This is a genomic window from Streptomyces sp. NPDC031497, assembly GCF_055580905.1.
Genome location: NZ_JBVIKO010000009.1, coordinates 220,537 through 277,816, shown reverse-complemented (window position 1 = coordinate 277,816; position 57,280 = coordinate 220,537). Strand labels below are relative to the sequence as shown.

Below are 57,280 nucleotides of genomic sequence, written 5' to 3'. Positions count from 1 at the left end.
ATCACGTGCGCGTTGGTGCCTCCCATGCCGAAGCTGCTCACCGCCCCCAGGCGCCGCCCGCCGCGAGGCCGCTCCCAGGCCCGCTCGGCGGTGGGCACCTCGAACGGGCTGCCTGCCAGGTCGATGCCGGGGTTCGGCTCCCCGAAGTACGGACTCGGTGGCACGACGGCGTGCTCCAGTGCCAGCACGACCTTGAGGAACCCGGTGACGCCGGCGGCCGCGTCCAGGTGTCCGATCAGGGCCTTGACCGAGCCCAGGGCGCAGCGCCCGTCGAGGTCGGGGTCGCGCCCGGCGAAGGCCTCGGTGAGCGCCGCGAACTCGATCGGGTCGCCCAGCGGCGTGGCGGTGCCGTGCGCCTCCAGATATCCGATGTCGGCCGGGTCGACTCCGGCGAGGTCGCGGGCGGTGCGCAGCACGGCGGACTGGCCCTGGACGCTGGGCGCGGTGAACCCGACCTTGCGGCGGCCGTCGTTGTTGACCGCGGTGGCCTTGACCACGGCGTGGACCCGGTCGCCGGCGGCGAGCGCGGCGGCCAGCGGCTTGAGCACCACGGCACCGACACCGTTGCCGCTCACAGTGCCCGCGCTCCGGGCGTCGAAGGGCAGGCAGTCGCCGTCCGGGGAGAGGATGCCGTTCTCGCGGCCGTCGTGGACGGACAGCTGCGGCAGGCGTACCGAGGCGCCCCCGGCCACCGCGATCTCGCAGTCGCCGGCGAGCAGTGCCTGGCAGGCGAGGTGGATCGCGACCAGGGAGGTCGAGCAGGCGCTCTGCACCGACACCGCCGGGCCCGAAAGGTCCAGGTGGTAGGCGGCGCGGGTGGCCAGGGTGTCGGTGATGTTGCCGAGCATCTGCTCCTCGCGCAGGTCCGCCAGGCCCGGGTTGGGCAGCAGGTGGCGGATCAGATAGGTGCTCAGGCTGGCCCCTGCGTAGACACCGGTGACGGGCCGCCCGACCGCCGAGCCGTAGCCGGCCCCCTCCAGCGCGGTCCACGCGCACTCCAGGAAGACCCGCTGCTGGGGGTCGAGCAGCTCGGCCTCGCGTGGGCTGTAGCCGAAGAACGCCGCGTCGAACAGCTCGGCCCCGTCGAGCACCCCGCCGGCGCGCACGGCGGTCGGGGCGCCGGAGGCCGCATCACGGGCGCCGGCGCCGGACTCGGGAGCCGGCACCGTCCGCACGGTCCGACGTCCGGCACGGACGATCTCCCAGAACCGGTCGAGATCGGGCGCCCCGGGGAAGGAGCCCGCCATGCCGATCACCGCGATGTCGAGGTCGCCGGCTCCGGCGGCATCGGAACCGATGCCGGAGTGGTCGTTCGCACCAGAGTTGTCGGCTCCGCCGTTCCCGCGAAGGTCAGCATTGCCAGAGCTTGATGCCTCGTAGCGCACCGCCGGCCCCTCCCTCATGGATTGGTTTGTGGCTCGCCGAGGAAGCTATCGGAGCGAGTTGATATTGCCGCCATTTGTGCGCCATGCGTTCACCATGAGCTCCGTCCACAACAAATCCGATGGGCGCGGCGAGGTCTGCGGCGTTCTGATTCGTTGCCTTTTTGGCAGTGAATTCACAAGGCCTCGAAGAGCTGGCCGGTGGTCCTGGCCCGGGCGTACACCTGCCCCGGGGGGCGTCGTTCCTGCCGGCGATCCACGCGTGAATGTCAGGAATCCGGAAATCCGGACCGTTCGGGGCAGCAGAACATTGCGGTAAATCGCGCAAAGCGGCACCGATTTCGGGCCGACCGATGGGTGCCGTGTCCGAAATCGATCCGACCGGGCCCTTGCATGCTGAACGCATGGCACGCGAATAGCGTCGACATCACGTCGCTCCGATAGCTTCCTGGACGAGCCACAAACCAATCCATGAGGGACGGGATGATGGTGCACTACGAGGCGTCAAGCGCGAGCGATGCCGGCCTTCGCGGGAGGGACACCGTCCCCACGAAGCACGCGACCAGGCGCAGGCGGCGCCCCTCAAAGCCATGCGGACTGTTGCGGGCGGCACGGACGGCGCCCGAACTCCACGCGCTGCCCGCGCACCGGAGGGCGAGCGCCGCGCGGCATGTCATGGACCGGCACGCGGCCCCCGCCTCACCTGCCGAACACGTGGCGACAGCCGAGTCCGCGAAAACCCGTGTCGGTCCGCCGGGCTCACCCACCCGGTTGTCCGAGGCGCTCGGCGCGGGGGCCTCGGCATGATGCAGACCCCGCCGCCCGCCATGGCGTACGAACTCTTCGACTGCCTCCAGGTGAACCTCGCCGTGCTCGCCGACCGGTGGCACGGTCCGGGTACCCACCTGCGTCTCGGCGCGACACTGCGCTTCGGTCCCGAGACCGGGGCCGACGGGTTGCCGACCGTGGCGCGTACCGTCGAGCAGCACCTCGCCGACGCACGGAACGCTCTCGGAATCGCGGTGCGCGCGCTGCACCGGGCACCCGCGACGACGGACGTCCCCCTGACCGAGGGGTGCTACGTGGTGTCGGACGCCTACCACCTGCCGTGGGTGCCCTACTTCCAGCAACGCCACATGGCGCACAGTTTCCTCGCCGAGACCGACGGCACGGGCGACGTGAACGTCGTGGACGGCTATCACAACGAAACCCCGTGGGGCAGCGCGCGCCCCGGACTGTGGACCCTGCCGGCCCAGGACTTCATCGCCGCCGTGCCCAGCCCTGCCCTGATCGCCGAGCTCGCGCCCGCGGCCGAGCGGCCCGGCGCGGCTGCGGCCGCCCTCGACCTCGCGGGACCCGAAGCCGTCGACGCATACGTCGACGCCTATGCGCGGTACCCCGACCGCAACGCCGCCCTCAGCCAACTCACCCTGGAAACCTGGTTCCTCGCCCGGTCGCGCAAGCTGCACGCCGACTTCCGTGCGGAGTTCGGACCGTCGCCGGACAGCGCGGTCGGCACCCACCTGCGCGCCTGGGACTCCCTCACCGAGCAGACCTACCTGGCCCTGCGCCGGGTCGAACGCGGCCGGGCCGAGCCGCCGGCGCTGCTGCCCCGCCTCCGCGAGCAGCTGCACGCGGACGGCGTGGTCTTCGGCGACGCCCCGGCCGCGGGCGACATCGCCGAGTCGCCCTCCGCGGTGGGCGCCGAACTGCGCGGCATTGTCGCCGGTGTGGCCGCGGCAGTGCTCGGCACCGGGGTCGAACCGCTCCTGAACGGACAGCTCCTCAGCGATGTGCCGCGGTTCAGCTCCTTCCGGATAGTCGAGATCGTCGAACGTCTGGAGGAGGAGCTGCACTTCGAGTTCGACGCCGACGACCTAGTGCCCGAGAACCTCCACGACATCGACGCCATCTGCGCAATCGTGCGGCGATCTCTGTACGCCGAGCCTGCGCTCGCCCACCTCGAAGAGGCCTGATGACTACTCAGCCCCCTGCTGCGCTGCTGCACGAACTGCTGGACGAGGCGGCTGTGCGCTGGCCGGATCGTCCCGCTGTGACGTGCCAGGACCGCACCGTCACCTACCTGGAACTGGCCGCCGCGAGCCGGCGCGTCGCCCACTGGCTGGGCGAGCTGGGCCTGCGGCGCGGACACCGGCTGCTGGTCAGCGCACAGGCATCCACCACGGTGCCCGTTCTGGTCCACGCCGCCTCGCGCCTGGGCGTGGCCTTTTCGCTGTTGCACGAGCAGGTGCGAGGCGAGCAGCTCGAGCACGTGCTCAACGACAGCGAACCCATGCTCGTCGTCAGCGACTCCGAGCCCAACCAGGCGACGGCGGGGCGGCTGGGCGTACGGGCCGAGGACCTCGCGACGGTGACGGCACGCGCCTTCGACGCCGAGAGCAAGACCGGGCCGATACCGACCGCGCCGCTCTCCGTGGACCCGGTCTGCCTGATCTACACCTCGGGCACGACCTCGCTTCCCAAAGCCGTCGTCAGCACCCACCAGCAGATGCTCTTCGCGGTGCGGGCCATCCAGCAGGTGCTGGGCTACCGTCCGGACGACGTGGTCTACAGCCCGCTCCCGCTCTCCTTCGACTACGGCCTCTACCAGCTCATTCTGGGAGCCGGCAGTGGAGCCCACGTCTGGCTGGGCCGCCCCGCGGAGGTAGGGCCGCCGCTGCTGACCAACTTGCTGCGCTCGCGGGCCACCGTGCTCCCCGCGGTCCCCGCGGTCGCCGACGCCCTGGCGCGGCTGCTGCGGCGCGCCGGCGAACGCAGGCTCTCCTTGCGGATGCTGACGAACACCGGTGCCGCGATGCCGCAGGAGACTCTGACCGTGCTTCGCGCGAACCTCCCCGCACTGGACGTGCACCTGATGTTCGGGCTCACCGAGTGCAAGCGGGCCACCATCATGCCGGCGAACGGAGATCTGGCCAGGCCGGGTTCGAGCGGGCTGGCACTGCCCGGCACCGAGGTCTTCGTCGTCGACGCGCAGGGTGGGCGGCTCCCCGCCGGTGAGATCGGCGAGATCGTGGTCCGGGGCCCGAACGTCATGTCCGGTTACTGGCGGCACGCCGAACTCACCGCCCAGCGCTACCCCAAGGCCGAGGGGCTGTTCCCGGAACTGCGCACCGGCGACTACGGCCGGCTCGACGAAGAGGGCTACCTGTACGTCGAGGGCCGACGCGACGACGTCTACAAGGAGAACGGCTTCCGTGTCAGCGCCATCGAGGTGGAGGCAGCGGCACGGCGGCTGTCCGCCGTCGGCTCGGCGGCCGTTCTGGCCCCGGACGGATCGGCGCCCGCCCGTCTGTTCGTGACCGTCACCGACGAGCTGAGCGCGGCGGACGTGCTCCAAGCGATGCGTCAGGTGATCGAGGAGTACAAGATTCCGCGCACCTGTCTCGTGTTGCCGGAACTCCCTCTCACCGGCAACGGAAAGATCGACCGCAAGGCGCTGGCCGCACTGGCGAACCGGGTGGACCATGTCCATGGTTGAGGACCACGCCGGTGTGCTGCCGGTTCCGCCGGCCGATCTGGCGGGCGTCCCGACGCCCGCGTACATCTACGACCTCGCGGAAGTGCGCCGCAACCACGAACTGCTGCGTACCGCGCTGCCGGACCGGGCCGGCCTGTTCTACTCGCTGAAGGCCAACCCGCACCCGGCGCTGCTGACCACGCTGCGCGCGTGCGGCACGCGGCCGGAGGTCTGCTCGACCGGTGAACTGGACGCGGCGCTCGGCGCGGGCTGGGACCCCGGCGACGCGCTGTACACCGGGCCCGGAAAGAGCGATGCCGAGGTCCGCGACGCCCTCACCCGGGGGGTGCGGCTGTTCTCCGTGGACTCTCCTTATGCGATCGAGCAGTTGGACAGGCTCGCCGCGGGGTGCGATGTCACCGCCCGCTGCCTGCTGCGGGTCAACGACGACCAGCCGGTCCCCGGGCAGGGCCTGGTCATGACCGGCGTCGCCTCGCAGTTCGGCGCGGACACGGGCTGGGTGACGGCCGAGCCGGAACGGTTCGCGGACCGGCCGAGGGCCGAAGTCGTCGGACTGCATCTGTACATGGGGACGAACCTCACCGAGGTCGACTCCCTGTACGGCCAGTTCCGGCGGTCCCTGGCCACCGCTCGGCGGTTGACCGGACTGCTCGCCGAACACGGCACACGGGTGCGCGTCCTGGACCTGGGCGGCGGATTCGGCGCACCGTTCGCGAAGGCGGGCGAGGCCGTCGACCTCAGCGCGCTCCGCCCCCGCCTGGAGGAGCTCTTCGACGAAGAGATACCGGGTTGGCGCGGCGGGGCGCCGGAGGTGGTGTTCGAGTCGGGCCGCTACCTCGTCGGCACCGCCGGCACCCTGGTGACCCCCGTTCTTGACGTGAAGCGCTCCCAGGGCAAGGACGTCGTCGTTCTCGCCTCCGGCATCCACCATCTCGGCGGGATGTCCGGACTGCGCCGGCTCCCGGCGCTAGCTCCGCACGTGGTACGCACCGCCGCCGGATCCGGCTCGGCCCCCGAGCTGGACGCCCTCGTGGTGGGGCCGCTGTGCACCCCGCTCGACACCTGGGCACGCGGTGCGAAACTGCCCGCCCTCAGCCCGGGTGATCTGGTCGCCGTACCCAATGTCGGCGCCTACGGACTTTACGCCAGCCTCATCGGTTTCCTCGGCCACCCGCTGCCCGTGGAGGCCGTGGTCGACAGCGACCGGCCCGGCACCGCCCCGGTGACGACCCGTGTGTCACTGACCCGCGCCCCTGTTTCCGCAGCGATCCATCCGACCTCTGGAGTGAACTGATGGACCCCCGCTTCACCGACCTGCTCGCCCCCTTTCTCAAGTTCCTCGGCGACCAGGAGATAACCGCCGAGACTCCGTTGCGGGAGCAGGGTCTGGACTCGATGCAGGCCATCGAGCTGCTCTTCGCCATCGAGGACACCTTCGCCGTGGTGCTGCCCGACGAAGCCATGAACGACGCCACCTTCGCCACCGCAGGCAGCCTCTGGAACGTGATCAGCGCGGCCTCGGAAGCGGGCCCGGCGGCGAGCGTCCGATGACCGGCCACGCCCGCCCGACCAAGGAGCGCACATGAACGCGATCGCACCCGGACCCGCGGTCCTCGCCGGTCCGCCTGCGCCCGGGCAGCCGGCCGTGCTGACCGACCGGGTCGCCGCCGTGGCCGCCGAGCACCTGGACCGGACCGACCGCGACGCCGTCTTCCCCGTCGATGCGCTGGAGGAGATGCGCCGCACCGGGCTGCTGGGTCTGCTCGTGCCGGTCGAGTACGGCGGGCTCGGCGGCGGCATCCGGGACGTGGTCGAGGCGTGCACGTCGCTCGGGCGGGTCGACATGTCCGTCGCGATGATCTTCGCCATGCACTGCCAGCAGGTCGCGGCGGTGGCGAGCCACGGCAACGAGCGGCTGCGCACCGAGCTGCTGCCCCAGATCGCCAACGGCAAGATCTATCTCGCCTCGGTCACCACCGAGGCGGGCAAGGGGGGCCACCTGCTCACCTCCGAGGCGGCCCTCGACGCCACGGGCGACACGCTGGACGTGGACCGGTTCGCGCCCATCGTCACCGGCGGCGCGCACGCCGACGGTTTCCTGGTGACCATGCTCGCGCCGGGCGCCACGTCGCCGAATCAGGTGTCACTCGTCTACGCGCACCGCGACCAGCTCGCCGTCGAGCAGACCGGCGACTGGCAGCCGCTGGGCATGCGGGCCAGTCACAGCGTCGCGCTGCGCCTGCGCGGCACGGTGCCGGAGCACCACGTGGTCGGCGCGCACGGCGACTTCCGGGCCATCGTCACGTCGGTGTTCGGCCCGATGGCACACCTGAGCTGGTCGGCGTCCTGGCTGGGCACCGCAGCCGGCGCGCTCTCCCGAGTGCTGCGGATGCTGCGCTCGCCGGAGTACCGCAACCGGGCCGACCTCGGCTCCGAGCTGCTCCTGACCAGGCTGTCCCAGGCACGCAGGCGTCTGGACACCGTGCACGCCCTGCTCGCGCAGACGGAGCGGACCGTGAGCCGAAGCCCGGATCTGAGCCAGCCGAAGATCCAGCTGCAGCTGAACGCGCTCAAGATCACGGCCGCCGAGGAGTGCTTCGCGGCCGTCGACGGCCTCATCGACGCGGTCGGCATGCGGCACGGCTACCTCAAGGGCTCCCCGACCCGCCTCGAGCACGCGCTGCGGGACCTGCGTTCCGCGTCCCTGAACTACAGCAACGACCGCCTGCACCTGGCGGACGGCAAGCTGGCCCTCCTCGACCCCGAGGTGCGGTTTGTCTGACCTGGCATCCGCTTCCCGGGACACAACGCCGACCGGCTACCGGAAACTGGTCGCGCAGGCGCTGGCGGGCGTTCCGGTCGGCGCTCCGGCGACCGACCTGTGGCGAGCGCTCGGGGCGGCCGGCGCCCTGTCCACGCTGTACCAGAGCGGCAACGCCCTGGGCCCGGTCGCGAACCCGGCACGCCTGGGCGCTCTGCTCCGGGCTGTCGACGCCCGCGCGGACAACGGAGCGACGCTCAGCGTACTGGTGCAGGCGGCCAGCGCACTGCCGGTCCTCGGCTCCGGCCGCTCCGGCCCCGCGTCGGCCGCGCCTTCTCCCGTCGCGGCCGCCTGGGAACACGCCCTGGCGGGGACCGCCCAGGTGGCGCTCGCCGCCACCGACGAGGCGGCCGCGGGCTCCGATCTCAGCGGGCTCGGCACAGAGGTGCGGATCGAGGGCGACCAGCTGGTGGTCCACGGCGGCAAGCGCTGGGTGACCAACGCCGGCACCGCCGAGTACCTGCTGGTCCTGGGCCGGCATCACCCCGGCCGGCACTTCACCAACTTCAGCTGGGTTCTGGTACCGGCGAAGACGGCGGGTGTGACCGTGAGCCCCGCGCCGACCAGCCTGCTCGCGAACTCGGCGACCGGGCACATCGGGTTCGACTCGGTGCGCCTGCCGGCCGATCACCTGGTGGGCAGAAACGGTCGTGGCATGGCCGTGTTCGCCCGGCACATGAGCACGGAGCGGCTCGCCGGGGCACAGTGGGCCGTCGCCCTCACCGGCCGGGTGCTCGCGGACACCCGCGAGCGCCTGCTGCGGCGGACCGTCGACGGAGAGCCGCTGTGGCACAACGCGGTCGTCCGCCAGGGCTTCGCCGAGTGCCTGGTACGCGTCGCCCAGCTGCGAGCGCTGTGCGACAGCCTCGCTGAGACGGCCGTGAAGGGGCAGAGCCTGTCGGCCGGGACCCTGTTGAAGTCCGCCGTCGGGCTGACGGTCGACACCGTGCTCGCCCGGTGCGCTCAACTCCAGGGAGCTGACGGTTTCGCCGCGGGCGGTGCTCAGGGTGTCCGCGCGGAAGCCGGCGTCCTCGGTATCGGCGGGGGCGTGACCGAGTTGATGCTCGCCGGTGTGGCCGACATGTCCGAACAGCTGCTGGCGGAGCTACGGACATGACGGGGAGGGGGTCGGAGCCGGCCGAGGAGTCCGCGCGCATGCCGGTGCGCACCGGGAAGTCCGGTGTCCGGTACGGGATCCACGAGATCGCGGACGGGGTGTGGGTCCTGTGCCGCTCCGACCGGAGTGCGACGGACCCGGCGGAGGCCCACCGGGACGATCTCGCCCAGGCGGCAGGTCTTCTGCCCTGGCGGGCCGAGGAGTTCCTGGCGGGGCGAGCCACCCTGCGCCGGCTCATCCGCGAGGTGCGCCCCGACCTCGCGGACACGGCGGTCCGCCCCGACCCGCAGGGACGCCCCTGCCTGGTCGGGCATCCGGACGTCGGCGTGAGCGTCTCCCACGACGGCGGCCTCAGCGCCGCGGCCGTGGCACCCGGCCGCCGGGTCGGCGTCGACGTGCAACTCCCGCCCGACCGGCCGTCCGAAGGTCTGCTGCGACGATGTCTGAACGGGCACGCCGCACAGCTCGAGAAGCTGCCCGCACCGGAGCGGGCCCGCGAACTCGCCTGGGTCTGGACCGTCCAGGAGTCGTGCGTCAAAGCGGCGGGCACCGGTCTCGCCGGCCGCCCCTGGACCATCCCCGTCACACCCGGCCACCGTCACGGCCGCTGGGGCCGGTACCGCTGGGCCAGTCTGCGCGACAGCTCCCCGATCCCGCTCAGCTGCGCCTTCACCCCTCGCGAAGTCCCCGATGCCAGGGGCCGGAGCGACACCCTGCCCGCCGACCTGGAGTGCTGACGTGATCGACGCCCTCGCCGAACCGCCCCAGTTGAGCTGCTACACGACCAGCCTGGTCTGTTATCTGGCAGCGGAGGTCCCCGCGGTGCCGCGCCGTTTCGCCGAGGCGACCCGGCTGGCGGTGCGCACCGATCTGCCCGCGGGCGAGCTGGTCTTCTCCCACCACACGCGGATCGACGTCACCGCGGACGGCGGAGAGCTGGCCTACCAAGGCGCCCCCGACTGGAGAACGGCCCGGGAAGGGCTGCTCGCCGAACTGGACGCCCAGGGCCGGGTGCTGGCCGTCGCCAACACCGAGCACATCGAATGGGCACCGGGATACGGCCGGGCCGCGGCCCCGCACTGGATCCTGATCCGCGGACGGCGCGACGGCTCCTGGCAGGTGGCCGACCACTTCGCCGCGCTCACCCCGCACGGCGAACAGGAGCCGTTCCTGGGATGGCTGGACGACGCCGGACTCGCGCGAGCCCTGACGCCGGTCCGGGAGTTCGGGACCGAGGTGGTCCGACGGGACCGCATGGCCCTCGGCCGGGCCACGGCCGTTCCGCCCATGAGCCACCACCGCTGGCTGGTGCGCACCGGGGGCGGCCGCCCGCCCGCGCACGAGCCGCGGGCCGGCGCACCGGACGACGGACAGTGGCTGTTCGAGCCGACAGCGGTGCTGTCCCACATCCTCGCGGCGTTGCTCGCGGACCCGGTGGCAGCCGCTCGCTACACGGACGACCTGTGGGCCGCCGCACGCCATCACTCGCACCGGAACGCGGTCCTGGTCTCGGACGGCCTGCTGGATCCCGAGGTGGCCGCCTCCGAGACCACAGCCTGGCAGGAACTCCCCAAGATACTGCGCATCGCGGCCCTTTCCGCGGCGCGCGGCCGGCCACGGACCGGTCTGGTCGAGGAGGCGTTCACCGATCTGATCCGTGCCACCGAGAAGTCGAGCACCGTCGCACCCAGTGAAGGACGACCGTGAAACAGACTCTGTACGAGTGGTTCGCCGCCTCGGTCGCGGAGTATCCCGACCACGTGGCCCTCGAGATCGGGGCCGACCGCCTGACCTACCGAGAACTCCACGACGCGGCCGCGGGCACAGCGGCGCGGCTGCTCACCGCGGCCGGCGGGGCGCCCCGGCGAGTCGGGCTGCTGGCCGAGCGCAGCGTCCTCGCCTACGCCGGCTATCTCGCGGTGCAGCTCCTGGGAGCCACGGTGGTCCCCCTCAACCCGGCATTCCCGCCTGCCCGGAACGCCGCGATCGTGACCGCCGGCGACCTCGACCTCGTCCTCGCGGAGACAACCGGCCCGGAGACCGGGGCCCTTGCCTTGCCGGCCCCGGTCGTGCCCCTGACCCGTACGCCACGGGCGGCGGACGGGAACGACGTTCCCGCTCACCGGCCGACCGGGCCCGACGGCATCGCGTACGTGCTCTTCACGTCCGGTTCGACGGGCACGCCCAAGGGGGTGCCCATCCGGCACGGCAATGTGTCCGCGTATCTCTCACACGTCATGCCTCGGTACGAGTTGGGGCCCGGGAGCAGGATGTCCCAGACCTTCGACCTCACTTTCGACCTGTCCGTGTTCGACATGTTCGCCGCCTGGGGCAGTGGCGCCACCTTGGTCGTTCCCACGCGACGTGACCTGATGGCGCCGGTCCGGTGGGCGGCGGAAGCGGAGCTCACCCACTGGTTCTCCGTACCGTCCCTGGTGTCCTTCGCACGCCGGATGCGGGCACTCAGGCCGGGTTCCCTGCCGACCCTGCGCTGGAGTCTGTTCTGCGGTGAGCCCCTGACGTTGCAGCAAGCGGAGGCGTGGGCCGCGGCCGCGCCGGAGAGCACTCTGGAGAATCTCTACGGTCCGACCGAACTGACCATCAGCTGCGCCGAGTTCCGACTGCCGCGGCACGTCGCGGAGTGGCCCCGCCCGGCCAACGGCACGGTCCCCATCGGGACGCTCTATCCAGGACTTTCCCACCTGCTGCTCGATACGGAAGGGCGTCCCGCCGACGACGGCGAACTGGTTGTCCGTGGCCCCCAGCGGTTCCCCGGCTATCTGGACCCGCGGAACAACGCGGACCGGTTCCTGCTGCACGACGGGGCCACCGGCACATCGGTCCCCCATGCCGGGGACGCCCCGATCACCGCCGACCACTGGTACCGCACAGGTGACCGAGTCGCCCGGCGGGACGGACAACTGATTCACCTGGGGCGAATGGACCAGCAGGTGAAGGTTCGCGGTTACCGGATCGAACTGGGAGAGATCGAGGCGGTGTTGCGCGAGCGGCCAGGTGTACGCGACGCGATCGTGGTCGCCGTCCCGGACGGTCTCGGCGACCTGTACCTGGAAGCGATCTGCACAGGTCCGGATCCTCAGCCGGAACAGATCCTGTCGGACCTGCGCTCCCGAATGCCCGAGTACATGATCCCTCGGAGCGTGACCGTGTTCGACGAACTGCCCCTGAACGTCAACGGGAAGATCGACCGAAAGACCGTGGCCGCCATGATCGCCGGTCGGCACGGCTAGCCGTCGCACCGCCTGAAGGAGCGCGATGAAGACCGAGGACCGCATACCAAGCCATCAGAGCGTCTCCGCCGACGAATACCGGCATGCGATCTCCCGACTGCCGACCGGTGTCACCGTGGTCACCACGGTCGGACCCGTCGGTTGTACCGCCAACGCGGTCATGTCTCTTTCCGTCGACCCGCCCAGTGTGCTTCTGTCCCTGACCACCGCGAGCCGAACCCTGGCCCACATCCGATCAGCAGGGCGGTTCGCGGTGAACGTCCTGTCCTGGACGGATCGCCGACTGGTGGCGCAGTTCGCCACGGGCACCACGGCGGAGCGGTTCGCAGGCGTGCCCTGGCACGGGGTGGGCGGCGTACCCGTACTGACACAGGCTTCGGTCACCGTGGTCTGCACCGTGCGGGAAACAGTGTCACTGCTGGACCACACACTGATCGCAGGCACTGCGGAGTGGACCCGGGTCAACGAGGCACCGGCGACTGTCCTGTACGGGAACGAGCAGTACGCCGTCGGGTCCTGAACTGCCCACACGATCGCGCGACGCCCGTGTGCCGCCGGCTCCGCCGACGGCCGGAAGTGTTCTTGAAGGCATCAAGATCCAATGTAATAGTCTCGTCTGCAACAGTTGCGCCCCGACCAGGGAGAGAGTTGAGCAGCCGGACTCGTCGAAGCCTTCGAGATGAACGTCGGCGTGTTGTTTCTCCGCGAGCCCTTGGCAGTTCCTTGAAACCCTCCTACTCAGAAAGCAGGGCCGCCCATGCCCGTACGCATGCCCAAATCGTTGAGCGCACTGCAGGAGCGCCCCTACCGGCTCCTGTGGACAGCGCGCAGCATCTCCGCCGTCGGCAACGCCCTGATACCGGTGACAGTGGTGTTCGCCATCCTGCGCTCGGGTGGCAGCGCCCTGGATGTCGGCACGGTGCTGACCTGCCATGCGGTCGGCCAGGTGGTGATGCTGCCGGTGGGCGGGGTCTGGGCGGACCGGCTGTCCCGCAAGCTGGTGCTGATGGCGAGCGACGCCGTCCAGGCGGTCTGCTACGGCTTGCTCGCCGTGATGTTATTCCTGGACCGGGCGGCGGTCTGGCAGTTCGCCGTCACCTACACGATCGCCGGCATGGCGATGGCCTTCTTCACGCCGGCGTCCAGGGCCGTCGTACCCGAACTCGTCGGCGCTGAGCATCTGCAACCAGCGAACGCCCTGCTCGGTCTGACCGACAGCACCACCAAGGTGCTCGGCCCGGCCCTCGCCGCGCTGCTGCTGGCGGTCTCCAGTCCGGGCACCGCGATCCTCATCAATGCCGTCACCTTCCTGCTGAGCTTCGTGCTGGTCTCCCGCATGCACCTGCGCAGGCAGGCGCAGCGGTCCGAGAAGCAGCACTTCTTCGCGGACCTGCGCGACGGCTGGCTGGTGGTGGCCCAGCGCCGCTGGTATCTCGCCAACCTGCTCTGCTGGGGCGTGTGGAACTTCGCGATAGCGTTCTTCTTCGTCCTGGGCCCGGTCGTGATGCAGGACGGCCACGGCGGAGCCACCTCCTGGAGCGTGATCATGATCACCGGTTCGGTGGGCTCCATCGTCGGCGGGCTGGCCGCGCTGCGCTACCGGCCGCGCCGCCCCCTGGTCACCGCGAACGCGGCCGCGGTGCTCGGCGTCGCCCCGCTGGCCCTGCTCGCTCCCCCCGCCCCGCTCTTCGTCATCGCTCTCGGTGTGGCCGTGGCCTTCATCATGACCTCGCTCGTCGGCGAGATCCTGGCGACCACGCAACAGCAGCTCTTCCCCGAGGAGATGCAGGCCCGTGTCAGCTCGCTGGACTGGATGATCTCGTTGATCGCCATGCCCGCCGGCTACGCCGCCGCCGCTCCGGTGTCCCAGTTCCTCGGGATGCGCACGACCCTGCTGGCCGCCGCGGCCCTCATCGGCACACCGTGTCTGTTGCTGAACCTGCTGCCGGGCGTGCGCTCGGTCCAGCGCCTCCCCGACGGCAGTATCGGCATCGCCGACGAGCGGGACACCCCTGCGCCCCTGCCCGGAGCCACATCGGTCCCTCTGTGAGGGTCCCGACCGAGACACCCGGTTCACCGGGTCAGTGATCCGGCCCGTTGCCTCTCGACCGTCGACGCGGACGCGGGTTGCCGAGGGCTGCTCGGCACCCACCGTCGTTCCCGCATGCACAGGCTTCGCAAAATGCCCGGGACGCTGTCCCAAGTGCATTGATGCACCTGCCATGCGCACGCCATGCGGCACCCATGCGGGGGTCGACTGGAAGTGGATCAGCATGCAATGGTTGCTGGGAAACACCCAGGCGAACCGGGCTGACGACGCACGCCGGGCGCGCTGTCGGCGACCCCGGCGGCAGCTCCGGCTTACGGGGGTTACTGACGGCTATGCGCTACACATTACTCGGACCGGTCGGGATGGACTTCGAGGGCATGCCGCTGGCGGTGAAGCGTCCGCGGTGCCGGGCTGTCTTAGCCTATTTACTTCTGCACGCCAACCGCGTCGTCTCCACGCAGCAGCTGATCGACGCGCTGTGGGGAGGTTCGGAGCCGCAGACGGCCCGTTCGCAGATCCAGGCCGACATCGCGACGCTGCGCCGGGTGTGCCGCGATGCCGGAGCCAAGATCCCGGTCGAGAGGCGGGCCCCCGGCTATTCGATCGCCGTCGACGACGGCGAGCTCGACCTGGACGTCTTCCGCAACGGCATGGCCCGGGCCCGCCAGGAGGCCGCGCGCGGCGACAGCCGCTCGGCGGTGCGCCTGATCCGCAAGGCGCTCGCGCTGTGGCAGGGCATGCCGCTGGCCGACATCGCTGTCAGCTACGCCGAGTCCGCGCAGACCCAGCTGACCAGCCTGCGCCTGACCGCCTATGAGGATCTGGCCGACCTGGAGATCGGCGAAGGGCACTACGGCGCGCTCATCGACGACCTGATGCCGCTGGTCGCGGCACATCCCCTCCACGAGAACCTGCGCGTCAAGCTGATGCTCGCGCTGTACCGCTCGGGCCGTCAGACCGCGGCGCTGGAGCAGGCGCGCGAGCTGCGCTCGCTGCTGGCCGAGCAGCAAGGGCTCACCCCGGGCCGCAGGTTCACCGACATGGAACAGGCGATCCTGCGCGCCGATCCCTCGCTGGACGCCATAACGCCGACCCCGCCGGCCGAGCCGCCGCACCCCCTGTCCGAGCAGGAATCACCCCCGGTGCCCGACGCCCCGGACGGCGCACTCTCCGACGCCCCGGCCGCGCACCCGGCACCGCCGGTGCCGATGCAGCTGCCGTCGACGCCCCAGCTGGTGGGCCGGCGGGACCTGCTCGACCAACTCGACGACTTCCTGGCCGGGAACCTGTCCGACGAAGCGGTCCCGGGCACGGTCGCGGTGGTCGGCCCCGCCGGCGTCGGCAAGACGACGCTGGCCGTGCACTGGGGCCGTACGATGGCCGAGCGCTTCCCCGACGGCCAGCTCTACATCAATCTGCATGGCCACGACACGCAACGCGCGATGCCGCCGACACGGACGATCGCCCGCGCGCTGCGCTCGCTGGGGCTGTCCCGGGACGCCATTCCGGCCGAGGCCGACGAGCTCATCGACCTGTACCGTTCGACGGTCGCCGGCAAACGCCTGCTGGTGCTGCTCGACAACGCCCGGTCGGTAGACCAGGTCCGCCCGCTGCTGACCACCGGGCCGGGCTCGGTGACCCTGATCACCAGCCGCTTCCGGCTGACCGGCCTGGTCGTGCGCGACGGGGCGCGCCAGGTGGCGGTCGGGCCGATGTCGCCGCAGGAGGCCGAGCAGCTGCTGGAACACATGCTCGGTGCCGAGCGCCTGCGCGCCGAGCCGGGCGCGGCCCACAGCCTGGCCGAGGCGTGCGGACGGATACCGCTGGCGCTGAGCATCGCGGCGGCCAACATCGCCAACGATCCGCTGGCGTCGATCGCCGACCACATCAGGGACTTGCGCGACGGCAACCGTCTGGCCGCACTCCAGACTCCCGGCGACAGCGACAGCACGATGCAGACCGTCCTCGGACAGTCCTACGACGCTCTCGACCCTGACGCCCGCCGCTTGTTCCGCCTCCTCGGACTCTCCCCGGGACCGGACTTCACGGTCGCGGCGGCCTCGGTGCTGGCCGGTCTGAGCCGGGCCGAGGCCGGCCGCCTGGTGGACCGCCTGCTGGACGCCCACCTGATCGACCAGTCGGCGGCGGACCGCTTCGCCCTCCACGACCTGACCCGGCTGTACGCGCGAGCGCGCGCCGAGGCCGAGGACTCCCGGCCCGACCGCGAGAGGGCCCGCGGGCGCCTGACCGAGTGGTACCTGGAACGCACCCTTGCGGCGCAGGCGCTGGCCTTCCCCGAACACGCCCGCCTGTCCGGCGCGGAGTACTCCCCCGGCGCGGACTTCGACACCGCGGCCGAGGCGCTGACCTGGTTCGACAACGAGATCCCGAACCTGATCGCGGCCCTGCACGACGATCCGATCGGTGCCCACACCTGGCGGATCGCCGACGGCCTTCGCCCCTACTTCGCCACCCGGATGAACGTCGGCGACTGGATCGACGCCGCCAACGCCGCCATCACGGCCGCCGAGCGCGTGGGCAACGCCGAAGCCCGGTTCAGCGGGTGGTACAGCCTCGCGCACGCGAACATGAGCGTGAACGACTACTCGAAGGCGATGAGAAGCTTCAGGACGGCCCTGTCGATCGCGCGCACCATCGACCACCGCCCCGGCATCAACGGCTGCGAGAACTTCGTCGCGCAGATCCTGATCTTCACCGGGCACCTCGACGAGGCGGCCCGCCGCCTGGAGTCGCTGATGTCCGTGGCACCGTCGCCGCACAGCGTTTCCAGCACGGTGGTCACCCTTTCACGGCTCGGCGAGGTGTACTGCGAGCTGGGCCGTCTGGCCGACTCGCTGCGCGTCCGGCACCAGGCACTGGAACTGGCCACACAGGCCGGCGCACGAAGTCAGGAGCCGTACGCCCTGGTCAATCTGGCCATCGTGAAGCATGCCCTGGGAGACGTGGAGGAAGCCGGCGCGCTGTACACCCGAGCCCTGATCACGCTCAGGGAGTTCGGCGACACGGACCTGGAGTCGGCGGCCCGGAGCGAGCTGGCGGCGGTCCACCTGGACGCCGGACGGCCGGAGGCGGCGCGCGTATGCGCGGAGCACGCGTGGCGCCTGGCGCAGGGGCTCAAGGCGCCTCGGTGGAGCTGGCTGGCACGCAGCGTCCGGGCGACGGTCAACCGGGATCTGCCGGGACACCTGGCTGCGGTCGTCCTGGCGGACGAGTCGGGAAACCCGGGATGGCACATCCGAGCCCTGGTGGCGACCGCGGCCACGGCCGAGGTCCTGGGGCGGCCGGACGCCGCGCGCGACTACGCCTACCAGGCACTGGAGCTGGCGGTGACCCACCATTACCGCATGTCCGAGGCCGACAGCCTGCTGATCCTGGCCCGGACGCAGACGCCGGGCAGCCCCGAAGCCCACGACTTCGCACGCCGCGCGCTGGCCATCCATCGGCAGACCGGACGCCGCCTGGGCGAGCAACAGGCGCGAGCACTGCTGGAGGAGTGGGGAACAGCCGAGGCGAGCGCCCGAGTGACCCGCCTGTTCCCGGTTCCCGCCCGGCAGACGCCCGCCCCCGCCCGCGTCGGGGTTCCAGTTCCACGGCGGTCGGTCGTCGGCCGACGGCCCACCGGAGCGATCCCGCCCCCCGTGGGGATCGGGCCCGGAGCCATGGAGCAGTGACCGCCCGTCCCCACCGGTCTCCGACTGTGCCCCTGACCCGTACTTTCACGTGGTCAGGGGCGCTTGAGGGCAGATAAGTCGGGCACTACCGGGGTCGGACGGTCTGCTCGCTGCGCTCGAAGATGCCCGAGTCCGTCTCCATTCAGCCGAACAGGTCGGCCAGGGTGGCGCGCACGCCGCGGACGGCGAGCGCGGCGTCTTCGCCCAGCGCAACGGCAACGACCACATCCGCGTCAACCTGATCCAGCGCGTTCCGGTCGACTGGACCGCCGCGAGCGGCCTGACGCCCCTGGACAGTCACCGGGGACCATGTGCGGAGCCTTCCGGTTCCGTCGTCTTCTCAGGGTCCTCTGGCCCTGCTGTCTCTATCCCCTGTTCCTGAAGCAAAGCGAGCAGATCGGCGGCGGAGGGGCGGCCGGTGGGGTCCTTGCTTAAGCACTTCTCGATGACGGGACGCAGAGCCGACGGGACTCCCGCGAGGTCCGGAGCGTCATGCGCAATCTTCATGGCGACCGCGATGGGTGGGGCGCCCGTGTCGCCGTCGAACGGTCCCCGGCCCGTCGCCGCATACGTCAGGACCCCGCCCAGTGCGAACACGTCGGCCGCCGCCCCCACCTCGCGCGGCATGCTCAGCTGCTCCGGCGCCATGAAGGACACCGTGCCCAGGACCTTGCCGCTCCGTGTCAGCGGTTCCGCGCTCAGTACCCGGGCGACACCGAAGTCGATGACACGGGGGCCGTCCTCGGGCAGCAGCACATTGCCCGGCTTGAGATCGCGGTGCACCAGACCGGCCCGGTGGATGTCACGCAGGGCCTCGGCGAGTCCCCGGCCCAGCCGTGGCACAGCGTCCTCGCCTAACCCGCCGTTCTTACGCAGCCCTCCTCCCCGCACCTCAAGGTGGGATAGAGGCCTGCAGTCCCGGCTGCTGCGGGCAGCACGGACGTGGCGTCGCTTGACGGAGTGCGATCACAAGGCGGGGCACGGTGGCGCACCGCCGAGGAGCTACTCGTCCACCACAAGCAGCTCGTCCGTCTCAGCGACGCCGGCAAGCCAGCCGACCTCATTCGACCCGACCCCGTACGTGGCCGCCGACACATTCAGCGGCGGGCACACTTCGTCGCCGTCGCACTGCGACTCGTCCAGCTCACACCACCCGTCGAGCTGCGCCAGCTACTGACCTCGGGTCGCCAGAGCAGGCATACCCGAATGAGCGGGTAGAACAGTGGCCATGTGCGACCGCCGGGCGTCGATCACGTTAAGGGTTCGCCAACCCTCTTGTGATTCACGTCTCAGTGACCATCATTGAGGTTACGCACCCAGCCCTAACCAAGCTGGCGAGCGGCACACAAAGAGGCCCCCTGCTGGCTGCAAGGGGCTTTTGTAGGCCGGGATCGGAGGCACTGGCACTGCTTCCGAACCCGGCCTCATTCATCCCCGCCAGATCTCCCGTCGGCGATCTGGAAGCCGCACCTCTCGCGAAGGGTCCGACTCTGCGGGCGGCTGACCGTAGTACACATTGGTCTGATGCACGCTCGGGGAATAGATGTACGTGATGTTGGTGGTGACCGGCGCCGCCTGGGGCCGATCTCGGGCAAGGCGCTTGACGCGGAAGTACCGCCAGGCTCCCCAGCACCAACCTAGTAGTTCACCTACAACCACCAGGTAGTGCAACCAAAGCATCCATTCGTGGAATTGCTCCAACTGCTCTCTCCCTATCGCATGTGTTGCATGTGCGGCCGCGGTAACTCGGCGTCACGGGACCGCAGTGCATCCGCGAGCCCAGCAACTGGGTGTTGCCAGGACCGCGAGACCGCCACCGCGACCTAGCAGGCCGCGACGGCGTTTCCCTTTCCTTTGGTGGTGGACTCGGCGCTCATGGCGCCTACCAGGTCGCCGTTTAGTGCCACGTTCGTGGCGGGGCGACCGCGGAGCGCGTGCTGACGGGTCCACGACTTGTCGTGACCCCTACAGCGGGTGGCGCTTACCGCGTTGCGATAGGGATGTGGAGTTATCAACGAACGGCCGCGGGCCGAAAGTACGTTGCTGTCTTGTTCTCCCGGACCAGCTGTCTACAGCATGCGCAGCGGAGACAGACCGCGCGCGTGCCGCTAGCGACAAAGCGCGGTTCAGAACGTTGTGGACTTGCACAGCAGCCGAACACCGCGTGCGGGACTCTTACCTGATTGGGGATCAGCGAAGATCAAATACAGAAGATCTATTGCCGGGCCATCAGCGCCCGAGGCGAAGTGCGCGGGCCATGAAGTTGTTCGGCTTGTCCCCGGATGCCGGACGATCTTCGAGTAGACGACTTGGCCGTACACCTCGAATCGGAGCGCCTTCGCGCGGCGTGGCCTGATGATGTGCGGGCGGGTCCCGTTCAGCACGAAGAGCGTGGCCGGGTGGTCGCAGGTGATGACGCACTGCAAGCCGCGCGGCCCCTCCTCAATGTGCCAGTCGATGTACTCCGGCGTGAGGCCCGGCGCCAGGTCCTGAGCAATGCCCGCGACCTTGCTCCTGCGGCGGGCCAGGTTCCGCTCAACAATCCCGCCACGCAGTCGCAGGAGCCGTGGCAGCCGGCCCTGGTCGATCCGCACCTTTTGGATCCCGTACACCGGCTCCGACGGCTTGGGGCGCAACGCCAGTGTCTGCGGCTGCCGTTCGGACTGTTCAGGTCACCGGTGGTCCCGCACTCTCGGTCCGACGACTGTCAGATGCGCCTGGCACGATGCCCGGCATGAGCCCGATAACAGAGCTGACGCAGAAAACCCTGGCCGAACGCGGCTTCCGGGGCTTCGTGTCGTTCCGTCAACTGCCCGACAGTAGTGTTCCCACCGGGCACGGAATCTACGTGGTGATCCGCCCGGACACCTCGCCGCCGTCGTTCCTCCCTGCCAGCCCTGCCGGGCACCTCAAGGGCCGCGACCCGTCCGTGACGGCCGACAAACTCGGCGACGCCTGGGTGGATGGGGCGATGGTTGTGTACATCGGCAAGGCCGCGGGCCAGGACGGGCTGAAACAGCGGCTTGCCGACTACCGCCGCCACGGCACCGGTCTGCTGGCCGGCCACTGGGGCGGCCGCTACGTCTGGCAGCTGACTGATTCGGATGCACTGCTCGTCGCCTGGCTGTCGTTGCCCGAGGGCGACGCGGGCGAGGCTGAGCAGGACCTGATCGACGAGTTCAAGGAACTCCACGGAGGGGCACTGCCCTTCGCCAACCTCAGGAACAGCGCCCGGAGGACTCCCGAGACGGGCGTCTGAAACCCGATTGGCCTATCAAATGGAAGATCTCTGGAGATTATTGAGACAGCCAGGACACTTCCTGGGGAGCCGACCTTCCGCATTTCGTACGGAGCGCAGGCGGCCCGATCGGTCACAACCCCGTTGTTTCCTTCCGCCGGGACGCCGCCGGCTCAGCCCTCGCAGTGTGCACCGGCCACCGGGAGGGTGGTGACGGAGTCGCTGTCGTGGGAGCCGGTGTTCCGGATGAACCGGTAGCACTGCTGCTGTCCGGAGGCGTGCACGAGGACGGTGACGGTGACGTTGGTGTCCTGGCCGGTCACGGTGATCACGTCGTACGCATAGTCGTCGGAGGCGCTGCCGACCGGCGCGAGGAGTTGCTGGACCTCCGAGCGGGTCGCGCCCGGTCGGACGAGGGTGCGCAGGGCGTCCTGGGCGGCCTGGGCCGCGCCGGTGACCGGCTGTCGCCGCGCGCAGTCCGCCTCGGGCCGAGCGGTGACGTCGGCCCGCCAGCCGCCTGTGTCGCGCCCGAAGGTCAGGGCGTAGCAGCGTGTTTCCGACTCCGTGCGGACGGCTCCCCACAGGGCGGGACGCACCTCGTACCCGCTGGAGAACGGTGTGACGACGGTCAGCCCGCCTGTGCCCCGGTCGTACACGAGATCCGGCGCCACCGCGCTCCCGCCGGAATCCGGGTCTCTTCCGTCGCGCAGCACGATGTCCTGCGCCGTCGCGCCGTCGGCGGATGTCCGCGCCGCGGTCAGCGCCCGGACGGTCGCCGACGCGGCCTGCCGGGCCTGCCGCTCCACCGCGGCCCGTGCTTGCGTACGGCGGTCCGCGTTGTCGGCGCCGGCCCGGTGGAACGCGTACGCCGTCCAGGCGAGGACGGTCCCGAGGACGAGGACCAGGGCGACCAGCACGGCCAGGCAGCCGCCGGTCACGGCGCGGGAGCCCCGCCCCGTGACCGGCGTGGAAGTGGTGGTGTGTGTCACTGGCTGCCCGTGTATCCGATGTCGGCGAGGGTCTGGTCCATCACCTCGGCATAGGCGGTGGTGCCCCGGTCCTTGGGGTGGAACGACTCCAGGCTGGCGCAGATACCCGTGAGCGGAATGCACGGCACCGGGTTGGCCGGATCGCCCGAGTGGTAGTCGCCGTCGCCGTTCGGTCCGGCCACGATGCGGTTGATCCACTCGTCGCTGTCACAGATCCCATGCCCCTGGAAGGCGCTGATCGGGTCGGCGAACGCCACCTTGACCCCTTGGTTCTTCAGTTCGGCGACCTTGGCTGCCTGCTTGTCCCGCACTTCGTCGGCGAGGGCGTTCAGCGCGTCGAAGTCGGCCGTCAGACAGGGTTCGTCGGCGACGATGTGAGGGTAGCCCATGAGAACGATCTGGGCGTTGGGAGCCTTCTGGCTGATCTCGTCGAGAAGTCTCCCGGTCGCGTCGACAGCCGTGTTCAGCCTGGCCGTGTAGTCGTCCTTGTCGCACACACCGACGATGTAGCACTCGGTGATGGCGTCGGTGAAGAGTCCGCCGTCGTTTCCGCCGATCGTGAGCATCACCAGGGTGGTGTCGTCGCTGAGGACGCCCGAGTTGATCTGGGCGATCTCGTGGAACTGGCCCTGGGTCTGCGGCCGGCTCGGGTCGTCCCAGGCGGAGGGGTGCACCTCCGCGTCGTTCTGGGTGATGTCCTTGCCCCGCACGTTCCAGGTCGAGGCTCCGGAGCAACTGACGTTCTGCAGGTCGGCGACCGTGGAGTGGGTGTCGGAGAGGTCGCCGAGGGGGGTGGCCTGGAAGGGCAGGAGAATCTTGCGGCTCCAGCCGTTGGCGCCGCGCCGACAGGCGTTCCACTCGACGGTGCCGTGGGAGGTGTCGGACTCGCTGGAGTAGTCCCCGGCGCCCTCGCCCGAGGTGTAGGAGTCGCCCATGGCGACGACCATGTGCTGCGGTTTGCCGGGCAGTTCCTGGAAGGCGACCGAGGTGAACGCCACGTCCTCGTCGCCGGTACCGTCGTCGGCGGTGTTCGACAGTTCCACCTGGGGCGTCCCGGTGAAGTGGTAGACGCCGAGTTCGGCCCAGGTGTTGGCACCGTAGTGGGTGTTGAGGTAACGGTCCCGGTCGCCGCCGGCCACCCCGTGGATGATGTAGTGCGCCTGCTGGGTGTGAGCACCGGTGTCGGGCAACTGCACGAACACCCGAGTCCAGCCGTCCAGGTTCTGGCCGAGAGTCCAGGTTCCCTTCACCGTCATGGCCCCGTCATCGCCGCCGAGATGGCTGGAGTTACGGGTGTGGGCATACCAGAAGTGGCCGCCATACCCGCCGCCTATCTGGTAGAGGTCCCCCTTGGCCTCGTACTGCCCGAGGCCAGGACCGGACGTGCCATTGGAGTTGAACGTGAACTCGAAGCTCCCGTCGTCGGTGCCGGTCGTACCGCACGAACTGTAGGTGTTCGTGTTGTCGGGTACGGAGTTCACGATCAGCGCGCCCGCGGACAGACCGTCGTCGGTGCAGATCGGGGTGCCGTACTGGAGGCGGGTGCCGCGGCCGGGTTCGGCGACCAGAGTCAGGTACTTGATGTTCTCGAAGCCGCAGGTGGTGGCGCAGTCGCTCTTCCAGGTGGCGTTGGACTCGTGCCACCAGTACTGGGTGTAGCACTCCGCGTCGGGGCAGTCCGGCGGGTTCGCGACGTCACAGTTGTTCGCGGTGTTGCAGAACGTGTCGAGCGGCGGCGTGGCGTACGCGCGGTTGTACGTCGCGCTGCCCGGGACCGTGTAGACGTCGGCCGTGCCGTTCCAGTAGGCGGGGCGGAAGCCGGCGGACGAGAACCCGGACTCACCCGGCCAGTCCTGCCGGCCCGAGGTGGCATAGGAGTAGCCGGTGTCGATGGACCACGCCGCCCAGCCCTCCACCTTCTCCTCGTACGGCCAGTCCTGGGGATGCGCGGCGTCCTTGACGGCCAGCGGGTCGACGTCGGTGTTCATGAAGGCCGAACGGGACGGCGGATACACCGGGTTGGCGGGGTTGTTGTACCAGCCCAGGCCCCAGTTGCCGTTGGTGCCCTCGTCCGCCTTCTCGTTGAAGCCGAGGTTGTAGTTCCACAGCGCGGCGAACCAGTTCTCGGGCTTGGCCGGATCGTCGTTGTTGACGGTGATCGTCTGGTCCGTCTCGTGGAGCTCGTTCCATTTGTCCGCGAGGATGTACAGGGAGGCGGCGACGTTCACGGTGTAGTCCAGGGCGACCGCGCGCTGGGTGGTCGCGGGCAGCGCGGTCTCGCCCGCCTTCTCGTACCCCGCGAGCCGCATGCCGTCGGTGACCTGGCCGACGCCGTAACCGCAGTCGGAGTTCGCCCAGTCGATCTGCCAGTAGTCGGCGGGGTCGTCGCCCGAGTGGCCGTAGAAACCGGCGTAGGAGGCCAGCGGGTTGCCCATCTGGCCGGGGATCGAGCCCGGTTCGGCCTGCCACAGGTTCGACTCCTGCGCCATCACACCGAGCAGCACGTTCGCCGGGATACGGCCGCCGCCGGTCAGCGCGGGGAGGGGGAAGAGGCCCTGGGGGTCGATGGTGCTCAGCCCGATCTGGTCGCGCCAGCCGCCCTGGGTGAGATAGCTCGCCCGCAGGTCTCCGCGTACGGCCATGTCGACGGCCCACTCGACCTGGTTCGGGGTGGGCTGCAGGGCCTGGGAGTCGACATCGTTGCGAGGCACCGAGCACCAGCGGTCGGTGTCGACCGGGTCGTGGGCGCGGGGATCGGTGTCGGCGGGTGCGAGAGCGACGGCGGAGGTGGCGGTGCCGGTGAGGGCGGGGGACATGGAGGTGCTGCCCCCGGCAGCCGCGGTCTGCGGCACCGACTGGCTGATCTTCTCTCCGGTGGTGGTGGCGGTGGAGGTCACGGTGGTCGGCTCGTCGGCGGCCGCGGTGTCCGGTGTGCCCATCGTGGTGCTCTCCGGCCCGGGACTGCTCGTGGTGAAGTTCTGGCCCGCGTCCTTGATGTGGGCCAGGCCGCGGCGGACTCCGGGGGTGAGCACGGGGTCGACGGCGAGGCGTCCCAGGGTGGAGACGTCCGTGTCGGCGGGCGCGTCGAGGAGTGTGACGTGCGTGTCTTTCAGGTGTGTGGCGGACGGTTTCCCGGTGAGGAACACCCGGCCCCCGGCGCCCTGGCGCAGGTCCACGTCGCCGAGCTTGCCGGAGGCGATCACGGAGGGCTCGCCGCTCCCGGGCCAGAGTTCGGTGTGCACGGTGGAGTCGCCCTCGCGGTCGAGGAAGGCGACCTGGCCGTTCGTGGTGGGCCGGATGTCGAACGGGACGCTGTCGGCGGCGGCGAGCGTCGTCACCTTGCCTGCGTTGTCGATGTGGACCAGGGCGCGTCCGCGTCCGCCGATCGCGCCGTCCTCGACCGGTACCGCGCCGGTGATCTCGCCCGCCGTCGCCGCAGAATCAAGGGTTTTTCCCGCGGTGTTGACGGTCACCACCCGGGTCTTCGTCTTCGCCGGGTCGTTCATGTCCCGGAAGGCGGTGAACGCGGCCGTGTGCGTGACCGTGTTGCAGGACGGGTCGAAGTAGGCGAGCGACGCGGTGAACGGCAGCTTCACCACCTGGCCGGTGGCGGAGTCGACGATGGCGGCGAACGCGCCGCCCTGCATCAGGTCGGGCTCGTTGGTGAACGAGCGGGGCGCGTACACGGCGGCGATGTGATCCGCGTCCATGACGCACTGGTTGCCGATCCAGGTGTCCGCCGGCATCCCCGGCTCCGACAACGAGGCGACGGTCTTCCAGGCGTAAGCCCTCGATGAGTCGGCCACCAGGATCTTCAGGCCGTCGGTGTCGGCCGCGCTCGTCACCGCCCGGTCCTTGGACGTCTTCCAGCCCGTGCCGAGCTTCTTGCCGGGATTGTCGACCTGGGACGACGGCGTGGACTGGGTGGACGGTTCGGTAGTCTGTGTCGCTTCCGTCCCGGCGGCGAGTGCCGGCGCGGCGGCTGGTACCAGGCCGGTGACCACCAGTGCGGCGGCCGCCAAGGCGATGGATGTGCGTGCCCTGCGTCTCCGTCTCAAGGGTTCTCCAAGGTCCGAAAGAGCGGTTCTCTGCATGGGCTCCGCGTCCGCACCGGCGCAGGTGACGTCGGATCAGCGGCGGAGGGAGCTTCGGCGTGCGGTACAGGGTGAGGACGAAGGCGTTCAACGCGGTTCTTCCGGCGGCTGGTACAGCGGGGCCGAGTCCCTTCGGCGAGATCGAGGGACATCGCCACGGAGACGCGTTCCGTGCGGCGTGCTCGCTCGGGAAGTGTCTGCGGGCCTCAACCGCCCGGCCCCGATAGGGGCGTTGCCCAAGTCAATGGGAGTTGTAGTGAAGACGGGCGCAGCCAGTCGTGGCAGGTCGCAGCAGGGACGGTCACGGAGCCCGGGTCGTACCGACGAAGGCGACAACACACACGATCACCGCTGTCATCGGAACACGCGCATGTCTGCGCCTGCTGTGTCTCAACGTCGTGTCTCTCTCTACTGAAAGATCGCAGGTTTCTTTCCGCTAGCGAACCGCGTCAGCGTAGACGGACGTCGAGATCCGGCGGAAGGGTGCGGGTCGGCGGCGGCGCCCGGCGAGCCCCTGAGACGTTCACCGATGGTGGCTGCGCGTGTTGGATCGTAGAGGAAGTTGGGCGTTTCTGTATCGGTTTCGCTCTCCATCCGGCCTCACTCCCCGCGCCGCAAGTGATGTGAATCACCGTTATTTTCAAGGGAGTTGAGGCCACCATCAGCCGGATCCCTTGACCTTCCCTTAAGAAGTTCTTGGTTGTGGTTGATCGGGAGTGACGATGAGCCTGTATGGGTCACGCAATCAAACGCGCTGCTCGGTGACGGCTACGGGGGTGGCGGCGGCGCGTTGTGCGGTGTCTCGGTGAACCCACCTCCGGTGCATGAGATTTACCTTAATTCCTTTCGTAAAGGATGGTTCATGCCTAGACGAAGACGCTTCCCGTCCTGTTTACTCACCCTCGCCCTGGCCGTCGGCGGCGTGCTCGCCGTCTCCGCTCCGGCCTCGGCGGTGGGGTGCCAGGGGTCGGCGTGCGACGGTGCCAGTCCGGTGACAATGGGCTGCGACGGTGACGCACGGCTCCTCGACGAGGTCGACGCGACCAATCTGTCCGTGCGCTTCTACCACTCCCCCGAGTGCGACGCGTCCTGGGCCTACGTGACGTCCGCTTTGACTTACCCGGTCGCCGCGGACATCTATTACCTGCCGCAGTTCGGCGGCACGGAGGCGTACCACACCGCCGACTACGTGAACCCGGGGGACGTGGCCAAGCCCACGCCGATGGTCGGCGGCAACGCCCAGGCCAAGGGATGCGCCGAGGACGACGGGCCCGGCGCGGACCCCGCGCCGGAGGTCTGGCAGCAGGAGGGGGACCACGGACTGTGTACCGCATGGCACTGACCAGCACACCGGCCGACACGCGGCGGTCCGGTCGCCGCGGACGCTCCCGGGCCCGCACCGCTCGCCTGGTGTCCCGACTGGCCGCCGTCTCCTGCGCGGCACTCGCCGCCGGACTGCTGCCCGCCACCGGCGCGGCCGCCGCGACCACCCCGACCGGTGCCCCCACCGCCGAGTCCCACACCGGCGGACGCCTGTTCACCTCCCCGGACACCACGCTGGGCAAAGGCTGGCAGTCGTCCTCCGACCGTGCGGTGACCGGCACGGGCGACTCGGAGGGCTTCCACATCCTGGTGGCCGACGAGTCGAAGTCCTTCACCTACCGGGAGGTCGCCGACCTCACCCAGGAAGGACTGGACGGGATCGGCCCCTGGACCGGATACGTCTGCCAGACCGGCTCCGGCCGGTACGCGGCCGCGGTCTACGCGCCCTCGTCCGCCGTCAACACACCGGCGCTGATGCAGCACGACGCCTTCGCCGCCGTCGTCGACCTGGACACCGGAAAGGTGACCCAGGCCGCCACCAAGGTGCAGCTCGCCTACTTCTCGCCCGGCTGCGGCGCCGGTGACACCGTCACCTTCACCCGTACGACGGTCGGCGACTCGGCGAAGGGCACCACGACACTCCTTGACATCGATGCGAGAACCGGCAGGACCGTCGGGAAGAGCACCGTCGCCGGTCAGTTGACCAACCCGCTGCCCTCCACCGATGGCGACCTCGGCGTGCTCGGCGGGCGGCTCGTCAGGGTCGGCTCCGACGGCAGGACCAGCACGCTCACCGACCTGCCCGGCCGTGCCTTCGCCCTGGCACCGGCGGCGGGCGGTGGCGTCGACGTGGCTGAGGTGGACGGCGGCAAGGACGTCCTGCGCCGCTGGACCGGTACGAAACTCACCGCCCTGGGCAGCGCCCCGCTGGGCAAGCTCGCCCTCTTCCCCCGCGACGGCGGCGACCTGGTCGCCGGTCAGGTGTCCGGCATCGACACCGCCAAGGCCCCCGGCCTCGTCAAGGCGAGCAGCACCGACAAGCCGGTGGCCGCCTCACGCGAGGGGCATCTGCTGACCACCTCGGTGGCCTCGCAAGAGCTCAAGGGCATCACCGCGAAGATCGGTTCCGCCGACGGCCAGGGCGCCGGCCTGCTCACGGTGGGCGCGCTCGCCACCTCCTCGGGCAGCACGGCCACCACGGAACTCGCCACCCCGGAGGCCACAGCCGCCGAAGCCGCCACCGCCGATGACGTGGCAGCGGCTGCGGACGCACCCGACGACGTGGAACCCACCGTCGACGGCCAGTCGGAGAAGGACTTCCTGGCACACGCCGGCGTGACCCCGACCGACCCCAACCCCCAGTCACACTTCACCAATTGCCTGGTCAAGCGCAACAACGTCAACGCCCAGGCCCTCCAGCCGAGCGCCAACCAGGTCGAGTGGGCCGTCGACCAGGCCGTCCACGGTGACCTGGATATCACCCGGCCGGCGAACTACCTCGGCACCGGCAGCTCGGCCTACGACCCCGAGTCGCTTTTCCCGCGGGTCACGCTGACCGGCGGCGGCACCGTGCCCGCCCAGGTGATGCTCGGCATCCTCGCCCAGGAGTCCAACTTCAAGCAGGCGTCCTGGCACTCCGTCCCGGGCGACGGCGGCAACCCGCTGCTCGGCGACTACTACGGCAATGCCGACAGCATCCACACCTACCCCAACGGCTCCGTCGCCGACTGCGGTTACGGCATCGCCCAGGTCACCAGCGGCATGAACGAGGCCAAGCCGGACCCCTACGAGCCGACCGAGGCGTACGCCATCGCCACCGACTACGCCGCGAACATCGCGGCCGGCGTGCAGATCCTCAGCAAGACCTGGAACCAGCTCAAGACGCTCGGCATGAACGTCAACACCGGCAACTCGGCCTACATCGAGAACTGGTTCATGGCGCTGTGGGGCTACAACAGCGGCGTCTACACCGACGCCTCCGCCAACGACGGCCAGACCGGACTCGGCTGGTTCAACAACCCGGCCAACCCGAACTACCCGCCCGACCGGGCCCCCTTCCTGCGCGACTCCTACGACGACGCCGCGCACCCGGCCAACTGGCCCTACGAAGAGAAGATCATGGGCTGGGTCGAGACACCCCAGCGCACCTACAACAGCCAGCCTTCCTACGCGCTGCCGCAGTTCCCGGTCGGCGGCACCAGCCCGGCCGGCAAACTCAACCTCGACCTGGACTACCGCGCCTACTGCGACAGTTCCAACAACTGCGACCCCGGCGCGGCCTCCGGCACCGACCCATGCCCGGCCGAGGACGGAACCTGCTGGTTCAGCGGCTCGGTCAGCTGGGGCGGCGGCGAAGACAGCACCACCGGCTCCAGCGAGAACCTCGTCTACTCCCTCGGCTCCGGCGAGCCCGCCCTCAACCGCCAGTACACGGCGGGCCCCTGTGGCGGCGCCCCGTCCGGACTGCTGATCGACGACGTGCCCGACCCGAAGGACAACACCCAGGGCTGCGCCGACTCCCGCACGAACGACGGCAAGTTCACCCTCCAGCTCGGAGACAACTTCACCTACCAACGCGGTGACGACAGTTGGCGGGCCACCGGCGACATCGCCCCCATCGACCTGCACCAGCTGGGCGCCGGCTACGACGGACACGCCTGGTTCACCCACGCCTACCCCGGCGGCGCCGTCGCCGAAGCGGGCGACCTGTGGCACAAGGTCCTGGCCACCTGGACCCCCGACCCGGCCCTCATGGCCGACTACGGCACCAACGGCGTGCTGTACGACATCTTCGTCCACCTACCCAACCACGGGGCACAGGCCGTCGTGCCCTACACCGTCCACGTCGGCATGAACAACGCCGGCGCGAAGCCCACTCACGTGTGCAACGTCAACCAGGCGACCAAGAGCAACGGCAACGACGTCTGGGTGGATCTCGGCACCCTGCGACTGTGGCAGGGCGCCAACATCCAACTCGACAACGTCAGCCGCAGCGACTACACGGGCGACCAGGACGTCGCCTACGACGCCGTCGTCTTCCAGCCGACCACCACCGTCGCGAGCTCGGACCACTGCTTCACCGACTCCTGACCACGCCTCCTGCTTCCTCGCCCACCATGGCGGTGCGCCCGCGCCCCCGGCCCCGGCCGGTCCGCCCGGCGCACCGCCGCCCACGTCCCCGCCCCACGTCCCCGCCCCACGTCCCGGAGCCCCGTCCATGCACCTGCCCGCCATCCGCCCCCGCCAACTCGCCGCAGCCATGGTGGCGTTGGTCCTGCCTCTCGCCGGGTGTTCGTCCTCGCACCACACGACCTCCTCCGCCGGGACCCCGAGCCCGGCGGCCACCGCCCCGCTGTCCTCCCCCACCTCCGGCGAGCCGTCCCCGTCGGCCTCCGCCTCCTTCGACCTCTCGGCCTGGCCGACCACGCCGATCAACGTCGACGAGCCCGGGTTCCCCAAGGGGTACTCCTACGGGGTGCTGTCGCGGCACTACACGGGTACGGGTTTCATCGACGCCCTCACCCGGCAGTGGCACATCAGCCTTGCCGCCCGAAAGAAGCTCGACGCCATACCGAAAGGCAGCGGACCCGCCGTATGGCATGCCGCAGGAACCACGCATCCGTCCAGCGGCACCGAACTCTGGGTGGCTGGGCTGTGGGACCTGGCCGGCGATCTGGAGTACCTGTCATGCGGGGCCACCGTGAAGGCACCCGGCCGGGCGGACTTCCTGCGCGCCTGCGCCCGGTTCGACCACCCCGGCTCCGACCCAGCCGCGTCGGTTCGTTGGCTCGACAGCGTCACCGGCCCCGTGGACCGGAAGCACAGCAAGGACCATCTGACCGTGGACAGCCCCCTCTACCGGGCGGGCCCGGCGGCCGCCTACCTCCAGGAGTACGGCGGCGGCTCGACCCCCGCCATGGAGCAGCTCACCTTCTTCGGCGTCAAGAACTGACCGCGACCGGGAGGACGGCGCCTGGGCCAGAAACTTCATCTCCACACCGTAGTAGGGCTGGGCGAGGGAACCCCACGCTTGGCGCGATGCGGCGCTGTCGACGGTTTGAGGCGGCCAACGGGCCGTACCCTCGCGACGCCCGGCTTCGACCTCGCGTCGCGGGCACGCAACGCTTCAATCGTCTTCATCAGTTCGGCGCGGCTGAGGTCTTTCGGTGCCCGGGTGAGACTGGGCTGAGCATCGTCGAACGGTCCGAGGTCGACTGACAGTCAGGCGTATCCGCGTCGCGGAGCCTGCGGTGGGTGCTGCGAGTTCGTCGGCCGGCCCGGCCAACCTCGCCTCTGCACCCGACCCCGCACGAGCCTGACGGGACATCAACCCGTGCGCTGTTCCCGTCGCCGAAAACACCGATCAGCCCGGCAACACCCGGTTCAGCAGTACCGATCCGGACTTGACCCCAACGACCCCTCCTGTGCAGGACTCAGAATCAGCTTGAGGCTGACCACCGCGGCGTGAGGGTGAGAAGGTCCGTGGAACGAAGCCGACGACCTCTACAAGGTGATCTCCCGACGCATCGCCGCGAGCCGCTCGATCGTGATCACATCCAACCGGGCGCCCCAGGGCTGGTATTCGCTGTTCCCACACCCGGTCGTCGCCGAATCACTCCTGGACAGGCTGGTCACCATGAGCCACCAGGTGTTCATGAACGGCCCTTCCTGCAGGCCGAACTGACGACCCAAGGCAACGAGCACCGACGCATGAATCAGCCCCTGGGCTGCTGCCGAGGCCGTCTGCTCACTCATGCGCGTCGCTCAGCCGACCGGTCCCGTCATCGCGTGCGGCCGTACCGCCGGTTCGAGCAGCGACAACGTCCGCTCCTCTGCATCGAGGGCGGCGCGGATGCCGACCGGCATCGGCAGATTCGGGCCTGCGTGTCCGACTTCGACGTTGCCCAGGACCGGGATGTCGCGGTCACCGAGGACGTCGAGGACGATCTCGGCCAGGCTCGGAGAGCCATCGGGCGAGTCGAGTCCCTCGATCGCCTCCGGAATGCCCACGACCATGCCGGAGATCCGATCGAGAATCCCGCTGTGCCGCAGTATCTGCAGACAGCTCCACACGTACGATGCCTGGCCGCCCAGCTCCTCCCAGAACAGCACCGCGCCGTCGAAACATTCGAGCGGCAACGCGAAAGGCGTCGCCTGCGCCAGCACGATCCGATTGATGACCCCACCGATCAGCGGACCTTCGGCATGTCCGGCACGCCAGCATTCCCACGACGGGCCGGCGGGCAGCGCACCGATCGCCTCCGTGCCGGTCAGCAGCGTCGAGTAGAGCTTCCCCAGCTCCTCCCGGCGAGCCGCGGACACTCTCTGCCAGTGCCCGCCGAGACCGGGCGTGGCCAGGTCGGCATGGAACCCGACCAGACCCGTGCGCGCGTAGAGCACCAGGTGCAGCAGTGAGATGTCGCTGTAGCCGAGGATCGGCTTGGGATCGGCCCTGATCGCGTCGAAGTCGATCAGGTCGAGGTATCCGAACACCGTCTGGCCACCGTCGTGCGCGACGATCGCGCGCACCTCGGGATCACGCAGCAGACCGTTGAACTCCTTGGCGATCTCGTCCGGCCGCGCCGCGCTCCACCAGCGGCGCCGTCCGGCTTCGAGGAGCGGCGCGAGGCGCACCCGGAATCCCATCCGTTCGATCTCGGCCACCGCCTGTTCGAGATCGGGTGCGTATTGGGTGTGGAGCGGCCCGGACAGCGCCGCGACGACGACAAGGTCCCCGGGTACGAGGGCGCGAGGGCGCAGCAGTTGAGACGGTGCAGTACTGGTCACCGAGGCAGTGTTCCGACACCCGTAACAACACGCTACTCATTTACCGATCGGCCACCCAGTGGCCCCTCCTGTGTGGCCTGGTCAGCTGGCCTAGGGCCGTTCGACCGGGGCTTTGAGCTCGTAGCAGGGTCATGAGCGGGCCTCTTCAGGCGGCGCCAGCAGATGAGGCTGCAGGCCAACGAGAGGAAGGCGTCGTGGAGTTCGACGCGTCGCTCCCACCGGACAGCGAGGCGCTTGAACTGGTGGAGGAGGGCGAAGGTCTGCTCGACGACGTAACGGAGCTTGCCCAGGCCCTTGATGTTCGGGGAGCCCTTGCGGGAGATCACCGGCAGGATCCGGCGCCGCCTCAGTTCGCTGCGCACGGCCCGGGAGTCGTATGCCTTGTCGCCGAGCACGGACTCGGGACGTCGGCGGGGACGGCCCGGGCGGCCGGCCACGGTGGTGTTTGCTGCCCGCTTTCCGCCGGTCGACCGGTGACGGACCGGTCGCAACACCCCCTTTTTTTGCGCGGACGTGGGAGCCGTCCACGGACGCACGGGACCAGTCGAGTTCGCCAGCCGCATGCAGCTTCGCGAGCAGGATGCGGTGCAGCTGATCGAAGGCTCCAGCCTGCTGCCAGCGGTCCAGGCGGCGCCAGCAGGTCTGTCCCGAGCCGAACCCCAGCTCCAGCTCCAGGAGTTGCCACGCGATGTCCTGGTACAGGACGTACAGGACGCCTTGCAGGCACAACCGGTCCTGCACCGGTTTCGGCCCAGCGACCGCTCGGGCCAAGGTGGCAACAGCGGCTCGATCAGCGCCCACAAGTCGTCGTCCACGATCCATGGTCGAGTCGTCACATCCACCCGAACGGTCAGATCGTCACATCAGTCACGCCTGACCATAGCTGTTCAGCAAGATCCTGTGAGCCGCTGGTCAGCACGTACCCCACTGCGGTGAACACGGCCCGCTCGTCACGCGGAGCGGTCCCGCCACCTTGCGGTCGAGCCGCGAACGACGGCAGTAGCGGGAGGACCAGCTCCCAGAGCGCATCAGGAACCAGACGCTTCGACAGAGCAGCACTCACGGCCGACATCATGCCGCTCGAGCATCAAGTCACGTGGGACACCGTCTAACCCTTGCCTGATGCGGCCGATCTGGCGGCCTGCTCGATCTTCGCGCAGTAGGCGGCGCGAGCTTCTTCATCGATCTGCATCTCGTGCTCGGGGCGCATCCCGGTTCGGCCGTCGACGCCTTCGCGCAGGATGTCGGCGTGCCCGGCATGCCGGTTGGTCTCGCCGAGGACGTGGACCAGGATGGCGAACAGGTTCGTGTTCTGATAGGGCTCCGGCCACCACGGCACGAGGCCGGGGGCATCAAGGGCAAGCTCGTCGATCGTCGCGTCTGAGTGCTCCCACGTGCGCCGGTAAGACTCGATGATCTGATCCCGCGCCTCGTCCTCAGTCGCCCAGAGATCGCTGCCGTCGTGGTCCTGCCACCGGGGCAGCGGTTCCGGGGAAGGCCGGTCGAAGACTTCACCGAAGTACCTGGCCTCGACGCTGGCCACGTGTTTGACCAGGCCGAGGAGGTTGGTCCCGGTCGCCGTCAAAGGTCGGCGGGCGTCGTATTCGGACAGGCCGTCGAGTTTCCAGAGCAGCGCCTTGCGGTCCCGCCGCAGTCTCTCGTGCAGGTTGTCCTTCGCGAATTCATCGATCATGCGGCATGAGCCTGCCATGGGCTACTCGTGGCCTCAAGATCCCGTACGTGGACCGCAGCGACCGGCAAAGCCGAAGCCTGGCCAAGGCCACCGCCCTGAGCCGCTACAAGCAGCTCGTGGAACTTGCCACATGAGACAACCTCTGAGCGAGCGGCGAGATCACCTCTGCCGTGAGTTGACGCCACCTGTGCGTGACCACTCCAACTCGACCCCAGGAGAAGTCCAATGAGAGACCCCTAACTCAAGGCTCGCCGATTAGTAACCTTTTCCGGATCAGCCGGCGAGGCAGCTTCCACTCCATACCGTCATGGCTGTAGGCACGTAAATCAAGAGGTGAAACCATGATCGTTACCACAATCACTCTGAGGATATCTCATGCCAACACCGCTTTCCGGAAACGACTTTAGGCGATTCATCTACCCATACTTGAAGGCGGGCCTCGTCATCGTCTTCTCCGTGTTGGCGGGTGTCGTTTCCGGATTGATAGCACGGGCCTTCGATAAGCCATGGTGGGACTGCCTTTGTGCAGTCCTCGTGGCCACAGGAGGTACCGCCGCCCTCTTCTTCGCTGCCGGTGCTTACATTGCATCGGTCCAAGCGAATCGCACGCTCTAAATGGTTACCCACATGTGGCTCGGCGGCACTACCGGAGCATCCGTCACCGGCCCCACCCGCTGGACCATGTTGCAAGACGTCGTCGTCAACCATGTCCTGGACGCGGTCGAGTGGGCCGAACTCTCGGAACTTCCTCGGCTCACTCACCTTCAGGTCACCGACCCCGATTTCACCAGCACACCCACCATGGAAGGCATCACAAGTCTCGGACTCAGCACGTCCCGGTCCGACATCCGCTTCGACCTGGTGTCCGACCGGTTCCCCAACCTCGAAGAACTCAGGATCAACGCCTTCGACAACGTCACCTGCGACCCCACCCCTCTCCGGTCCCTAGCCAACATGCGACTCGCCCTCCACAACGCCGACCGTATATACGCGCCGGGCCTCGAAAAGCTCAGGCCGGAACAGATCGCATTCTCTCCCCGCCCTCGACCCACCTGAAGGGTGTTGAACAAGGCTCTGAGCTGGTCATCTCCTGTGCATGGCTGGGGTGTTAAGGGCTGAGCGGATGTGAGTGGAGACATTCACGGGGCTGCGGACGCAGTTCTCGGGTCTGTTGAAGGTGGTGTGGGAGCGGGGCGGCGACGGCGCTCTGCGGGGGCGGCCGTGGGCGCTGCCGCTGGCCAAGAGGATGCTTTCTGGTCGCGGTTCACTACCGGACGAACATCACGATGAGGCAGCTCGACCCGCTGTTCGGTGTCTCCTCCTCGACCGGGTGCCGGGTCATCCCAACGGCTGGGTCTCTGCTCTCGACCAAGCCCGCCGACCGCCCAGCGGAGGCCACAGACCGGTTATGGATCGTGTACGGCACGCTGATCATGCTGCGGAACCGGAGTGTGGCGGCCTCTCCGCGTAACTGCCGAGTGTCAGCAAACATGCAGGTCATCGTGGACGCCGACACCCGGCTGGTGATCGCGGCCGCCCGTGTGGCGCCGGGCACGACCGCGGACGCCCATGCCTGGCGGGCGTCCACGCTGAGCCAGCAGCGCGAAGGAGCGACGGTGCTGAGCGACGACGCCTGTAGCAACTGCAGGATGGCGGTGAGGGACGCGCAGAGAGTGGACGTCGCTGTCGGCGCCGGCCTTGTCGGTGAACTCACTCTTGAGCAGATGGGGGATCCCGGCGGCGAACGCGCGCCGGCGATGGTCTTGCCATGTTCGGAGGAGAGGAGCCGGGCGAGGCAGGCTGCGGGTACGGAGGTTCGATACTCCACCACCGACGAACTGACTCGTTTCCCCGGCTCACAGCAGAGCTGCGCGTGTACCACCATCAGACGAAGAAGCCGCCGGCCACCCTCCCTCGGATTCGGCAGCCGCTCACGCGACCCCCCGCCATGACGCCTGATCATGCTGTTGACCTGCAACAACGCACCGAGCAAGGCGAATACGACCCGGATTCGACCCGCACCTTCCCACCCCCCTGAAGGGCCCGTCTGACCTGCGCAAAGAGCGACGTGAGGCAGTCGGAGACTGGGACTGCCGGTACCAGGCACATCCGCGGCCGGCGGTGTTGACTGGGGGCATGACGGCGACAGAACTCGGGCGGGCTCTGCGGCGCTGGCGCGACCGGGTGGCCCCGGACGCGGCGGGGCTGCCGGCCGGTGGCCAGCGGCGCGCGGCGGGTCTGCGGCGCGAGGAGCTGGCGCTGCTGGCCGGGATCTCGGTCGACTACGTCACGCGCCTCGAACAGGGCCGGGCGGTCAATCCGTCCGTGCAGGTCGTCGAGGCACTGGCGCGGGCGCTGCGGCTCTCCGCGGACGAGCGGACCTATCTGTTCGGGCTGGCGGGACTGGTGCCGCCGGGTCCGGACGTGGTTCCCGGGTACCTCACGCCCAGCGTGCAGCGGCTGCTGGACCGGCTGTCCGGCACTCCGGTCGCGGTCTCCGACGCGGCCATGACGCTACTGGTGGCCAACCCGATGTACGGGGCACTGATGGGCGATCCGTCGGGCCTGCGCGGCTTCCAGCGCAACGGCGTGTGGCGTAACTTCCTCGGCTGGCCGACCCGGGTGCGGCACTCACCCCAGGAACGGCGCGCCTTCGAGACCGGCATGGTCGCCGAGCTGCGCTCCACGGCCGCCCGTTATCCGGCCGACCGTCAACTCCAGCGCATGATCACGGAGTTGCGTGCCGGGAGCGAGCGGTTCGCGGAGCTGTGGGACGCGGGGGTCGTCGGCCGGCTGGAGGCGTCGCGCAAGACCATCGAGCATCCGCAGGTGGGCCTGCTCACGCTGGACTGCGACCAGCTCCGTGTCGAACAGCACGACCTGCACATCCTCGTGTACTCGGCCGAGCCGGGCACCGAGGCCGCCGAGAAGCTGGAGTTGATCTCGGTGCTCGGCACCCAGAGTCTGGCCGAGCGGCACTAACGCAGCTGCTGCTTCATCTCGTCCAGCTTCGCCAGGATCGGATAGCCGCTGACGCTCAGCGCGTTGCCGTGGCCGGTCTGGTGGATGTCGAACACCGACTGGACGGCGGCGTAGAAGCCCTGGACGTCCAGGGTCTGGTTGACGGCACGTTTGGCCTGGCGCAGTCCGAAGGCGGGCATCCGGGCGATCCGCGCAGCGAGTTCACGGGTGGCCGCGTCCAACTCGGCTCGCGGCACGACCTGGTTGACCATGCCGACCCGCTCGGCCTCCTCGGCGGTCAGCGGCCTGCCGGTGAAGAGGATCTCCTTGGCCTTGCGGGCGCCCAACTCCCAGGTGTGGCCGTGGTATTCGACGCCCCCGATGCCCATGGTGACGACCGGGTCGGAGAACAGGGCGTCCTCTGCGGCCACGATCAGGTCGCAGGGCCAGCACAGCATCAGTCCGCCGGCGATGCAGCGGCCCTGCACGGCGGCGATCGACGGCTTCGGTACGTTGCGCCAGCGCAGCGTGTACTCCAGGTACCTGCGGTTCTCGGCCCGGTAGATCCACTCCAGGGTGATCTCGTCGGGGCCGGGCCAGCGGTCCTTGAGGTCGTGCCCGGCGGAGAAGTGCTTCCCCTCGGCGCGCACCACGATCACCTTCACCTCCGAGTCCTCGGCGGCCCGCGTCCAGGCGGCGTCGAGTTCGTCGAGGAGGGCGGCGTTCTGGGCGTTGGCGGCGTCGGGCCGGTTGAGGGTGAGGGTGGCGATGCCGTCCTTGACCTCGTACAGGATGTGCACGGACGTCTCCTCAGCGTCGGGGCAGACCGAGCACCCGCTCGGCGATGATCGTGCGCTGGATCTCGGACGTGCCGCCGGCGATGGTGCCGCCGAAGCTGCGGGCGAAGCGGTTGAACCAGCTGGCGGAGTCGTCGTCGAAGCTCATGTGGTGGTACGGCGCCGTCCGCGCCGGATGCGCCAGGCCGTCGGGTCCTGACGCCTCCAGGACGCGCTCCAGGGCGTGCTGTGCCGCCTCCGAGCCGAACACCTTGAGCACGGACAGCGCCGGTACGTCCTGCTCGCCGCGGGCGGCGCGGGCCAGGGCGGCCGAGCCGAGCAGCCGTAGCGCCTGGAGGTCCATGACGAGCGTGGCGTACCAGTCCTTCTGCAGGGCGTCGGCGGGCCGGAAGTCGCGTGCGGCGGCCTCCAGTCGTTCGGCCTCGCCCAGCCACATCAGGGTGCGCTCGTGCCCGAGGGAACCGTTCGCGACCCGCCAGCCCTGGTGGAGGGGGCCGACGAGGTTCTCGGCGGGGACCCGGACGTCCTCGAAGAAGACCTCGTTGAAGTCCTTGTCGTCGGGGCCGGTGTAGGAGGCGAAGGGGCGGCGGGTCACACCGGGGGTGTCGGTGGGCACGAGCAGGACGCTGATCCCCTTGTGCTTGGGGGCGTCCGGGTCGGTGCGGACGAAGGCGAGGAGCACGTCGGCGTCGTGGGCGCCGGACGTCCAGACCTTCTGGCCGTCGACGGTGAAGTGGTCGCCGTCGAGTACGGCGCGGGTGCGCAGGGAGGCGAGGTCGGAGCCGGCGCCGGGCTCGCTCATGCCGAGGGCGGCGGTGAGCTCTGCGCGCAGGATGGGCACGGCCCAGCGGTGCTTCTGCTCCTCGGTGCCGAAGGAGAGCAGCGAAGCGGCGATGATGCCGACGCCCTGCGGGTTGAAGCTGTGGCAGATACGGCGCCGGGACAGTTCCTCGCGGTGCACGTACTGCTGGACGACGGTGGCGTTGCGGCCGCCGAACTCGGGCGGGTTGCCGGGCAGCAGCCAGCCCTCGTCGAACTGGAGTCGCTGCCAGCGCCTGGCCCACTCCGGCAGGTGCGCGGTGGAGCGGGAGCGTTCGGCGGCCGCCGCCTCGGCCGGCAGGTTGGCCTCCAGGAACGCGGCGAACTCGGCGCGGAAGGCCTCGACTTCGGCATCGAAGGACAGCCTCATGACACCGCCTCGGCAACCCACCGGTCGGCGATGAGCGCCCGGTGCTCGGCGGCCCCGCCGAGCATCAGCTCGCCCGCCTTCGCCCGCTTGACCGCGAACTGCAGGTCGTTCTCCCAGGTGTGCCCCATCGCCCCGAACAGCTGCACGGCATTGCGGAACACCAGCGCCTGGCACTCCCCCGCCGACGCCTTGGCCATCGAGGCGGCCAGGCCGCGCCGGGGGTCGTCCTCGGCGATGGTGACGGCTGCGAAGTAGGCGAGGGCGCGGGCCCGTTCGATCGCCACGTGCATGTCGGCGGCCTTGTGCTGGACGGCCTGGAAGGAGCCGATGGGCGCGCCGAACTGGCGGCGGGTGCGGATGTGGTCGAGCACCAGGTCGAGCGCGCGACGGCAGGCGCCGACCATGGTCAGGGCCATGCCGGTGAGCGCGACATGACCGGCGTTCCCCGGATCCGCCCCGCTGCGCTCGCCCTCGCCGACCCGGACCCGCGCGAAGGTGACGTCGGCGAGGTGCAGTACGGGGTCGAAGACCGAGGTGCGTACGGCGGTCACCTCGGCGGCGGGTACGACGAAGACGCCGGCGTCGGTGACGACGGCGAGGCGGTCGGCGCGATCGCCGTCGAGCACGTGGCGGGCGGTGCCTTCCAGGACCCAGCCGCCGTCGGCGGGCCGTGCGGTGACGCCCTCGTGGACGGCCGCGCCGGACCGGCCCGGATCGGCGAACTCCGGTGCCAGCGGGGCGAACTGGGTCAGGGTCGCCAGGTAGGGCGTGGGGTCGGCGGCCCGGCCCAGCTCCTCCAGGACGATCGCCAGTTCCACCGCGTCCGCCGGGTCGGTCAGCTCGGTCCAGCCGAGGTCCGCGTAGCCGCGCCACAGCGGGTCCGGATCGGCGCCGTCGTCCACGACGGACCGCACCAGCGCCGGCGGGCAGTCCTTGAGGACGGCCTTGTGCACGGTGTCCTGCCACAGCCGTTGCTCGGCGTCGAACTCGAACAGCATCGGCACCTCCGAGCACGAAGATGAGAATCACATTCTCCCAATTAGGAATCAGCAGTCTCCTCCAGATCTGCGGTGATGTCCAGACTGGATATAGGTTGCTTGCCGGTGTGGTGCAGTAATGTTCTCCCCATGGCACAGAAGGCGGATCAGCCCGTGAGCAGCACCTCGACCGAGGAACCGGCCTGGAAGCAGCGCGCGGTCGAGCGTTCCACCCAGGCGGCGAAACGCCGGGCGGAGCAGAGGGTGGAGCGGTTCCTCGACGCGGCCCAGGCGATCATGGCGGAGAAGGGCACGACCGACTTCACCGTGCAGGAGGTCGTGGACCGCTCCAAGCAGTCACTGCGGAGCTTCTACCAGCACTTCGACGGCAAGCACGAGCTGCTGCTCGCCCTGTTCGAGGACGCGATGGGCAAATCAGCGGACCAGTTGCGAGCCATCGCGGCCGAGCAGTCCGATCCGCTGGACCGGCTCAGGGTGGTCGTCCAGGAGCTGTTCGAGAGCTCGCGCCCCGACCCGACCGGCAAGCAGCGCCCCCTGTTCAGCGACTTCGCATTGCGCCTGCTGGTCTCGCACCCGGCCGAGATGCGGGTCGCGAACGCGCCGCTGCTCGCGCTCTTCACCGAGCTGATGGAGAGCCTGGAGGAAGCGGACGTGCTCCGCCCGGGCTACAAGGCCAAGCGGGTGGCGGCGCTGACCATGCAGACCGTCATGTTCAACGCCCAGTCCAGCGGCCAGGACGCGGCCCACCCGCTGACCGCGGAGGAGATCTGGGACTTCTGCGCGAGCGGGATCACCGGCGAGTAGAGGGCAGGGCGAGCCGGGTCGGCCGCCAAACCGGCCACCGGCTCACCGTCCGGCAGTCGGCTCACCTTCCGTCAGTCGGCCCGCCGCCCCAGCCGCCGACTCGCCGCCCGGCGATCGACCCGTCATCCCGGCGCTTCCGAACCTTCGAGAGCACCATTCTCGCATTCGAATATTTCCATTACCCTCGCTGGCATGCCACTTGCCGTGAGTGACCTCTGGGACGACCTCCTGCGCTGCCTCGACCTCCAGGTGCACGACGAGGAGAGCGGCCCCGTCTACGTGGCGAGCAACCAACGACTCGGCTACCACCGGCTGTTCGGCGGGCAGTTGCTGGCCCAGTTCGTCCGGGCGGCGCAGCTCGGCTGCCCCGGCAAGAACGTCAAGTCCCTGCATGCCCTGTTCACCCGTGCGGGCCGGCCGGCAGAGCCCGTCCGCTACGAGCTACGGCGCCACCACGACGGGGGTTCCTTCGCCGCGTCGACGGTGGTCGCCCGGCAGGCGCAGGGTGTGGTGGCCACCGCGTCGGTGTCCCTGCACGTCCCGGAGGACGGCCCCGCCCGCCAGACGATCCCGGCCGCACCCGCGCTGCCCGGCCCCGAACACCGCGGGGACCTCCACCCGATCCCCTGGGAGACGCGGACCACCGCCGACCTGGACACCCCCGCCTCCGAGCCGCCGGAGTTCGAACTGTGGATGCGCTGCCCCGCAGCCGAGCCGGACCTGGCCCCGGCGCTCACCGCCTACGCCACCGACCTGACGCTCATCGGCACCGCCCTGCGTCCCCTCGCCGGAGTCACCCAGCACGACTCCGGGACGGCCTTCGCGTCCGCGGTCACCTCGCACACCGTCTGGTTCCACCGGCCGTTCGGCGCCGACGGCTGGCTGCTGCTGCGGCAGCACAGCCCGGTCCTGGCGCACGGCCGGTGCTTCGGCCGGGGCGACGTCCTCACCGAGGACGGCACCCTGGTCGCGTCCTACGCCCAGGAGGCGTTGCTGCGCTTCACGCCCGAGCAGCCGGGATGACTTCGGGTCGGCGTCCCGGCGCTCGCCTCACGGCGCCGGCACCTCCACCACCATCGCCGACCCCATGCCGCCTCCGGCGCACATCGACGCCACCCCGATTCCGCCGCCCCGGCGCCGCAGTTCGTGCACGAGCGTGACCAGCATGCGGGCGCCGGTGGCGGCGACGGGATGGCCGAGGGAGCAGCCGCTGCCGTTGACGTTGACCCGGTCGGCGTCGAGGCCGAGACGTCTCACGGCGGCCACGGCCACCGAGGCGAAGGCCTCGTTGATCTCGTAGAGGCCGACGTCGGCGGTGGTGAGGCCGGCGCGGGACAGCGCCTTGGGGATGGCCTGCACCGGGGAGAGCCCGGTCTCCGCGGGGTCCACGCCGACGGACGCCCAGGCCCGTACGGTCGCCAGCACGGGCAGGCCCTGGGCGGCCGCCGTCGGCCCGCTCGCGACCACCAGGGCCGCCGCGCCGTCGTTGCCACCGCAGGCGTTGCCGGCGGTGATGCTGAAGCCCTCGATCTCGGGGTGCAGCGGCTTGAGCGCGGCGAGCTTCTCCAACGACGTGTCGCGGCGCGGGTGTTCGTCCACGGCGAAGAGCCCGTGCGGGGTGTCGACGGGGACGGTCTCGGCATCGAAACGGCCCTCGTCGATCGCGCGCACGGCATTCTGGTGCGAACGCAGCGCCCAGGCGTCCATCTCGGCGCGGCTGATTCCTGCGCGCCGGGCGACGTTCCAGCCGATGGTGATCGACATGTCGTTGTTGGGGGCGTCCGGGCGGTGGGGATGGGTGGGCGGCATCCAGGGCTCGACCCATTCACCGTCGACACGGAAGGCTGATTTCGGTGCCGTGGAGGCCGAGTTGACGCCTCCCGCGATCACCAGTTCGTCCATGCCGGCGCGGATGCTCGCGGCGGCGTCGGCCACGGCGGCGAGCCCGGCGGCACAGTGCCGGTTGACGGCCGCCCCCGGGACGGCGGTGAGGCCGGTGGTGAGCGCGGCGTGCCGGGCGAGGACGCCACCGCCGTAGAGGCCTTCACCGAGGATCACGTCGTCGACGCGGTCCGGGTCGAGCCCGGCCGCGGCCGCTTCGACGATGCGGTGGGCCAGGTCGAAGGCGGTGGTGTCACGCAGGGTCCCCCTGCGGGCGGTGCCGACGGGGGTGCGCAGGGCGGACACGATGACTGCCTCGGGCATGGCGGGTCTCCAACTCGGCGGGCCGGACAGGGATCACATCACTGGGCGAGAATGTTACTCTCACCATGCTAGAACCATGTATCCCTGGGAGGGGAGTCGCGATGCGGGTTCAAGGGGCGTCGGCGGTCGTGGTGGGCGGGGCGGGGGGCCTGGGCGAGGCCACGGTGCGCCGGCTGCACGCTGCGGGAGCGTCCGTGGTCGTCGCGGACCTCGCCGACGAGAAGGGCAAAGCCCTGGAGGAAGAGCTGGGCGTCCGGTACGTGCGCACCGACGCCACCGACGAGGGCGGGGTCGGGACGGCGATCGCGGCGGCGGAGGCGCTCGGCCCGCTGCGGATCTCGGTGGACGTGCACGGCGGCCCGGCGAGCGGCGGCCGGCTGGTCGGCCGGGACGGTGAGCCGCTGGACCTCGACGGGTTCCGGCGGACCGTCGACATCTACCTGACCGGCGTCTTCAACGTCATGCGGCTGGCCGCCGCCGCGATGGCCCGCCAGGAACCGCTGGAGGCGGACGGCGGCCGGGGAGTCGTCGTCAACACCGCGTCCATAGCGGCGTACGAAGGCCAGATCGGCCAGCTTCCCTACGCCGCGGCCAAGGGCGGGGTCGCCGCCATGACCCTGGTGGCAGCGCGCGACCTGTCCCCGCTCGGCATCCGGGTCGTCACCGTCGCGCCGGGCACGTTCCTGACACCTGCCTACGGCAAGGCGGGCGACCAGCTGGAGGCGTACTGGGGGCCGCAGGTACCGCACCCCCGGCGGATGGGCCGCTCCCCCGAGTACGCCGCGCTCGTGCAGCACGTCTGCGAGAACGACTATCTCAACGGCGAGGTGATCCGCCTGGACGGGGCGCTGCGGTTCCCGCCCAAGTGACGGCCGGCGGCGCGCCCTTCGCGCCCCGGCCCCGGCTCTGCCCGTCGGCTCACTTCTCCCGGCCGGTGAGGCGGGCGAGGGTGTCCCGGAAGTCGTCGGTCTGGAAGGACTGTTCCTCGGCGGTCGTGGCGTAGTCGAGGGTGGCCAGCACCGCGCGTTCCAGGTGCATGTTGAGGACGCGCTTGGTGCTCTCCGCGGCCTGCCTGGGCAGTCCCGCGATCCGCTTGGCGCAGGCCGTCGCCTCGGCGAGCGGGTCGGCCACGACATGGTTGGCGAGTCCCAGGGCGACGGCCTTCCGAGCAGGGATGCGGGCACCGGTCAGGGCGTACTCCTTCGCGAGCAGCAGGCTGGTGTGCAGCGGCCAGGTGAGCGGGCCGCCGTCGGCCGCGACCAGGCCGACCTGGACGTGCGGGTCGGCGAGGTAGGCGGACTCGGCCATGTACACGATGTCGCTGAGCGCGACCAGGCTGCAGCCCAGGCCGACGGCGGGGCCGTTGACGGCGGCGACGACGGGCACGCGGCAGCGGACCATGCCGAGGACCAGGTCCCGGCCGTGGGCGATGGTCTTCGCGCGCAGGTCGGGATCCTGCCGGATCTCGTCGAGGTAGCCGAAGTCACCGCCCGCGGAGAACGCCTTTCCCGCTCCGGTGAGTACGGCGGCCCGGGCGTCCCGGTCCTCGGCCAGCCGGGGCCACAGCCGGGCAAGGCCCGTGTGCAGCGGGTCGTTGACGGCGTTGAGGGCGTCGGGCCGGTTGAGGGTGATGATCCGCAGTGGGCCGTCGGCGCCGACCTCGATCTCCTCCGGCATGCCGTACATGTGCTGACTGTCCGTCATGTCAGGCTCCCAGTCCGAGGATGCGCGAGGCGATGATGTTCTTCTGGATCTGCGAGGTGCCGCCCATGACGCTCTGTGCCCGGCTGTAGAGGTAGGCGTGCAGGAGGTCGGGGTCGCCGGTGCCGCCGACGGCCAGGGCCGCATGGCCCACCGTCTGTTCCGTCCAGGTCATCAGGAGCTTGTCCAGGGAGCCCTCGGGGCCGTGCGAGACGCCGTCGAGCTGCTCGGAGAGCCGTCGGCGCACATGCAGGCGCAGCATCTCCGTCTCGACGACCGCCCAGGCGACTTCCGGGGGCGGGGTGCCGGGGGTGCGGGCCAGGAGGTCGCGGACGAGCTTGCCGTAGCGGGCCGAGAAGCCGAGGGTCGAGGGTTCGCGTTCGTGTCCTACGACCGTCATGGCCAGCGCCCAGCCCTCGCCGGGTGCGCCGACCATCTGGTCCGCGGGAACCGTGGCGCCGTCGAAGAGGACCTGGCCGAACTCCTTGGTCGCCCCGCTCATCATCGTCAACGGGCGCTGTTCGACGCCGGGTTGGTCCATGGCGACGATGAAGGCGGAGATGCCCTGGTGGCGTGGGGCGTCCCGGTCGGTGCGGGCGAGGAGCAGGCACCAGTCGGCGACGTCGGAGTAACTGGTCCAGATCTTGTGGCCGTTCAGGACGTAGGTGTCGCCGTCGCGGGTGGCGGTGGTGGTGAGGGAGGCGAGGTCGGAGCCTGCGCCGGGTTCACTGAAGCCCTGGCACCAGCGTTCGGTGCCGTCGATCATGCCGGGCAGGAAGCGCCGGCGCAGTGCCTCGCTGCCGTGCCGGCCGAGGCCCTGGACGAGGTAGCCGAGGCTGGGGCGGGCGGGGGCGCCGGCGCGGGCGAGTTCCTCGTCGAGGATGACGTCGTAGACGGGCGGGAGTTCCTGGCCCCCGTACTTCCTGGGCCAGGACAGACCGAAGAAGCCGGCCGCGTGCAGGGCGCGGTGCCAGTCGCCCTGGCGGGCCCAGTAGGCGTCGCCCGCGGTGGGGAAGGCACCGGCGTGCTCGGTCAGCCAGCCCCGCAGGCGTTCGCGGAAGGCGGCCTCCTCGGGCGCGTCACGAAAGTCCACGGTCGATCTCCTCCAGGCGGACGGGGAACAGGTCGGTCGACGTCAGCGCCCGGCGCAGATGGACATGGGCGAGGCACTCCCAGGTGTTGCCGATGCCGCCGTGCACCTGGACGGCCGTCTCACAGACGGTGCGGGCGGCCCGGGCGCAGTAGAGCTTGGCGATGCGGGCGGCGCGGACCGCCTCGGCGGGCGGCAGCTCGTCGACGGCCCAGGCGGCGTGCCGCAGGACGCTCACCGAGCCCTCGATCAGGGCCAGTCCCTCGGCGAGGAGGTGGGCGACGGCCTGGTAGGAGCCGATCGTCCGGCCGTACTGTGCCCGGATCTTCGCGTAGTCGCGGGCGAGGGTGTGTGCGCCGCGGGCCGTGCCGACCAGGTCGGCGGTGGTGGCGACCAGGGCCAACGCCTGTCGGCACAGGGCGGTTTCGTCGGTCAGGGTGCCGATCTGCTCGGGAGCACCGCGCAGTTCGGCGTCGCGGCGGGTGAGGTCGGCGCCCGGCACGAGGGGGCCGACGTCGGTGGACAGCACCCGGTTGCCCTGGAGGCCGACGGCCCGCCGCATGCCGCGCGCGTCCCGCGCCCGGCCGTCCACGGCCACGGTCGCCGACGGGACGCCCCGCACCAGGTCGTCGGCGAGTACGGGGCCGAGGAGCGGTACGTCGACCAGTCCGCGCCCGAACTCCTCCACGACAAGAGCCACTTCGACACCGGACGCGCCGTCCGAGCGCAACGCCCGCCAGCCGGTCGCCTCGACCGCCTTCTCCAGCCGTGCGACCCGGTCGCCGTCGTCCAGGCCGAGGACCGAGCCGGGACCGAGGTCATCGGCCAACCTGGCCGCTGCGTCCCGGAGTTGGCGCTGCTCAGTGGTCAGACGTACGTCCATCGGGCTCCTTGAGAGCTTGCTCCTTGAGGACTTGTTCCTTGTGAGCCTGGTCTTTCAGGACCTGCTCCTTGAGGGCCTGCTCCTTGAAGACCTGCTCCTTGAGGGCCTGCTCCTTCAGGACCCGACGCAGCACCTTGCCCGAGGGCAGGCGCGGGATCCCGGTCACGAACTCGACGCGGCTCGGCCGCTTGTAGGAGGCCAGCCGGCTTCCGACCAGGGCGACGAGTTCGGCGGCCTCGACCGGTGCCGCCCGCTGGACCGCCGCGACGACCGCCTCCCCGTCCGCACCGTCGGGGACGCCGTACACCGCGCAGTCGGCGACCGCCGGATGACCGTGCAGCACGGCCTCGACCTCGGCGGGGGCGACCTGGAACGCCCGCACCTTGATCATCTCCTTGGAGCGGTCGGTGAGGTACACCCAGCCGTCCGCGTCGACACTCCCCACGTCGCCGGTGCGGTACCAGCCGTCACGGAAGGCGTCCGCCGTCGCCTCGGCCGGCAGGTACCCGGCGGTCAGGGACTCCGAGCGCACCTCGATCTCCCCGGTCACACCCGCTGCGACCGTCTCCCCCGTCGCCGGCGAGACGACCCGCAGACGCACCCCGGGCACGGGCCGGCCGGGCGTGTCCAGGCGGGCGCCGTCGAGCGGATTGCAGGCGATGACGGGCAGTTCGCTCGCCCCGTAGGCGGGCAACCACCCCACGCCCGTCCGCCGGGTCACCGTCTCGGCGATGCTCGGGGTCACCGGTGTGGCGCCCCACATGATGTAGCGCAGCGAGGACAGGTCGTACGACTCCAGCCTCGGGTGGGAGGCGATGGCGAGCGCGATCGGGGCGACGGCCATCTCGACGGTGATGCGGTCGAGTTCGATGTGGTGCAGCAGCCGGTCCAGGTCGAAGCGGCGGTGCAGCCGTAGCCAGACACCGGATTCCAGGGCGGTGACGATGTTGAGCAGGCCGAGGATGTGCGAGGGCGGGGTGGCGATCTGCATGCGGTCGCGGGAGGTCAGGCCGAGGGCGTCCCGCCAGTGGCGTACGGCCGCGCCGAGTGAGGCGTGGGTGTGGCGGACCGCCTTGGGCATACCGGTGGTGCCCGAGCTGAACACCAGGACCGCGTCGGCGTCCCGGTCGACGGGCGCCTCTTCCCCCCGTCCCGGGAGGATCGGCTCGTCCAGGTGCAGCATCGGCATCAGCTCGGCGAGCACCGGGTGGTCGCCGATCGCATGGGCCGGCGCGGTGATGTCCATGGCGTGTTCGACCTCGCCCCGCTTCCAGGCCGGGCTGAGCAGGACGACCGCCGCGCCCAGCCGCCACACGGCCTGCACGGCGATGACGAACTCGGGCCGGTTGGACGACATCAGGGCCACCCGCTCCCCCACCCGCACACCCCGCCGGGCCAGTGTCCCGGCCAGCCCGTCCGCGAGGGCGGTCAGCTCCGTACGGCTGTACTCCCGGCCCTCGAAGACCAGCGCGGCCCGTTGGTTCATCTCACGCCCCCACCTGTCGAGAGGGTCCCATCTACTGAATGAGAATAGTATTCTCACCTTGACAGAACCTTGATACCAGAGCTTGAGGAGGGCGTCCATGGCGAGCCCGGCCCTGTTCCGGCGCGCGACCGTCGTCAAGATCGTCCACGAGACCGCCGACGCCCGGACCTTCGTGCTGGACCCGCAGGACGGCCCGTTCTCCTATCAGGCCGGACAGTTCTGCGTCTTCCGGGTGCGCGTCGACGGCCGGGACCTGCTGCGCTCGTACTCGATGTCCAGCGCCCCGGAGTCCGACGCCCATCTGATGACGACCGTCAAGCGCGTCCCTCGGGGCAGGGTCTCCAACTGGCTCGTCGACCACGTCGGCGAGGGCGACGAACTGGAACTGACCCTGCCTCGCGGCCGGTTCTGCCTGCGCCCGGCCGAAACCACGCTGCTCGGCTTCAGCGGCGGCAGCGGTATCACCCCGATCCTCTCCCTGGCCAAGAGCACCCTGGCCGGCACCGGGCGGAGCGTGCGGCTGCTCTGCGCCGACCGGGACCGGGACGCGGCGATCTTCCGCTCGGCGCTGGAGCGGCTGGCGGACCGGTACCCCGGGCGGCTGACGGTCGTACGTCATCTCGACGCCGAGCGTGGGTTCCTCGACCCGGCCGGCATCAGGGAGTTCGTCGGGGCGGACGGTGACGCGGACGCGTATGTGTGCGGGCCGGAGCCCTTCATGGGGCTCGTCGAGTCGGCGCTGCCCGGCCCGGGGCGGGTCTTCAGCGAACGGTTCGACAGTGCCGCCGCGGCGCCCGTGGCCAATGGCACGGCGCCCGCGCAGGACTCCGGTACCGTCACGATCCTGCTCGGCACCCGGCGGGTCTCGGTGCCCAAGCATCCGAACGAGACCCTGCTGCAGAGCGCCCGCCGGGCCGGTCTCACCCCGCCGTTCTCCTGCGAGGCCGGCAACTGCGCCACGTGCATGGCCAGGGTGACGGAGGGCAGCGCGACCATGCGGGTGAACGAGGCGCTCACCGAGGACGAGGTCGCCGAAGGGTACGTCCTGACCTGCCAGGGCGTGCCGGACGAGGGGTCAGTCACCGTCCACTACGAGTGAGCCGTGTTCGCCGAGCCGGGGTGGCGGCCGGAACTCCGGCCGGTGTCCGGCGACCCGGACCGGGTTGCCGACCAGCCGGTAGTCTCCGGCCCGCACGATCATCTCCGGGGTGGCCTCCAGGGCCTCGGGCAGGGTGCGCACAGCCGCGGCCGGGACCCCGAGGGGGCGCAGCCGGGCCTCCCAGCCCCGGGCCGTGTCCGCGGCCAGGGCGCGCGTGACGGCGGCGAGGACCTCCTCCCGGCGGGCGGCCCGCTCGGCCATCGTCGGGAAGCCGTCGATCCCGGCCTCGGCGGCGAAGGTCCGCCAGAAGCCGTCGTGGGTGACGAACAGCGCCAAGTGCCCGTCCCGGGTGGGGAAGAGCTGGGCCGGCACGTAGTAGGAGTGCGCGCCGTGGGGCATGCGGCGCGGCTCGACCCCGTCGTTGAGGTAGGCGGCGGCGCGGTAGTTGAGCTGGGCGAGCATCACGTCCCGCAGGGCGACCTCGACCTGGCCGCCGCGCCCGGACACGATCTGCGCGAGCAGTCCCAACGCGGCGGTCAGCGCCGCCGAGTTGTCGACGGACGAGTACCCGGGCAGGGTCGGCGGCCCGTCGGGGTCGCCGGTGAGCGCGGCGACGCCGGTCGCGGCCTGGATGACGTAGTCGAAGGCGGGATCGTCCCCCGCGTCCAGCCCGTAGCCGGTGACGGCCACACAGACGATGCGCTCGTTGACGCGGCGCAGGCTGTCGTACGTCAGCCCCAGGCGTCGTACGGCCGAGGGCTTGAGGTTGACCAGCAGTGCGTCGGATTCGGCGACCAACTCGCGCATCCTGCTCTGCCCTTGCCCGGTCGTGAGGTCGAGGCAGATGCTGCGCTTGTTGCGGTTGATGCTGGCGAAGTAGGCGTCGCCCACCTGCCGGGAGAGGTCGCCGCCGGGCGGTTCGATCTTGGTGACCTCGGCGCCGAGGTCGGCGAGCAGCATGGTGGCGAAGGGGCCCGCGAGGATGTGGCCGACCTCCAGGATCCGCAGCCCGGCCAGGGGCGCCGGGCTCACCGGAACGCCGCCGCGAGACCGGCGGTCAGCTCCCGGGTACGGTGCTTGGAGGCGACCAGTTCCTCGCGGCCGTCGCCAATGGGCAACAGGCGTACGGACAGGTCGGTGACCCCGGCGTCCGCGAACCGCTGGAACCGGGCCGCGATGGCCGCCTCGTCGCCCGCCGCGCACAGGTCTCCGACGTCCTCGGCGTCGCCGTACGCCAGCAGCCTCTGGTAGTTGGGCGAGATCTCGGCCTCGCCGAGAATGCGGTTCGCGCGTTCCCGGGCCGCGTCGACCTCGGCGGCCCGGCACAGGCAGACCGGGATGCCGGCGACGACCCGGGGCGCCGGACGTCCGGCGGCCGCGGCGGCCTTGGTGATGCGGGGCACGACGTGTTCGGCGACGGCGCGCTCGTCGGCCATCCACAGCAGCGTCCCGTCGGCCCGCTCGCCCGCGAGAGCCAGCATGACCGGGCCGAGGGCGGCGAGCAGGATCGGCAGGGGGGCGACGGGGGCCAGGTCGAGCGGATTGTGCACGGTGTACGTGGCGTTCTCGACGTCGATGGGGCCGGGGCCGCCGCGGGCCGCGTCCAGGATGTCGAGACAGTCACGGGTGAGTCCGGCCGGGCGTTCGTAGGGCAGGCCGAGCATGTCCTGGACGATCCAGTGGTGCGAGGGGCCCACGCCGAGGGCGAGCCGCCCGCCGGTGGCGGCCTGGGTGGACAGGGCCTGCCGGGCGAGAGCGACGGGATGCTGGGCCTGGAGCGGTACGACGGCGGTGCCCAGTTCGATCCGCGAGGTGCGCGCGCCCATCAGCGCTACGGCGGTCAACGCGTCGAAGTCCGTGGGAACCTGCGGGATCCAGGCGGTGTCCAGGGCCGCCGCCTCGGCCCACTCCACGTCCGCGAGCATCCGCGAGACCTTGCGGGCCGAGTCGCCCCGCTCGGGCCCGATCATGACACCGATCCGCACGTTCCCTCCAGGTGTTCGGGTTCGGGCTCCGCTCGCGCGGAGGGGGCATCGGAGACTCCGCTCGCGCGGAGGGTCATCGGGACTCCGGGCCCGGCTCGTGCGAAGGCTCAGGGGGACGCCGTGAGCGCGCGTACCTCGGCGACCACGACGTCCAGCGGGGTGCCGGTGGGGAACACCCCCGCCGCGCCCGCCGCCTTCAGGCGCGGCACGTCCGCCGGCGGGATGGTGCCGCCGACGACGACCGCGATGTCGCCGGCGTCGGCCGCCCGGAGCGCCTCGACCGTCTTCGCCGTCAGCGCGAGATGCGCGCCGGACAGCATGCTCAGACCGACCATCGCCACGTCCTCCTGGACGGCGGTGGCCACGATGTCCTCGACGCGCTGCCGGATGCCGGTGAAGACGACCTCGAAACCGGCGTCGCGCAGCGCCCGCGCCACGATCTTGGCACCCCGGTCGTGGCCGTCCAGGCCGGGTTTGGCGATGAGAACGCGGGTCCCCATCAGAACACCACCGGCTGCCGGAACTCGCCCCACACGTTCTTCAGCGCGGTGACCATCTCGCCGACCGTGCAGTAGGCGCCCGCGCAGTCGATCAGCGGGCCCATCAGGTTGTCGGTGCCCTCGGCGGCCCGGGAGAGATCGGCCAGGCGGGTACGGACCTCGGCCGCGTCCCGCTCGGCCTTGACGCGGGCGAGCCGCTTCAGCTGGGTCTCGCGGCCCCGCGCGTCGAGTGCGTAGGTGGTGATGTCGGGGGCGGGCTCGCCGGCGTCGGCGTACCGGTTGACGCCGATGACCGGGCGGGTGCCGGCCTCGACCTCCTGGTGGACCCGGTAGGCCTCGTCGGCGATGAGCCCCTGCAGATAGCCGTCCTCGATCGCGCGGACCATGCCGCCGTGCGCCTCCAGGTCGGCCATGGTCTCCACGATCCGTGCCTCGGTGGCATCCGTGAGGGCCTCGACGAAGTACGAGCCGCCGAGCGGGTCGGCGACACGGGCGACGCCGGTCTCGTGGGCGAGGATCTGCTGGGTGCGCAGCGCGAGGGTCGCCGACTCCTCGCTGGGCAGGGCGAACGGCTCGTCCCAGGCGGCGGTGAACATCGACTGGACGCCGCCGAGCACCGACGCCAGCGCCTCGTAGGCGACCCGGACGGTGTTGTTGCGGGCCTGCGGGGCGTAGAGCGAGGCGCCGCCGGCCACGCACCCGAACCGGAACATGGCCGCCTTGTCCGACCCGGCGCCGTAGCGCTCCCGCACGATGGTGGCCCACCGTCTGCGCCCGGCACGGTACTTGGCGATCTCCTCGAAGAAATCGCCGTGCGTGTAGAAGAAGAAGGAGACCTGCGGCGCGAACCGGTCGATCGTCATACGGCCGCGCTCCAGCACGGTGTCGCAGTACGTCACGCCGTCGGCGAGTGTGAACGCCATCTCCTGCACGGCGTTGGCGCCGGCGTCCCGGAAGTGCGCGCCGGCCACCGAGATCGCGTTGAACCTCGGCACCTCGGCGGCGCAGAACTCGATCGTGTCGGCGATCAGCCGCAGGGAGGGCTCGGGCGGCCAGATCCAGGTGCCCCGGGAGGCGTACTCCTTGAGAATGTCGTTCTGGATGGTGCCGGTGAGCCCGGCCCGGGGCACCCCACTCCGCTCGGCGGCGGCCACGTACAGGGCGAGCAGGATCGCCGCCGTGCCGTTGATGGTGAAGCTGGTGCTGATGCGGTCCAGCGGGATGCCCTCGAAGAGCACCTCGGCGTCTGCCAGCGTGTCCACGGCGACCCCGACCCGGCCGACCTCGTCGCTCACCTCCGCGTCGTCGGAGTCGTAACCGCACTGGGTCGGCAGGTCCAGCGCCACCGAGAGGCCTGTTCCGCCCTGTTCCAGCAGGTAGCGGTAGCGGCGGTTCGACTCCTCGGCGGTCCCGAACCCCGAGTACTGCCGGAGCGTCCACAGCCGGCCCCGGTACCCGGAGGCGTAGTTTCCGCGCGTGAACGGGAACGTCCCCGGTTCGGGCGGCTCGGCAGCCCGGTCCGCCGGTCCGTAGACCGGCTTCAGCGGGATGCCGGACGAGGTCTGGGCGAAGTCATTCATCTCCGAATACAGTACTTGCGTAAAAAGAGAATGCCAATACCGCAAGGGAGAATGACTCTACTGGAGGTGGATCGCGAAGCTCGCCTCACCCGGGAGCGGCACGCCCGCCCTCGTGAGCCGACCGGCCTTCGCCGTTGCTCACGGAGGGCGTCATGTCGATGTTCCTCAGGAACATCGACATGCCTTTTGTAACGTTTGCCGTGCTCCTGCACAGTGGGCTCCGCACCAGGCGCCGACGCACTCCGGCACTGTTCACGCCTGCCGGACCAGCGCCGCACCCTCACAAAAATGAAGGGATTTGCTCGCGTGTCCACACTCCGCGCACTTGGTACGTCCGACCTCGCCGTCTTCCCCCTGGCCCTTGGTGGCAACGTCTTCGGGTGGACGGCCGACGAGAAGCGGTCCTTTGCCGTGCTCGACGCCTACACCGCGGCCGGCGGCAACTACCTCGACACCGCCGACGTCTACGCGGCCTGGATCGACGGCCTCAAGGGCGGTGAGTCCGAGACCGTCCTCGGCAAGTGGCTGGCGGCGCGCGGCAACCGCGACAAGGTGATCGTGTCCACCAAGGTCGGCATGCACCCGGACTACCAGGGCCTGTCCGCGTCCACCATCAAGGCCGCGGCCGAGCAGTCGCTGCGCCGCCTCGGCGTTGACCACATCGACCTCTACTACTCGCACTACGACGACCCGTCCGTGCCCGTGGAGGAGATCGTCACAGCCCTGGACGACCTGGTGAAGGCCGGCAAGGTACGCGCCGTCGCCGCCTCGAACCTCTCCGCGGAACGGCTCCAGGCGTCCCTCGACTTCGCCGAGCGCGAGAACCTCGCCCGGTACGTGGCGATCCAGCCGGAATACAACCTGGTCTCCCGCGACACCTACGAGGGCGCGCTCCAGGACACCGTCGGGCGGGCCGGTCTCTCCGCCCTGCCCTACTACGCGCTTGCCGCCGGCTTCCTGACCGGCAAGTACCGTCCCGGCGTCGCCGTCGACAGCGCACGCGCCGATCTGGCGGCCGGGCACGCGTCGACGCGGCGGGGCGCCGCGGTGCTCGGGGCGCTGGACACCGTCGCCGAGGCGCACGGCGCCGAGCTCGCCACCGTCGCCCTCGCGTGGCTCCTCACCCGTCCCACCGTCGTGGCCCCGATCGCCAGCGCCCGCACCGTCGAACAGCTCCCGGCCCTCCTCGCCGTACAGGACCTCACCCTCACCGCCGAGGACCTCCGCCTCCTCACGGAGGCTTCGGCCGTCGAGGTCCCCTCGTCCTGAGCCCCAGGAAGGCGCGGGAACGCTGCGATCTCATGATGCGGGCCGTGACCGACTGCTCGTATCGTGAGAAGACAGAGACGGCGCGGTAAGCAGGAAACCATGGCAGAACCGGCGGTCGACTACACGGCGGTGTTCCAGGCTCTTCCCGGGGCGGCGGCGCTGGTGACTCCGCAGCTGATCATCGCGGACGTCAACGCGGAGTTCCTGCGTCTCCGGGGCCTGCCACGCGAGCGAGTGGTCGGTAGCTTCATACCCGAGGACCGCCCCGAAAACGACTCCGCCGAGCCTCTCCTGCTCAGGGTTGTGGCGTCACTGCGCCGGGCGGCGGAAACCGGGGAGCGCAGCATCGTAGCGCTGCAGCGCTACGACATGAGGGACCCCGATCAGCCCGGGGTATGGCACGAGCGGTATGTCAACGTGACCAACATTCCCGTGTTCGGAGCTGATGGGCGGGTGTCGCTGCTGCTGCAGCGGCTCGAGGACGTCACCGAACTCATCCGCGCCCGGGAAGTCGCGCTGACCTTGCAGGAAGCCATGTTGCCGGCCCCTCGCCCGGTCGGCCGGCACCCCACGGCCGTTCGCTACCGGCCGGCCGCCGAAGCGCTCAACGTGGCCGGCGACTGGTACGACCTGGTCGACCTGCCCGGCGATCGCATCGCGGTCGCCGTCGGCGACGTCGTCGGCCACGGCCTGTCCGCGGCCTGTGTCATGGGACAACTGCGCAGCGCCCTCACCGCCGCCTCTCTCGGCCCCGAAGGCCCCGCCCGCGCCCTGGAAGTCCTCGGGCTGTACGCCCGCACCCTCGACGGCGCCGAGAACACCACCGTGGCCACGGCGTTCATCGACTGGGACAACGACACCATCACCTACAGCAGCGCCGGCCACCCCCCGCCGGCGCTCCTGCAGAGGGACGGGACCGTCGACTTCCTGGACCAGGCGACCGACCCGCCCCTGGCCGCCCGCCCTCAACACGGCCCCCGGACCCAGGCTGTCGCGCCCTTCCGTGAGGGCGCCGTCCTCGTGCTCTATACCGACGGTCTGATCGAACGCCGCGGCGAGGACATCGACACGGGCCTCGCCCGGCTCGCCGACTCCCTGGCCCGCCACCAGGCGGACGAGCCCGAAGCTCTCGCCGACGCCGTACTCGCCGATCTGCTCCCACCCGGTGACGCCACCGACGACACCGCCCTGGTCATCGTGCGCCTGTGAATCGGCTCCTTTCGCATCACCGGCGTCTACCGGACCAGTTCCCAGTCCTGGGAGCCGTCCGCGGTCGCCGTCTGCAGGGTGAGTTGCCCGCCGGCGGTTGCTCCGGTCAGGTACAGGGTCGTGTTCCTGGCCGACTGCAGCTTGTAGAGGCCGTCGCTGGTCCTGACGAGGTTCCAGCTGCCGGTGGAGCTGTTGTCGACCCACTGGCCGATCTTCTGTCCGGCCGTCGCGTTGCCGGTCCAGATCGCCGCCGCGCGGCCACCGGACTTGTTGAGCAGTGTGGTTCCACCGCCCGGTTCGGTCACCACATGCCAGAACTGGGTGTCGGGGTCGGCCGCCGAACCCGGGTCCTCCAGACGGACGTCGGGCACGTCACCGTTGCCGAGGTTGGCGTCGTTGGTCTTGTTCCCGGTGCCCATGACCTGGTCGGTCTTGCGGTTGAACAACTGGTAGTAGGTGCCGGCCGAGTTGCCGAGGTCCGTCTCGGCGTACGCGATCGTCGAGGTCCCCTGGTTGTTGAGGATCACGAGACGGCCCGTGTCGTCGACGTACTGGAGGTCGCGGCTGTAGCCGGCCTTCGAGGTGGTC

Annotated in this window: 46 protein-coding genes and 3 pseudogenes (2 of these 49 running past the window's edge); 27 read left to right on the top strand and 22 right to left on the bottom strand. The window is 70.3% G+C overall.

Features of this window, described 5'->3' with window-relative positions; all coding sequences use genetic code 11:
* Positions 1-1,403 carry the 5' end (the start) of a type I polyketide synthase gene (locus ACZ5K7_RS21240; RefSeq protein WP_468915256.1) on the bottom strand. The gene continues 1,900 nt to the left of window position 1, outside the view, so only the first 1,403 of its 3,303 coding nucleotides appear in the window; its start codon is at positions 1,401-1,403; the stop codon falls past the left edge of the window.
* A 782-nt stretch (positions 1,404-2,185) separates the two neighbouring features.
* Between ACZ5K7_RS21240 and ACZ5K7_RS21235 the strand changes: the two genes are divergently transcribed.
* From ACZ5K7_RS21235 to ACZ5K7_RS21175, 13 genes and pseudogenes are all read left to right on the top strand, one after another.
* Positions 2,186-3,358, top strand: coding sequence for an acyl carrier protein (locus tag ACZ5K7_RS21235; protein ID WP_468915255.1), 1,173 nt, complete (start codon positions 2,186-2,188; stop codon positions 3,356-3,358).
* A complete protein-coding gene (locus ACZ5K7_RS21230) occupies positions 3,358-4,881 on the top strand; it encodes a class I adenylate-forming enzyme family protein (RefSeq protein WP_468915254.1) in 1,524 nt (507 codons plus the stop codon). Before ACZ5K7_RS21235 ends, ACZ5K7_RS21230 begins: the two co-directional genes overlap by 1 nt.
* On the top strand, positions 4,874-6,175 hold the full coding sequence (locus ACZ5K7_RS21225; RefSeq protein WP_351702404.1) for a type III PLP-dependent enzyme domain-containing protein: 1,302 nt from the start codon (positions 4,874-4,876) through the stop codon (positions 6,173-6,175). The genes ACZ5K7_RS21230 and ACZ5K7_RS21225 overlap by 8 nt, the downstream gene beginning before the upstream one ends.
* Positions 6,175-6,432 carry an acyl carrier protein gene (locus ACZ5K7_RS21220; protein WP_351702406.1) on the top strand — a complete coding sequence of 86 codons (258 nt, stop codon included), beginning with the start codon at positions 6,175-6,177 and terminating at the stop codon, positions 6,430-6,432. The genes ACZ5K7_RS21225 and ACZ5K7_RS21220 overlap by 1 nt, the downstream gene beginning before the upstream one ends.
* Positions 6,433-6,463: 31 nt before the next feature.
* Positions 6,464-7,663 carry an acyl-CoA dehydrogenase family protein gene (locus ACZ5K7_RS21215; protein ID WP_468915253.1) on the top strand — a complete coding sequence of 400 codons (1,200 nt, stop codon included), beginning with the start codon at positions 6,464-6,466 and terminating at the stop codon, positions 7,661-7,663.
* On the top strand, positions 7,656-8,819 hold the full coding sequence (locus tag ACZ5K7_RS21210) for an acyl-CoA dehydrogenase family protein (RefSeq protein ID WP_351702411.1): 1,164 nt from the start codon (positions 7,656-7,658) through the stop codon (positions 8,817-8,819). Before ACZ5K7_RS21215 ends, ACZ5K7_RS21210 begins: the two co-directional genes overlap by 8 nt.
* Before the next feature lie 38 nt (positions 8,820-8,857).
* Positions 8,858-9,556: a 4'-phosphopantetheinyl transferase family protein gene (locus tag ACZ5K7_RS21205; RefSeq protein WP_468915251.1), complete on the top strand. Its 699-nt coding sequence runs from the start codon at positions 8,858-8,860 to the stop codon at positions 9,554-9,556.
* Between the two features lies 1 nt (position 9,557).
* Positions 9,558-10,526 carry a hypothetical protein gene (locus ACZ5K7_RS21200; protein ID WP_468915250.1) on the top strand — a complete coding sequence of 323 codons (969 nt, stop codon included), beginning with the start codon at positions 9,558-9,560 and terminating at the stop codon, positions 10,524-10,526.
* Entirely contained in the window at positions 10,523-12,070 is a 1,548-nt protein-coding gene (locus ACZ5K7_RS21195; RefSeq protein WP_468915249.1) for an amino acid adenylation domain-containing protein, read from the top strand. The genes ACZ5K7_RS21200 and ACZ5K7_RS21195 overlap by 4 nt, the downstream gene beginning before the upstream one ends.
* Before the next feature lie 25 nt (positions 12,071-12,095).
* On the top strand, positions 12,096-12,590 hold the full coding sequence (locus ACZ5K7_RS21190; protein WP_351702423.1) for a flavin reductase family protein: 495 nt from the start codon (positions 12,096-12,098) through the stop codon (positions 12,588-12,590).
* A gap of 249 nt (positions 12,591-12,839) precedes the next feature.
* Entirely contained in the window at positions 12,840-14,120 is a 1,281-nt protein-coding gene (locus tag ACZ5K7_RS21185) for an MFS transporter (RefSeq protein WP_351702426.1), read from the top strand.
* 332 nt (positions 14,121-14,452) lie between these two features.
* Positions 14,453-17,812 carry an AfsR/SARP family transcriptional regulator gene (locus tag ACZ5K7_RS21180; protein WP_468915248.1) on the top strand — a complete coding sequence of 1,120 codons (3,360 nt, stop codon included), beginning with the start codon at positions 14,453-14,455 and terminating at the stop codon, positions 17,810-17,812.
* Between the two features lie 145 nt (positions 17,813-17,957).
* Positions 17,958-18,110, top strand: a pseudogene (locus ACZ5K7_RS21175) (FAD-dependent monooxygenase); the annotation flags it as partial.
* Here the strand turns inward: ACZ5K7_RS21175 and ACZ5K7_RS21170 are convergent.
* Together ACZ5K7_RS21170 and ACZ5K7_RS21165 are read right to left on the bottom strand one after the other, a co-directional pair.
* The gene (locus ACZ5K7_RS21170) at positions 18,110-18,703 is read right to left on the bottom strand and encodes a serine/threonine-protein kinase (protein WP_468915247.1); all 594 of its coding nucleotides are present in this window, start codon (positions 18,701-18,703) and stop codon (positions 18,110-18,112) included. The pseudogene ACZ5K7_RS21175 and the gene ACZ5K7_RS21170 overlap by 1 nt on opposite strands.
* Positions 18,704-19,938: 1,235 nt before the next feature.
* The gene (locus tag ACZ5K7_RS21165; RefSeq protein WP_468915245.1) at positions 19,939-20,406 is read right to left on the bottom strand and encodes a hypothetical protein; all 468 of its coding nucleotides are present in this window, start codon (positions 20,404-20,406) and stop codon (positions 19,939-19,941) included.
* Between the two features lie 140 nt (positions 20,407-20,546).
* On the opposite strand from ACZ5K7_RS21165, the gene ACZ5K7_RS21160 reads away from it, so the two are divergent.
* Complete coding sequence (locus ACZ5K7_RS21160) at positions 20,547-21,071, top strand: hypothetical protein (RefSeq protein WP_468915244.1); 525 nt, start codon at positions 20,547-20,549, stop codon at positions 21,069-21,071.
* A 152-nt stretch (positions 21,072-21,223) separates the two neighbouring features.
* Here the strand turns inward: ACZ5K7_RS21160 and ACZ5K7_RS21155 are convergent, their stop codons facing one another.
* On the bottom strand, positions 21,224-22,039 hold the full coding sequence (locus ACZ5K7_RS21155; RefSeq protein WP_468915242.1) for a hypothetical protein: 816 nt from the start codon (positions 22,037-22,039) through the stop codon (positions 21,224-21,226).
* Positions 22,036-26,061 carry an SGNH/GDSL hydrolase family protein gene (locus tag ACZ5K7_RS21150; protein WP_468915240.1) on the bottom strand — a complete coding sequence of 1,342 codons (4,026 nt, stop codon included), beginning with the start codon at positions 26,059-26,061 and terminating at the stop codon, positions 22,036-22,038. The genes ACZ5K7_RS21155 and ACZ5K7_RS21150 overlap by 4 nt, the downstream gene beginning before the upstream one ends.
* 934 nt (positions 26,062-26,995) lie before the next feature.
* Here ACZ5K7_RS21150 and ACZ5K7_RS21145 point away from each other — a divergent pair.
* From ACZ5K7_RS21145 to ACZ5K7_RS21130, 4 genes are all read left to right on the top strand, one after another.
* Positions 26,996-27,475, top strand: a complete 480-nt coding sequence (locus tag ACZ5K7_RS21145; protein ID WP_351702447.1) for a DUF2690 domain-containing protein — start codon at positions 26,996-26,998, stop codon at positions 27,473-27,475.
* Complete coding sequence (locus ACZ5K7_RS21140; RefSeq protein WP_468915237.1) at positions 27,466-30,546, top strand: hypothetical protein; 3,081 nt, start codon at positions 27,466-27,468, stop codon at positions 30,544-30,546. Before ACZ5K7_RS21145 ends, ACZ5K7_RS21140 begins: the two co-directional genes overlap by 10 nt.
* 127 nt (positions 30,547-30,673) lie before the next feature.
* Entirely contained in the window at positions 30,674-31,408 is a 735-nt protein-coding gene (locus ACZ5K7_RS21135) for a hypothetical protein (protein ID WP_351702453.1), read from the top strand.
* A 558-nt stretch (positions 31,409-31,966) separates the two neighbouring features.
* A complete protein-coding gene (locus ACZ5K7_RS21130) occupies positions 31,967-32,140 on the top strand; it encodes an ATP-binding protein (RefSeq protein ID WP_468915235.1) in 174 nt (57 codons plus the stop codon).
* 80 nt (positions 32,141-32,220) lie between these two features.
* On the opposite strand, the gene ACZ5K7_RS21125 is transcribed toward ACZ5K7_RS21130, so the two are convergent.
* The 4 genes and pseudogenes from ACZ5K7_RS21125 to ACZ5K7_RS21110 all read right to left on the bottom strand — a co-directional run bounded on the left by ACZ5K7_RS21125 (position 32,221) and on the right by ACZ5K7_RS21110 (position 34,936).
* Positions 32,221-33,243, bottom strand: coding sequence for a S66 peptidase family protein (locus ACZ5K7_RS21125; protein WP_468915233.1), 1,023 nt, complete (start codon positions 33,241-33,243; stop codon positions 32,221-32,223).
* A gap of 140 nt (positions 33,244-33,383) precedes the next feature.
* Positions 33,384-34,079, bottom strand: a pseudogene (locus ACZ5K7_RS21120) (transposase); the annotation flags it as partial.
* A 14-nt stretch (positions 34,080-34,093) separates the two neighbouring features.
* On the bottom strand, positions 34,094-34,306 hold the full coding sequence (locus ACZ5K7_RS21115; protein WP_468915231.1) for a transposase: 213 nt from the start codon (positions 34,304-34,306) through the stop codon (positions 34,094-34,096).
* A 45-nt stretch (positions 34,307-34,351) separates the two neighbouring features.
* Positions 34,352-34,936: a DinB family protein gene (locus ACZ5K7_RS21110; protein WP_402041669.1), complete on the bottom strand. Its 585-nt coding sequence runs from the start codon at positions 34,934-34,936 to the stop codon at positions 34,352-34,354.
* A gap of 627 nt (positions 34,937-35,563) precedes the next feature.
* On the opposite strand from ACZ5K7_RS21110, the gene ACZ5K7_RS21105 reads away from it, so the two are divergent.
* The 3 genes and pseudogenes from ACZ5K7_RS21105 to ACZ5K7_RS21095 all read left to right on the top strand — a co-directional run bounded on the left by ACZ5K7_RS21105 (position 35,564) and on the right by ACZ5K7_RS21095 (position 37,918).
* On the top strand, positions 35,564-35,992 hold the full coding sequence (locus ACZ5K7_RS21105; protein WP_468915228.1) for a hypothetical protein: 429 nt from the start codon (positions 35,564-35,566) through the stop codon (positions 35,990-35,992).
* 73 nt (positions 35,993-36,065) lie between these two features.
* Positions 36,066-36,609 (top strand): annotated as a pseudogene (locus ACZ5K7_RS21100) (helix-turn-helix domain-containing protein); the annotation flags it as partial.
* A 463-nt stretch (positions 36,610-37,072) separates the two neighbouring features.
* Positions 37,073-37,918, top strand: a complete 846-nt coding sequence (locus tag ACZ5K7_RS21095) for a helix-turn-helix domain-containing protein (protein WP_468915227.1) — start codon at positions 37,073-37,075, stop codon at positions 37,916-37,918.
* Here the strand turns inward: ACZ5K7_RS21095 and ACZ5K7_RS21090 are convergent.
* The 3 genes from ACZ5K7_RS21090 to ACZ5K7_RS21080 are packed head-to-tail and all read right to left on the bottom strand — an operon-like array spanning position 37,915 to position 40,881.
* A complete protein-coding gene (locus ACZ5K7_RS21090) occupies positions 37,915-38,697 on the bottom strand; it encodes an enoyl-CoA hydratase (protein WP_468915225.1) in 783 nt (260 codons plus the stop codon). The two genes, ACZ5K7_RS21095 and ACZ5K7_RS21090, sit on opposite strands and share 4 nt — an antisense overlap.
* Positions 38,698-38,707: 10 nt before the next feature.
* Positions 38,708-39,883 carry an acyl-CoA dehydrogenase family protein gene (locus ACZ5K7_RS21085; protein ID WP_450972575.1) on the bottom strand — a complete coding sequence of 392 codons (1,176 nt, stop codon included), beginning with the start codon at positions 39,881-39,883 and terminating at the stop codon, positions 38,708-38,710.
* Positions 39,880-40,881, bottom strand: a complete 1,002-nt coding sequence (locus ACZ5K7_RS21080; RefSeq protein WP_468915224.1) for an acyl-CoA dehydrogenase family protein — start codon at positions 40,879-40,881, stop codon at positions 39,880-39,882. The genes ACZ5K7_RS21085 and ACZ5K7_RS21080 overlap by 4 nt, the downstream gene beginning before the upstream one ends.
* A 129-nt stretch (positions 40,882-41,010) precedes the next feature.
* Here ACZ5K7_RS21080 and ACZ5K7_RS21075 point away from each other — a divergent pair, with 129 nt between their 5' ends.
* Complete coding sequence (locus ACZ5K7_RS21075) at positions 41,011-41,685, top strand: TetR/AcrR family transcriptional regulator (RefSeq protein ID WP_351702479.1); 675 nt, start codon at positions 41,011-41,013, stop codon at positions 41,683-41,685.
* Between the two features lie 192 nt (positions 41,686-41,877).
* On the top strand, positions 41,878-42,708 hold the full coding sequence (locus ACZ5K7_RS21070; protein WP_468915221.1) for an acyl-CoA thioesterase: 831 nt from the start codon (positions 41,878-41,880) through the stop codon (positions 42,706-42,708).
* A gap of 27 nt (positions 42,709-42,735) precedes the next feature.
* Here ACZ5K7_RS21070 and ACZ5K7_RS21065 read toward each other — a convergent pair whose 3' ends face one another.
* A complete protein-coding gene (locus tag ACZ5K7_RS21065) occupies positions 42,736-43,890 on the bottom strand; it encodes a thiolase family protein (RefSeq protein WP_468915219.1) in 1,155 nt (384 codons plus the stop codon).
* Between the two features lie 101 nt (positions 43,891-43,991).
* Between ACZ5K7_RS21065 and ACZ5K7_RS21060 the strand changes: the two genes are divergently transcribed.
* Positions 43,992-44,759, top strand: a complete 768-nt coding sequence (locus ACZ5K7_RS21060; protein WP_468915217.1) for an SDR family NAD(P)-dependent oxidoreductase — start codon at positions 43,992-43,994, stop codon at positions 44,757-44,759.
* Positions 44,760-44,808: 49 nt separating this feature from the next.
* Here ACZ5K7_RS21060 and ACZ5K7_RS21055 read toward each other — a convergent pair whose 3' ends face one another.
* From ACZ5K7_RS21055 to ACZ5K7_RS21040, 4 genes are read right to left on the bottom strand one after another with little or no spacing between them, the layout of a single operon-like run.
* Positions 44,809-45,594 (bottom strand): enoyl-CoA hydratase/isomerase family protein, encoded by a 786-nt coding sequence (locus ACZ5K7_RS21055; RefSeq protein WP_468915215.1) that lies wholly within the window; start codon positions 45,592-45,594, stop codon positions 44,809-44,811.
* A gap of 1 nt (position 45,595) precedes the next feature.
* Positions 45,596-46,684: an acyl-CoA dehydrogenase family protein gene (locus tag ACZ5K7_RS21050; protein WP_468915214.1), complete on the bottom strand. Its 1,089-nt coding sequence runs from the start codon at positions 46,682-46,684 to the stop codon at positions 45,596-45,598.
* A complete protein-coding gene (locus ACZ5K7_RS21045) occupies positions 46,671-47,564 on the bottom strand; it encodes an acyl-CoA dehydrogenase family protein (protein WP_468915212.1) in 894 nt (297 codons plus the stop codon). The genes ACZ5K7_RS21050 and ACZ5K7_RS21045 overlap by 14 nt, the downstream gene beginning before the upstream one ends.
* Positions 47,542-49,149 carry a class I adenylate-forming enzyme family protein gene (locus tag ACZ5K7_RS21040; protein ID WP_468915210.1) on the bottom strand — a complete coding sequence of 536 codons (1,608 nt, stop codon included), beginning with the start codon at positions 49,147-49,149 and terminating at the stop codon, positions 47,542-47,544. The genes ACZ5K7_RS21045 and ACZ5K7_RS21040 overlap by 23 nt, the downstream gene beginning before the upstream one ends.
* On the opposite strand from ACZ5K7_RS21040, the gene ACZ5K7_RS21035 reads away from it, so the two are divergent.
* Positions 49,148-50,149, top strand: a complete 1,002-nt coding sequence (locus tag ACZ5K7_RS21035; RefSeq protein WP_468915208.1) for a 2Fe-2S iron-sulfur cluster-binding protein — start codon at positions 49,148-49,150, stop codon at positions 50,147-50,149. The two genes, ACZ5K7_RS21040 and ACZ5K7_RS21035, sit on opposite strands and share 2 nt — an antisense overlap.
* Here the strand turns inward: ACZ5K7_RS21035 and ACZ5K7_RS21030 are convergent.
* The 4 genes from ACZ5K7_RS21030 to ACZ5K7_RS21015 form a co-directional block, all read right to left on the bottom strand.
* Positions 50,126-51,181 carry a CaiB/BaiF CoA transferase family protein gene (locus ACZ5K7_RS21030; protein ID WP_468915206.1) on the bottom strand — a complete coding sequence of 352 codons (1,056 nt, stop codon included), beginning with the start codon at positions 51,179-51,181 and terminating at the stop codon, positions 50,126-50,128. The two genes, ACZ5K7_RS21035 and ACZ5K7_RS21030, sit on opposite strands and share 24 nt — an antisense overlap.
* Positions 51,178-52,134: a TIGR03564 family F420-dependent LLM class oxidoreductase gene (locus ACZ5K7_RS21025; protein ID WP_468915204.1), complete on the bottom strand. Its 957-nt coding sequence runs from the start codon at positions 52,132-52,134 to the stop codon at positions 51,178-51,180. The genes ACZ5K7_RS21030 and ACZ5K7_RS21025 overlap by 4 nt, the downstream gene beginning before the upstream one ends.
* 107 nt (positions 52,135-52,241) lie before the next feature.
* Positions 52,242-52,634, bottom strand: coding sequence for a cobalamin B12-binding domain-containing protein (locus tag ACZ5K7_RS21020; protein ID WP_351702512.1), 393 nt, complete (start codon positions 52,632-52,634; stop codon positions 52,242-52,244).
* A complete protein-coding gene (locus ACZ5K7_RS21015; RefSeq protein ID WP_468915202.1) occupies positions 52,634-54,214 on the bottom strand; it encodes a methylmalonyl-CoA mutase family protein in 1,581 nt (526 codons plus the stop codon). Before ACZ5K7_RS21015 ends, ACZ5K7_RS21020 begins: the two co-directional genes overlap by 1 nt.
* Before the next feature lie 306 nt (positions 54,215-54,520).
* Here ACZ5K7_RS21015 and ACZ5K7_RS21010 point away from each other — a divergent pair, with 306 nt between their 5' ends.
* The gene (locus ACZ5K7_RS21010) at positions 54,521-55,483 is read left to right on the top strand and encodes an aldo/keto reductase (protein ID WP_468915200.1); all 963 of its coding nucleotides are present in this window, start codon (positions 54,521-54,523) and stop codon (positions 55,481-55,483) included.
* Between the two features lie 99 nt (positions 55,484-55,582).
* The gene (locus ACZ5K7_RS21005) at positions 55,583-56,692 is read left to right on the top strand and encodes a PP2C family protein-serine/threonine phosphatase (protein WP_351702521.1); all 1,110 of its coding nucleotides are present in this window, start codon (positions 55,583-55,585) and stop codon (positions 56,690-56,692) included.
* Between the two features lie 26 nt (positions 56,693-56,718).
* Here the strand turns inward: ACZ5K7_RS21005 and ACZ5K7_RS21000 are convergent, their stop codons facing one another.
* On the bottom strand, positions 56,719-57,280 hold the 3' portion of the coding sequence (locus ACZ5K7_RS21000; protein WP_468915197.1) for an RICIN domain-containing protein. Its footprint extends 1,244 nt past the window's final position; 562 of the gene's 1,806 nt are visible here — the last part of the coding sequence; the start codon falls outside the window, past its right edge; the stop codon is at positions 56,719-56,721.

What these genes read in the sequence shown, in the direction of transcription:
- ACZ5K7_RS21105 (WP_468915228.1), top strand. Translation starts at nt 35,564, where the DNA reads ATGTGGCTCGGCGGCACTACCGGAGCATCCGTCACCGGCCCCACCCGC.
- ACZ5K7_RS21015 (WP_468915202.1), bottom strand. Translation starts at nt 54,214, where the DNA reads ATGAATGACTTCGCCCAGACCTCGTCCGGCATCCCGCTGAAGCCGGTC.
- ACZ5K7_RS21220 (WP_351702406.1), top strand. Translation starts at nt 6,175, where the DNA reads ATGGACCCCCGCTTCACCGACCTGCTCGCCCCCTTTCTCAAGTTCCTC.
- ACZ5K7_RS21190 (WP_351702423.1), top strand. Translation starts at nt 12,096, where the DNA reads ATGAAGACCGAGGACCGCATACCAAGCCATCAGAGCGTCTCCGCCGAC.
- ACZ5K7_RS21185 (WP_351702426.1), top strand. Translation starts at nt 12,840, where the DNA reads ATGCCCAAATCGTTGAGCGCACTGCAGGAGCGCCCCTACCGGCTCCTG.
- ACZ5K7_RS21085 (WP_450972575.1), bottom strand. Translation starts at nt 39,883, where the DNA reads ATGAGGCTGTCCTTCGATGCCGAAGTCGAGGCCTTCCGCGCCGAGTTC.
- ACZ5K7_RS21070 (WP_468915221.1), top strand. Translation starts at nt 41,878, where the DNA reads ATGCCACTTGCCGTGAGTGACCTCTGGGACGACCTCCTGCGCTGCCTC.
- ACZ5K7_RS21145 (WP_351702447.1), top strand. Translation starts at nt 26,996, where the DNA reads ATGCCTAGACGAAGACGCTTCCCGTCCTGTTTACTCACCCTCGCCCTG.
- ACZ5K7_RS21075 (WP_351702479.1), top strand. Translation starts at nt 41,011, where the DNA reads ATGGCACAGAAGGCGGATCAGCCCGTGAGCAGCACCTCGACCGAGGAA.
- ACZ5K7_RS21205 (WP_468915251.1), top strand. Translation starts at nt 8,858, where the DNA reads ATGCCGGTGCGCACCGGGAAGTCCGGTGTCCGGTACGGGATCCACGAG.
- ACZ5K7_RS21055 (WP_468915215.1), bottom strand. Translation starts at nt 45,594, where the DNA reads ATGACGGACAGTCAGCACATGTACGGCATGCCGGAGGAGATCGAGGTC.
- ACZ5K7_RS21215 (WP_468915253.1), top strand. Translation starts at nt 6,464, where the DNA reads ATGAACGCGATCGCACCCGGACCCGCGGTCCTCGCCGGTCCGCCTGCG.
- ACZ5K7_RS21080 (WP_468915224.1), bottom strand. Translation starts at nt 40,881, where the DNA reads ATGCTGTTCGAGTTCGACGCCGAGCAACGGCTGTGGCAGGACACCGTG.
- ACZ5K7_RS21235 (WP_468915255.1), top strand. Translation starts at nt 2,186, where the DNA reads ATGATGCAGACCCCGCCGCCCGCCATGGCGTACGAACTCTTCGACTGC.
- ACZ5K7_RS21040 (WP_468915210.1), bottom strand. Translation starts at nt 49,149, where the DNA reads ATGGACGCCCTCCTCAAGCTCTGGTATCAAGGTTCTGTCAAGGTGAGA.
- ACZ5K7_RS21005 (WP_351702521.1), top strand. Translation starts at nt 55,583, where the DNA reads ATGGCAGAACCGGCGGTCGACTACACGGCGGTGTTCCAGGCTCTTCCC.
- ACZ5K7_RS21140 (WP_468915237.1), top strand. Translation starts at nt 27,466, where the DNA reads ATGGCACTGACCAGCACACCGGCCGACACGCGGCGGTCCGGTCGCCGC.
- ACZ5K7_RS21180 (WP_468915248.1), top strand. Translation starts at nt 14,453, where the DNA reads ATGCGCTACACATTACTCGGACCGGTCGGGATGGACTTCGAGGGCATG.
- ACZ5K7_RS21020 (WP_351702512.1), bottom strand. Translation starts at nt 52,634, where the DNA reads ATGGGGACCCGCGTTCTCATCGCCAAACCCGGCCTGGACGGCCACGAC.
- ACZ5K7_RS21095 (WP_468915227.1), top strand. Translation starts at nt 37,073, where the DNA reads ATGACGGCGACAGAACTCGGGCGGGCTCTGCGGCGCTGGCGCGACCGG.
- ACZ5K7_RS21045 (WP_468915212.1), bottom strand. Translation starts at nt 47,564, where the DNA reads ATGGACGTACGTCTGACCACTGAGCAGCGCCAACTCCGGGACGCAGCG.
- ACZ5K7_RS21230 (WP_468915254.1), top strand. Translation starts at nt 3,358, where the DNA reads ATGACTACTCAGCCCCCTGCTGCGCTGCTGCACGAACTGCTGGACGAG.
- ACZ5K7_RS21035 (WP_468915208.1), top strand. Translation starts at nt 49,148, where the DNA reads ATGGCGAGCCCGGCCCTGTTCCGGCGCGCGACCGTCGTCAAGATCGTC.
- ACZ5K7_RS21225 (WP_351702404.1), top strand. Translation starts at nt 4,874, where the DNA reads ATGGTTGAGGACCACGCCGGTGTGCTGCCGGTTCCGCCGGCCGATCTG.
- ACZ5K7_RS21110 (WP_402041669.1), bottom strand. Translation starts at nt 34,936, where the DNA reads ATGATCGATGAATTCGCGAAGGACAACCTGCACGAGAGACTGCGGCGG.
- ACZ5K7_RS21060 (WP_468915217.1), top strand. Translation starts at nt 43,992, where the DNA reads ATGCGGGTTCAAGGGGCGTCGGCGGTCGTGGTGGGCGGGGCGGGGGGC.
- ACZ5K7_RS21065 (WP_468915219.1), bottom strand. Translation starts at nt 43,890, where the DNA reads ATGCCCGAGGCAGTCATCGTGTCCGCCCTGCGCACCCCCGTCGGCACC.
- ACZ5K7_RS21160 (WP_468915244.1), top strand. Translation starts at nt 20,547, where the DNA reads ATGAGCCCGATAACAGAGCTGACGCAGAAAACCCTGGCCGAACGCGGC.
- ACZ5K7_RS21135 (WP_351702453.1), top strand. Translation starts at nt 30,674, where the DNA reads ATGCACCTGCCCGCCATCCGCCCCCGCCAACTCGCCGCAGCCATGGTG.